Raw genomic sequence first — 57,671 nt, 5'->3', positions numbered from 1 at the left:
TGCTTTTACCTGAACCGGCGATCCGCCGAGAGAGACGTTGACCTGATGCGAGATAGCGCAGCTTTCGGTATTGATTTCCGCGCTGAGATTGCCAATCTTAAGCAGGTGAAAGCCATACATTTTCGCGAGCCAGGGCTTCAGCTGTTGTTCTAACGCTTCGCGATAGTATTCACCCCAGGGCAATTCCGCCCAACGTTCCGGTGCTGCGACAGTCTGAGGTATCCTTGCCGGTTTCATCAAAACACCCGCCACGCTATAAGAGGTAATGTATGAATCTTATCAGTATTCCAGCCTTTGAGGACAATTACATCTGGGTTTTGGTTGACGACGATCGTCGATGCGTCATTGTCGATCCCGGAGAATCGGGCCCTGTTCTGCGCGCCATAAAAGAGAACGGCTGGCAGCCAGAAGCCATTCTGTTGACGCATCACCATCACGATCATACTGGCGGCGTGCCTGAACTGCGCACTCATTTTCCGCATCTGGTGGTTTACGGACCGGCAGAGGCACAAGATAAGGGCATTACGCAAGTAGTCGAAGAAGGCGAAACTATCCTCATACGCGAGTGGGAGTTTTCCGTATTTGCTACACCAGGTCACACTTTGGGACATCTGTGTTTCTACAGTAAGCCTTATCTTTTTTGCGGCGATACGCTGTTCTCCGGAGGCTGCGGAAGACTGTTTGAAGGTACGCCTGCTCAAATGTACCAGTCTTTACAGAAGATTAACGCACTACCCGACGAAACAATCATTTGTTGCGCCCATGAGTATACATTAGGAAATATGAAGTTTTCCGTGAGCCTCTTACCCGAGGATAGGGCTATTCAGGATTATTATCACAAAGTGAAGGAGTTACGTGCAAAAAACCAAAAAACACTACCCGTAATTCTGAAAAATGAGCGCCAAATTAATTTATTTTTACGAACAGATGACGTTGATTTAATTAACAAAATTAACCAAGAAACAAATTTGCAACAACCAGAACAGCGATTTGCATGGTTAAGGTCAAAGAAAGATAACTTCAGATAATTGCGGGTTGCCTTTTCAAAATTTCGCCGTTATCATCGCTCGTCTTTTAAGCAACTATTGACACACACATGAAGGCAAAAGCGATATTACTCGCCTCTGTCCTGCTTGTAGGTTGCCAGTCGCAGAACGGCAGCAACGTACAACAGCACGCACAGAGCCTTTCTGCAGCTGGTCAAGGGGAAGCAGGGAAGTTTGCAAGTTCGGCGCGCTGGATGGACGATGGAACATCTTTCGCGCAGGATCAAGACTTGTGGACCTCTATTGGCGACGAGCTAAAGATGGGAATTCCGGAAAATACCCGGATTCGCGAACAGAAACAGAAGTATTTAAGTAATAAGAGCTATCTCCACGATGTAACGTTACGGGCAGAGCCGTATATGTACTGGATAGCCGGGCAAGTTAAGAAACGTAACATGCCTATGGAGCTGGTACTCCTACCCATAGTGGAGAGCGCTTTTGACCCACACGCGACGTCTGGCGCCAATGCCGCAGGTATTTGGCAGATCATTCCGAGCACCGGGCGAAACTATGGTCTGAAACAGACCCGCAACTATGATGCGCGTCGCGATGTTGTCGCTTCAACGACAGCCGCTCTCGACATGATGCAACGTCTGAACAAGATGTTTGACGGTGACTGGCTGTTAACGGTCGCAGCGTACAATAGCGGCGAAGGTCGTGTACTGAAGGCAATGAAAGCGAATAAAGCACGGGGTAAATCCACCGATTTTTGGTCGCTCTCACTGCCACAGGAAACAAAGATTTACGTACCGAAAATGCTGGCATTGAGCGATATTCTCAAGAACAGCAAGCGTTACGGTGTACAACTGCCAACACCAGACGAAAGTCGTGCACTGGCGCGTGTTCGCCTCAGCAATCCGGTTGATATCCAACAGGTTGCTGATATGACGGGTATGTCGGTAAGTAAATTGAAAACCTTTAATGCAGGCGTTAAAGGCTCAACCCTGGGGGCAAGTGGCCCGCAGTATGTAATGGTTCCGCAGAAACATGCTGAACAGTTACGTGAGTCTTTAGCTTCTGGTGAAATCGCCGCCGTTCAGTCAACGCTGATCGCCGATGCCTCATCAGTTAACAGCCGCAGCTATAAGGTTCGTTCAGGTGATACGCTTTCGGGCATTGCTTCACGTCTTGGCGTGAATGCGAAAGATCTGCAGCAGTGGAATAACCTGCGCAGTTCCGGCTTGAAAGTGGGTCAGACTCTGACGGTAGGTGCAGGTAGCAGCGCACAGCGTCTCGCCAGCAACAGCGATAGCATTACCTATCGCGTGCGCAAGGGCGATTCACTGTCCAGTATCGCAAAACGACACGGCGTAAACATCAAGGATGTGATGCGCTGGAACAATGATACTGACAATCTGAAACCTGGCGACCAGCTGACGCTGTTTGTGAAGAACAGCGCTACGCCAGACTCCTGATAGCACGATCGAAAGATAAAAAGGCACCGATTCCCCTCGGTGCCTTTTTTGTTTATCCCGCTTTTTGCGCTTCAGCCATGATGGTATCGCTGGTAAATGAGCCATCCTCCTGCAGTTCAAAGTATGCTTTTACCTCCGCGGACGCACTCTCCTGATACAGCCTGATCGCCTGGCTTAATGCTTCCGGGGTGCGCATACGCGCGATCCACGAGCTGAACTCCAGCGGTAAGCGGTCTGTAATCAACGCGCGCGCGATCAGCCCCGCTTCAGTGATAAATGACAACCACTCTCCGCTGGCGTAGTTTTGCACGTGCGAGGTATCGCGCAGCGCTTCGACCGTCTGCAGCCAGATATTGCGCACCGGATGTCCAGGGGACATCACATCCATAATAATGAAGATGCCACCCGGCTTCAGAACACGTTTAACTTCGCGTAATGCCTGGCCGACATCATGCCAGTGGTGCGCAGAGTAACGGCTGATAACCACTTCAAACGACGCATCATCAAAAGGTAAGGATTCAGCATAGCCCTGGCGCGTATCAATGTTGTCCAGCCCCTTCGCTTTCGCCGCCTCAGCAACGACGTCCAGCATTTGGCTGGATAAGTCATACGCGGTAACGTGCGCGACCTGCTGCGCAGCCGTAAAGCTGGCATGCCCTGCCCCGCAGCCTAAATCCAGCACGCGGGCCTGCGGGAACGCCGCCAGACGCTCACCGAGACGCACCAGATCGCGGCCAGAAGCATGCACGGCGCTACTCAGATAGGCACTTGCCTGAGAACCAAACTGTTTTTCTACGTTGTCATGATGGGAGTGTGTTGTTGTCATCGTACTGTCCTTTGTTGGTTAAAAATAAAAGGGCAGCACCCGCGCAGGCCTGCCCCACGGCAGACCTGACACACCATTATTTATCAGGTTTGCCGGGACTGAATTCAACTAGTAGAGGGTTGTGATCGGAGGCGCGCGTCACCAGAACAGAGGCGTCGTGCACGCTCAAACCACGATAGAAGACAAAATCAAGAGGACGACCAAAGGCTTTTTTGCGCTGGTCATCGCTAAAACGAACTTCACGCAGCGACATTTCACGCGCAAAGCGATACAGCGCATTCATGCGCGGTCGGCTCCAGGCATTGAAATCGCCTGCCATAATGATGGGGCCGCTGTGATGGGCAATCTGATCGCCAATCGGAAGTAACTGCTTACTGTAGACATCCACGCCCAGGCTGAAATTGACCGCATGGATGTTCACGACCATCAGCATTCGGGTATCCGGCAGCGGATAGACCGTCACCAGCGCCGATTTCGCCAGACGCAGGATAGGTTCACGTTCGCGCAGAGGACAGCAATAGACCGGATGTGCTGCTGAAAGTGTCATCACACCTGAGGGATGCTGTGGCAGGACAAATGCAGGCACCTGATCGGCGGCAAGATAGTTCGTGGTGGCAAACCGTACCAGCTCTGGGGTGGTTTGCGCCTCCTGGAGCAGAACCAGGTGGGCATCTTTTCCAAAATTCTTGAGTACTGATAACCATTCGGCACGCTGCTGCTTAAAAATATTCCACACCAGTACACGGATTTTCTCATCGCTGCTTAACGGTGTGCCGGCGGGCAATGCCTGGCTTATGCTCGCAAATGATCCCGGAGGCAAGATCCTCTCCGCGGGCATTCCGGCAACATAACGCATGGCATAGGTATTTTTTCGCACTTTTGGAAACAGCCTCTGTAACATGAACCAGCCCGGAAAACGGACTGGTTCTAATGTTATAGGGACTTTAGGTCATACTTTCAACGCAATTTCTGAGAATCCGCTTTCCAGTTTTGTAAGCAAGCACTTACTGATGTTAACCCAGCGCGACGCGAGCAGGTTTATCAAGGCGCCCACTCAGGCCAATCAGCAGGAAGGCCACCAGGACAATCACCGCACCAATCCACGGGGTCTGGGTTAACCCAACATGCGCTACGGTTTGTCCGCCAATGATGGAGCCCAGTGCGATGCCAATATTAAATGCGGCAATGTTCAGACCCGATGCCACATCCACCGCATTTGGCGTATAGAGCTCGGCTTTCTGGACAACGTAAACCTGAAGCCCGGGCACATTACCAAAGGCAAAAATCCCCATGACCAGCACCGTGACCAGCGCGGCGTAGTGTACCGAAGCCGTGAACTGGAAAATCATCAGCAGAACAACCAGGGCGGCGAAGATGAATTTCAGCGCCGGTACCGCACCATGCTTATCTGCAAGCTTGCCGCCCCAGATATTGCCAATGGCAACGGAAATACCGTATCCCAGCAAAATCCAGCTCACGGCATTGGGGGAAAAGCCCGCCAGGTCCTGCATCATCGGCGCCAGGAAGGTAAAGGCGGTGAATACGCCGCCATAGCCCAGTGCCGTAACCGCGTAGATGATCAGCAAACGCGGATGCGTGAGCACCTTCAGCTGATCGCGCAGGCTGGCGCTCGCCCGGCCTGGAATATTTGACGGTACCAGCAGCAGGCTGGTCACCAGAGCGATGACCCCCAGCAAGGAGACAGCCAGGAACGTTTCACGCCAGCCGAAGTGTTGTCCGATAAACGTTCCCAGCGGTACGCCCGTAACGAGTGCGACGGTCAGCCCACCAAACATGATCGCAATGGCTGAAGCCGCTTTCTCTTTGGGTACCAGGCTGGTGGCAATAGTGGAGCCAATCGAGAAGAACACACCGTGTGCAAGGCCGGTCAACAGACGGGCAATCACCAGCGTGGTGTAGTCCGGTGCCTGCCAGGCCAGAATGTTGCCGGCGGTGAACAGTACCATCAGCGCGACTAACAGCTGCTTACGCGGAAAACGCCCGGTCAGGGCCGTCAACACTGGCGCACCGACAGCGACGCCGAGGGCGTAGATAGACACCAACAGCCCGGCAGAGGGTAACGAGATCGCAAGCTGGTTAGCAATAGTGGGAACCAGACCCACGATAACAAATTCGGTCGTGCCAATTGCAAAGGCACTGATCGTCAGGGCAAGTAGCGCCAGTGGCATAAAATACTCCGTATCATCAGGATTAAGATGACAGGCAGTATGCGCCAGTGCTTAAATAACAAAAATGGTCAAAATATCAATAGAATTTTGCAGGTGGTGCAACAATGAAAGCAACATCAGAAGAGCTGACAATCTTCGTCGCCGTCGTTGAAAGCGGCAGCTTTAGCCGCGCGGCCGAACAGCTGGGTCAGGCTAATTCGGCCATCAGCCGTTCGGTAAAAAAACTGGAGATGAAGCTTGGAGTGAGTCTGCTCAACCGAACGACGCGGCAGCTGAGCCTGACGGAAGAAGGAGAGCGTTACTTTCGCCGCGTGCAGTCGGTACTGCAGGAGATGGCCGCAGCGGAGACGGAGATTATGGAGACCCGCAGCACTCCGCGTGGATTGCTGCGCATTGATGCGGCCACGCCGGTGGTGCTTCACTTTCTGATGCCGCTGATCAAACCTTTCCGCGAGCGCTATCCGGAGATGACGCTCTCGCTGGTCTCCTCAGAGACGTTTATCAACCTCATCGAGCGTAAAGTGGATGTGGCCATCCGGGCGGGAACCCTGACAGATTCAAGCTTGCGTGCCCGACCTCTGTTTGCCAGCTATCGCAAAATTATCGCATCACCAGAGTATATTGCCGAACATGGTAAACCGGAGACGGTTGAAGAATTGAAGCAGCATCTGTGCCTGGGCTTTACGGAGCCGGTGTCGCTAAACACCTGGCCTGTCGCCTGTCATGATGGTCAACTTTATGAAATTACCTGCGGATTATCTTCAAACAGCGGGGAAACGCTGAAGCAGCTGTGCCTTACCGGGAATGGCATCGCCTGTTTGTCGGATTACATGATTGATAAAGAAATTGCGCGCGGTGAGCTCGTGGAGTTAATGGCCGATAAGCGTCTGCCGGTAGAGATGCCTTTTAGCGCAGTGTATTACAGTGACAGAGCGGTGAGTACGCGCATTCGTGCCTTTATTGATTTCCTGAGTGAACATATAAAAACAGCTCCCGGAGGAGCTGTGTGAGGGTTCAGGTTACAGAGGGTGGGTCAAACTTAATCCCAGTCAGGGGCTAAACCTTCCGGGCTTACCAGGCGATCGTTGCACTCCAGTGCTGCGATCGCTTTTTTATCGTCAGCATCCAGATGAAGATCCGTTGCCAACAGGTTGCTGGCCAGGTTTTCACGCTTAGTTGATGATGGGATCACGGCATAACCTTCACCCATTGCCCATGCCAGAATCACCTGTGCAGCAGTGGCGTTATGTTTCTCTGCGATACGAGTAATCACCTCATCTTTCAGTGCCTTACCGTAGGCCAGCGTCATGTATGAGGTGATGTGGATCCCGTGCTGTTTTGCCCAGTCCACGACTTTGCGGTTTTGCAGGTATGGAGACAGCTCAATCTGGTTGGTCGCAATATTATCTGCGCCAACAGCGGCAATGGCTTTCTCCATCAGCGGAATGGTGAAGTTGGAGATCCCAATTTTACGGGTTAAGCCCTGCTTTTTCGCTTCCAGCAGCGCCTGCATGAATTCTTCTACTGAGACGGCATCATTCGGTGATGGCCAGTGGATCAACGTCAGATCTACGTAGTCAGTACGCAGTTTTTTTAGGCTCTCTTTCAGGCTAGGGATCAGCTTATCTTTGCTGAGATTCTCAATCCAGATTTTCGTGGTGATAAACAGTTCGTTACGCGGCACACCACTCTCTTCGAGAGCTTGTCCAACGGCAGCTTCGTTTTCATAGATCTGTGCCGTATCAACTGCACGATAGCCCAGTTCGAGTGCGGTTTTAACTGATGCGATAACAACGTCGTCTTTCAGGCGGAAAGTGCCCAGACCAAATGCAGGGAGAATCATAATATTCCTCAATCGTTATGTTCGTAAACTGAGGAAGATTATCGCTGGCCTTGTTATAGAGAAAAAGATCGCAAAACGCAGAGGATTTTTGCTAATTTCGCAATAATTAAACGTCAGATAAGAAAAAAGCCCTGAGCGTTAGCTCAGGGCTTTTAATAAGTGGCGGAACGGACGGGACTCGAACCCGCGACCCCCTGCGTGACAGGCAGGTATTCTAACCGACTGAACTACCGCTCCACCGAAGACTGCTTGTAACCACCGGATTTATGCACCGGCTTACTACTTAATTTGATGCCTGGCAGTTCCCTACTCTCACATGGGGAGACCCCACACTACCATCGGCGCTACGGCGTTTCACTTCTGAGTTCGGCATGGGGTCAGGTGGGACCACCGCGCTAAAGCCGCCAGGCAAATTCTGTTAATCTGTATCAAAGCTGAAAATCTTCTGTCTCTCGTCCGCCGAAACAGCTTCGGCGTTGTAAGGTTAAGCCTCACGGTTCATTAGTATCGGTTAGCTCAACGCATCGCTGCGCTTACACACCCGACCTATCAACGTCGTAGTCTTCAACGTTCCTTCAGGACTCTCAGGGAGTCAGGGAGAACTCATCTCGGGGCAAGTTTCGTGCTTAGATGCTTTCAGCACTTATCTTTTCCGCATTTAGCTACCGGGCAATGCCATTGGCATGACAACCCGAACACCAGTGATGCGTCCACTCCGGTCCTCTCGTACTAGGAGCAGCCCCCCTCAATTCTCCAGCGCCCACGGCAGATAGGGACCGAACTGTCTCACGACGTTCTAAACCCAGCTCGCGTACCACTTTAAATGGCGAACAGCCATACCCTTGGGACCTACTTCAGCCCCAGGATGTGATGAGCCGACATCGAGGTGCCAAACACCGCCGTCGATATGAACTCTTGGGCGGTATCAGCCTGTTATCCCCGGAGTACCTTTTATCCGTTGAGCGATGGCCCTTCCATTCAGAACCACCGGATCACTATGACCTGCTTTCGCACCTGCTCGAGCCGTCACTCTCGCAGTCAAGCTAGCTTATGCCATTGCACTAACCTCCTGATGTCCGACCAGGATTAGCTAACCTTCGTGCTCCTCCGTTACTCTTTGGGAGGAGACCGCCCCAGTCAAACTACCCACCAGACACTGTCCGCAACCCGGATTACGGGTCTACGTTAGAACACCAGCCATTAAAGGGTGGTATTTCAAGGGCGGCTCCACGCAGACTGGCGTCCACGCTTCAAAGCCTCCCACCTATCCTACACATCAAGGACCAGTGTTCAGTGTCAAGCTATAGTAAAGGTTCACGGGGTCTTTCCGTCTTGCCGCGGGTACACTGCATCTTCACAGCGAGTTCAATTTCACTGAGTCTCGGGTGGAGACAGCCTGGCCATCATTACGCCATTCGTGCAGGTCGGAACTTACCCGACAAGGAATTTCGCTACCTTAGGACCGTTATAGTTACGGCCGCCGTTTACCGGGGCTTCGATCAAGAGCTTCGCGTTGCCGCTAACCCCATCAATTAACCTTCCGGCACCGGGCAGGCGTCACACCGTATACGTCCACTTTCGTGTTTGCACAGTGCTGTGTTTTTAATAAACAGTTGCAGCCAGCTGGTATCTTCGACTGATTTCAGCTCCACCCGCAGGGGCTTCACCTACATATCAGCGTGCCTTCTCCCGAAGTTACGGCACCATTTTGCCTAGTTCCTTCACCCGAGTTCTCTCAAGCGCCTTGGTATTCTCTACCTGACCACCTGTGTCGGTTTGGGGTACGATTTGATGTTACCTGATGCTTAGAGGCTTTTCCTGGAAGCAGGGCATTTGTTACTTCAGCACCGTAGTGCCTCGTCATCACACCTCAGCGTTAATAAGGTACCGGATTTACCTGGAACCTCCGCCTACATGCTTAAACCGGGACAACCGTCGCCCGGCTAACATAGCCTTCTCCGTCCCCCCTTCGCAGTAACACCAAGTACAGGAATATTAACCTGTTTCCCATCGACTACGCCTTTCGGCCTCGCCTTAGGGGTCGACTCACCCTGCCCCGATTAACGTTGGACAGGAACCCTTGGTCTTCCGGCGTGCGGGCTTTTCACCCGCATTATCGTTACTTATGTCAGCATTCGCACTTCTGATACCTCCAGCACCCCTCACAGGACACCTTCAACGGCTTACAGAACGCTCCCCTACCCAACAACGCATACGCGTCGCTGCCGCAGCTTCGGTGCATGGTTTAGCCCCGTTACATCTTCCGCGCAGGCCGACTCGACCAGTGAGCTATTACGCTTTCTTTAAATGATGGCTGCTTCTAAGCCAACATCCTGGCTGTCTGTGCCTTCCCACATCGTTTCCCACTTAACCATGACTTTGGGACCTTAGCTGGCGGTCTGGGTTGTTTCCCTCTTCACGACGGACGTTAGCACCCGCCGTGTGTCTCCCGTGATAACATTCTTCGGTATTCGTAGTTTGCATCGGGTTGGTAAGCCGGGATGGCCCCCTAGCCGAAACAGTGCTCTACCCCCGAAGATGAGTTCACGAGGCGCTACCTAAATAGCTTTCGGGGAGAACCAGCTATCTCCCGGTTTGATTGGCCTTTCACCCCCAGCCACAAGTCATCCGCTAATTTTTCAACATTAGTCGGTTCGGTCCTCCAGTTAGTGTTACCCAACCTTCAACCTGCCCATGGCTAGATCACCGGGTTTCGGGTCTATACCCTGCAACTTAACGCCCAGTTAAGACTCGGTTTCCCTTCGGCTCCCCTATACGGTTAACCTTGCTACAGAATATAAGTCGCTGACCCATTATACAAAAGGTACGCAGTCACACCACGAAGGTGCTCCCACTGCTTGTACGTACACGGTTTCAGGTTCTTTTTCACTCCCCTCGCCGGGGTTCTTTTCGCCTTTCCCTCACGGTACTGGTTCACTATCGGTCAGTCAGGAGTATTTAGCCTTGGAGGATGGTCCCCCCATATTCAGACAGGATACCACGTGTCCCGCCCTACTCTTCGAGTTCACAACCTGTGTGCTTTCGTGTACGGGGCTGTCACCCTGTATCGCCGGACTTTCCAGACCGTTCCACTAACACACAAGCTGATTCAGACTCTGGGCTGCTCCCCGTTCGCTCGCCGCTACTGGGGGAATCTCGGTTGATTTCTTTTCCTCGGGGTACTTAGATGTTTCAGTTCCCCCGGTTCGCCTCGTTAACCTATGTATTCAGTTAACGATAGTGTGTCGGAACACACTGGGTTTCCCCATTCGGACATCGCCGGGTCAAAGGTTCATATCACCTCGCCGGCGCTTTTCGCAGATTAGCACGTCCTTCATCGCCTCTGACTGCCAGGGCATCCACCGTGTACGCTTAGTCGCTTAACCTCACAACCCGAAGATGTTTCTTTCGATTCATCACCGACTTGCGAAAATTTGAGAGACTCGAACACACCTTAAAGATGTGTCGTTTCAATTTTCAGCTTGATCCAGATTTTTAAAGAGCAAAACTTCGCAGTGCACCTTTTCAGGTTCACTCTGAAGTTTTCTTGTGTTCGCAGTAAAAGATGGTGGAGCTATGCGGGATCGAACCGCAGACCTCCTGCGTGCAAAGCAGGCGCTCTCCCAGCTGAGCTATAGCCCCATCGTTTTGCTAACCTCTTCAAATTTGCTTCGCAAATTTGGTAGGCCTGAGTGGACTTGAACCACCGACCTCACCCTTATCAGGGGTGCGCTCTAACCACCTGAGCTACAAGCCTGTAGAGGTTTTTACTGCTGTTTTTCATCAGACAATCTGTGTGAGCACTACAAAGGCAGGTTCTTTAAGGTAAGGAGGTGATCCAACCGCAGGTTCCCCTACGGTTACCTTGTTACGACTTCACCCCAGTCATGAATCACAAAGTGGTAAGCGCCCTCCCGAAGGTTAAGCTACCTACTTCTTTTGCAACCCACTCCCATGGTGTGACGGGCGGTGTGTACAAGGCCCGGGAACGTATTCACCGTAGCATTCTGATCTACGATTACTAGCGATTCCGACTTCATGGAGTCGAGTTGCAGACTCCAATCCGGACTACGACGCACTTTATGAGGTCCGCTTGCTCTCGCGAGGTCGCTTCTCTTTGTATGCGCCATTGTAGCACGTGTGTAGCCCTACTCGTAAGGGCCATGATGACTTGACGTCATCCCCACCTTCCTCCAGTTTATCACTGGCAGTCTCCTTTGAGTTCCCGGCCTAACCGCTGGCAACAAAGGATAAGGGTTGCGCTCGTTGCGGGACTTAACCCAACATTTCACAACACGAGCTGACGACAGCCATGCAGCACCTGTCTCAGAGTTCCCGAAGGCACCAAAGCATCTCTGCTAAGTTCTCTGGATGTCAAGAGTAGGTAAGGTTCTTCGCGTTGCATCGAATTAAACCACATGCTCCACCGCTTGTGCGGGCCCCCGTCAATTCATTTGAGTTTTAACCTTGCGGCCGTACTCCCCAGGCGGTCGACTTAACGCGTTAGCTCCGGAAGCCACGCCTCAAGGGCACAACCTCCAAGTCGACATCGTTTACGGCGTGGACTACCAGGGTATCTAATCCTGTTTGCTCCCCACGCTTTCGCACCTGAGCGTCAGTCTTTGTCCAGGGGGCCGCCTTCGCCACCGGTATTCCTCCAGATCTCTACGCATTTCACCGCTACACCTGGAATTCTACCCCCCTCTACAAGACTCTAGCCTGCCAGTTTCGAATGCAGTTCCCAGGTTGAGCCCGGGGATTTCACATCCGACTTGACAGACCGCCTGCGTGCGCTTTACGCCCAGTAATTCCGATTAACGCTTGCACCCTCCGTATTACCGCGGCTGCTGGCACGGAGTTAGCCGGTGCTTCTTCTGCGGGTAACGTCAATCGACAAGGTTATTAACCTTATCGCCTTCCTCCCCGCTGAAAGTACTTTACAACCCGAAGGCCTTCTTCATACACGCGGCATGGCTGCATCAGGCTTGCGCCCATTGTGCAATATTCCCCACTGCTGCCTCCCGTAGGAGTCTGGACCGTGTCTCAGTTCCAGTGTGGCTGGTCATCCTCTCAGACCAGCTAGGGATCGTCGCCTAGGTGAGCCGTTACCCCACCTACTAGCTAATCCCATCTGGGCACATCTGATGGCAAGAGGCCCGAAGGTCCCCCTCTTTGGTCTTGCGACGTTATGCGGTATTAGCTACCGTTTCCAGTAGTTATCCCCCTCCATCAGGCAGTTTCCCAGACATTACTCACCCGTCCGCCGCTCGTCACCCAGAGAGCAAGCTCTCCTGTGCTACCGCCCGACTTGCATGTGTTAGGCCTGCCGCCAGCGTTCAATCTGAGCCATGATCAAACTCTTCAATTTAAGTTTGATGCTCGTGAATTAAACTTCGTAATGAATTACGTATGTTCACTCAGAGACTTGGTATTCATTTATTGTCCGGAGACATTAAGAATCCATGTCACTTTGAGTGCCCACACAGATTGTCTGATAAATTGTTAAAGAGCAGTTGCAACGCGGCTTTCGCTCACCGTTGCGAGGTGGCGTATATTACGCTTTCCTCTTTCAGAGTCAACCCGTTATTTCAGGATTTTTTCTCTTCAACCGACCGGGTTGTGTGTGAAGTGATTCACATCCGCCGTGTCGATGGAGGCGCATTATAGGGGGCCGCCGAGGAATGACAAGCGGAAAAATGCATTTTTATTTCAACCGCTCATCTTTTCGCCAAAAAGGCTATTTTTGGTGCTTTTTAATCTCTTTTGGCAGATCGGCCAGACTATTAATCACCCAATCCGCTGCATTTTCTGCTTCTGGCGTCACTGGCTTACCGGTGCGAACTAATATTTTGGCCCCTACACCCGCTGCGGCGGCTGCCTGCATATCTTCCAGTTTATCGCCCACCATATAAGAAGCAGACATATCAATGTGCAGGAACTCCTGCGCAGAGATGAACATCCCCGGATGCGGCTTACGGCAGTCACAGGTCTGGCGATACGCTTCTACCGTTCCCTGCGGGTGGTGCGGACAATAGTAGATACCGTCGAGATCCACGCCGCGGTCGGCCAGCGACCAGTCCATCCATTCTGTCAGCGTTTCGAACTGCGCTTCGGTGAATTTACCGCGTGCAATACCGGACTGGTTCGTCACCACCACCAGCGCATAGCCCATCTCTTTCAACTGGCGCATGGCATCTATTACGCCCTCGATAAACTCGAACTCATCAATCTCATGGACATAACCGTGATCCACATTAATAGTGCCGTCACGATCGAGAAAAATTGCGGGTACTGATTTTGCCACCGGTTTGCTCCTGAAAAAGGCTTGTTCGACTAGTATCTCATGAATCACAGCGCAATAAAGTGCTCATCGTACAGAGTTGGATTGATTTAGACGTCTGGATGCCTTAACATCCGTTTTGTTTACGGTCATCACCCGTATCTGGCAGAAGAAAATGCCACGGCTAACTTACATACGATAAAAATAATCTAATGATTAAACTTTCCAATATCACCAAAGTGTTCCAGCAGGGGAACCGAACCATTCAGGCGCTGAACAACGTCAGCCTGCATGTTCCTGCTGGTCAAATTTATGGCGTCATTGGCGCATCGGGTGCAGGTAAAAGCACGCTGATTCGTTGTGTTAACCTGCTTGAGCGCCCAACCCAGGGCAGCGTAGAAGTTGGCGGCCAGGAACTTACCGCCCTCTCAGAGAAAGAACTCACCAAAGCGCGTCGTCAGATTGGCATGATCTTCCAGCACTTTAACCTGCTGGCCTCCCGCACCGTGTTCGGCAACGTTGCCTTACCGCTTGAGCTGGATAACACGCCAAAAGAAGAAGTGAAGCGTCGCGTCACCGAGCTGCTCGACCTCGTGGGTCTGGGCGACAAACATGATAGCTACCCGGCAAACCTGTCCGGTGGGCAAAAACAGCGTGTGGCCATTGCCCGCGCGCTGGCAAGCAATCCTAAGGTACTGCTGTGTGATGAAGCCACCAGCGCACTGGATCCGGCAACCACGCGTTCGATTCTGGAACTGCTGAAAGACATTAACCGTCGCCTGGGCCTGACGATCCTCCTTATTACGCACGAGATGGACGTGGTGAAACGCATCTGCGACTGCGTGGCGGTCATCAGCAACGGTGAGCTGATCGAGCAGGACACGGTAAGTGAAGTGTTCTCGCATCCGAAGACGCCGCTGGCGCAGCAGTTCATCCAGTCCACGCTGCATCTGGATATCCCAGAAGATTATCTGGAACGCCTGAAAACCGAACCGACGGCAGACAGCGTCCCGATGCTGCGCATGGAGTTCACCGGTCAGTCCGTTGACGCTCCCCTGCTTTCCGAAACCGCGCGTCGCTTTAACGTGAACAACAACATTATCAGCGCGCAGATGGATTACGCCGGTGGCGTGAAGTTCGGCATCATGCTGACAGAAATGCACGGCACACAAGAAGAAACCCAGGCCGCGATTGCCTGGCTGCAAGAACATCACGTAAAAGTAGAGGTACTGGGTTATGTCTGAGCCGATGATGTGGCTGCTGGTTCGCGGCGTTTGGGAAACGCTGGCAATGACCTTTGTCTCTGGCTTCTTTGGTTTTGTGATTGGCCTGCCGGTCGGCGTACTGCTGTACGTGACGCGTCCCGGCCAAATCATTGAGAACGCGAAACTGTACCGTACGCTCTCTGCGCTGGTGAACATCTTCCGTTCTATCCCCTTCATTATTCTGCTGGTGTGGATGATTCCGTTTACCCGCGTGATCGTCGGAACGTCTATCGGTCTGCAGGCGGCCATCGTTCCGCTGACCGTAGGCGCAGCGCCGTTTATCGCCCGTATGGTGGAAAACGCCCTGCTGGAAATCCCGACAGGTCTGATTGAAGCTTCCCGCGCAATGGGCGCAACGCCGATGCAGATCGTGCGCAAAGTCCTGCTCCCGGAAGCACTGCCGGGCCTGGTGAACGCGGCAACCATTACGCTCATCACGCTGGTCGGGTATTCCGCGATGGGCGGTGCAGTGGGTGCTGGCGGTTTAGGTCAGATTGGTTACCAGTACGGCTATATTGGATATAACGCTACCGTGATGAATACCGTTCTGGTATTGCTGGTTGTTCTGGTTTATTTAATCCAGTTCTCTGGCGATCGCATCGTCCGGACCGTTACTCACAAATAACGTTACACACAACACAAACTCTACGAGTTAAGGATAAAACATGGCGTTTAAATTAAAGACCTTTGCAGCAGTAGGCGCGCTGATCGGCTCTCTGGCACTGGTGGGTTGCGGTCAGGACGAAAAAGATCCAAACCACATTAAAGTGGGCGTTATCGTGGGTGCAGAACAACAGGTTGCTGAAGTTGCTCAGAAAGTGGCAAAAGAGAAGTATGGCCTGGACGTTGAGCTGGTGACCTTCAACGATTACGTTCTGCCGAACGAAGCGCTGAGCAAAGGCGATATCGACGCTAACGCCTTCCAGCATAAGCCATATCTGGATCAGCAGATCAAAGATCGTGGCTATAAACTGGTGGGTATCGGTAACACCTTCGTTTATCCAATTGCCGGTTACTCCAAGAAAATTAAATCGCTGGACGAACTGCAGCCGGGCTCTCAGGTTGCCGTGCCTAACGACCCAACCAACCTTGGTCGTTCCCTGCTGCTGCTGCAGAAAGTGGGCCTGATCAAACTGAAAGACGGTGTTGGCCTGCTGCCAACCGTTCTGGATGTTACCGAAAACCCGAAAAATCTGAAAATTGTTGAACTGGAAGCACCGCAGCTGCCACGTTCTCTGGACGATGCACAGATTGCTCTGGCCGTGATCAACACCACTTACGCCAGCCAGATTGGCCTGACGCCAGCCAAAGACGGTATCTTCGTTGAAGATAAAGACTCCCCGTACGTTAACCTGATCGTGACTCGCGAAGACAACAAAGACGCGGAAAACGTGAAGAAATTCGTTCAGGCTTATCAGTCTGATGAAGTTTACCAGGAAGCCAACAAAGTGTTTAACGGCGGCGCTGTTAAAGGCTGGTAATCTCACCACAGTGTAATATCATCAGGACGGGCTTATGCCCGTCTTGTCATTTGTGCAGTCTACTGATTCAATATCTGACGTTTTGATTATCCATTGAGGAAATATTATGCGTGCTTTACCGATCTGTCTTTTAGCACTCATGCTGAGCGGCTGTTCTATGCTAAGCAGATCTCCCGTTGAACCTGTTCAAAGCACGGCAACCCCGCCAAAAACCGAGCCTGCGAAACCGAAAGTGGTTCGCCCTGCGCCGGTTCGCATTATCACGAAAGCAGACGAACTCGTCGGTAAACCGTTCCGTGAACTGGGCGAAGTAAGCGGTGAATCCTGTCAGGCGACCAATCAGGACTCACCACCGAATATTCCGACAGCGCGTAAACGTATGCAGATTAATGCCGCAAAAATGAAAGCCAACGCGGTCCTGCTGCACAGCTGTGAAGTCACCAGCGGCACGCCAGGCTGCTACCGTCAGGCGGTTTGCATCGGTTCTGCGCTGAACATCACGGCGAAATGAGTGCATTTCAGTTCGAGCAGATAGGCGTTATCCACTCTCCTTATAAAGAGAAGTTCGCCGTCCCCCGCCAGCCCGGTCTTGTGACCAGCGGAAGCGGTGAGCTTCACCTGATTGCGCCTTACAATCAGGCCGATGCGGTACGCGGGCTCGAGGCTTTCAGCCATTTGTGGGTGCTGTTCGTGTTTCACCAGACTATGGAAGGCAGCTGGCGTCCGACCGTGCGCCCTCCTCGTCTTGGCGGAAATGCGAGAATGGGCGTGTTTGCGACTCGCTCGACCTTCCGCCCAAACCCGGTTGGAATGTCGCTGGTTGAACTGAAAGGCATACGCTGCCAGAAAGATCGGGTGATACTGGAGTTAGGTAGCCTGGATTTGGTAGACGGCACGCCGGTAATCGACATCAAACCCTATTTGCCCTTTGCCGAAGCCCTCCCGGACGCGCGTGCAAGCTATGCTCAGGATGCGCCGCAGGCGGATATGCCTGTTTATTTTACGCCTGAGATAACCGCGCAGCTCGGTCAACTGGAGAAACGCTATCCTCGCTTACGGGATTTCATCACTGAAGTTCTGGCCCAGGACCCTCGTCCGGCCTACCGTAAAGAAGAGGAAGCAGGAAAAACGTACGCCGTCTGGCTGCTGGATTTTAACGTTCGCTGGCGCGTCACCGGGGCAGGTTTTGAAGTGTTTGCCCTTGAACCCAGGTAATTTTGTTCTCCTCTCTTTTGGCATCTTTGCCACACTGGTAAACTAAACCACTTTTTTTGTGTCAGGCTGGTGTTTCAGCCTGTTCCAATCGTCGAAATGGAACCGTAACAACATGCGTACTAGCCAATATCTGCTCTCCACTCTGAAGGAGACGCCTGCCGACGCCGAAGTGATCAGCCATCAGCTGATGCTGCGCGCCGGGATGATCCGCAAGCTGGCCTCCGGGTTATATACCTGGCTGCCGACCGGCGTGCGCGTCCTGAAAAAAGTCGAAAACATCGTGCGTGAAGAGATGAACAACGCCGGTGCTATCGAGGTGTCCATGCCGGTGGTTCAGCCCGCTGACCTGTGGCAGGAGAGCGGCCGTTGGGAACAATATGGTCCTGAACTGCTGCGCTTCGTCGATCGCGGCGAGCGTCCGTTCGTTCTCGGCCCAACGCATGAAGAAGTTATTACCGACCTGATTCGTAATGAGCTGAGCTCTTACAAACAGCTGCCGCTGAACTTCTTCCAGATCCAGACCAAGTTCCGTGACGAAGTTCGCCCACGTTTCGGCGTCATGCGCTCTCGCGAATTCCTGATGAAAGATGCCTACTCTTTCCATACCTCTCAGGAATCACTGCAAGAGACTTACGACGCAATGTACGCGGCATATAGCAAAATCTTCTCCCGCATGGGTCTGGATTTCCGTGCTGTGCAGGCTGATACCGGCTCCATCGGCGGTAGCGCCTCCCATGAGTTCCAGGTACTGGCGCAGAGCGGTGAAGACGATGTGATCTTCTCTGACTCTTCAGACTACGCGGCGAACATCGAATTTGCAGAAGCGCTGGCACCAAAAGAACCACGCGGCGCGGCAACGCAAGAGATGACGCTGGTTGATACGCCAAACGCGAAAACCATCGCCGAGCTGGTTGATCAGTTCAATCTGCCAGTCGAAAAAACCGTGAAAACGCTGCTGGTGAAATCCGCCGAAGGTAGCGCTTACCCGCTGGTTGCCCTTCTGGTGCGTGGCGACCACGAACTGAACGAAGTGAAAGCCGAGAAGCTGCCGCAGGTAGCCAGCCCGCTGACGTTCGCAACGGAAGCGGAAATCCGCGCCGTGGTGAATGCGGGTCCAGGTTCACTGGGTCCAGTAAATCTGCCGGTGCCTGTTGTTATTGACCGCACAGTTGCTGCAATGAGCGACTTCTCCGCAGGTGCTAACATCGACGGTAAACATTACTTCGGCATCAACTGGGATCGCGACGTGGCGACGCCGGAAGTGGCTGACATCCGTAACGTGGTGGCAGGCGATCCAAGCCCGGACGGTCAGGGTACCCTGATGATTAAGCGCGGCATCGAAGTCGGTCACATCTTCCAACTGGGTGATAAATACTCTCGCGCGCTGAATGCCGCAGTTCAGGGTGAAGACGGCCGTAACCAGATCCTGACCATGGGTTGCTACGGTATCGGGGTGACGCGCGTGGTGGCTGCTGCAATTGAGCAGAACTACGACGAGCGCGGCATCGTCTGGCCGGACAATATCGCGCCGTTCCAGGTGGCTATTCTGCCAATGAACATGCACAAGTCTTACCGCGTGCAGGAGCTGGCCGAGAAGCTGTATGCCGAGCTGCGCGCTCAGGGCATCGAAGTGCTGATGGATGACCGTAAAGAGCGTCCGGGCGTGATGTTTGCCGATATGGAACTGATCGGTATCCCGCACACCGTCGTCATCGGCGACCGCAACCTCGACAGCGATGAGATTGAATACAAATACCGTCGCAGCGGTGAAAAACAGATGATCAAGACCGGCGACATTCTTGATTACCTGGTGAAAGCCATCAAAGGCTAAACAAAAAACCCCGCTCAGGCGGGGTTTTTTAATGGCTCAACGTCAGCTTATTTGCTGTTACAGTCTTTACCCGCGACAAACTTCGCGTCTTTATCTGCCACCAGCGTTTTCACCATCTCTCCGCTATCCGGGTTTGGCTCCAGCGTAAAGTGACCGTCAACCGTCAGCAATACCGGCTTGCTGTCATTGCCGCGTGCCACAGCGTAATCACGTTCAAGCTGCGCATTGTTTGCCACGCTGACCTTCCTGCCGGTTGCGCAGTCGGTAAAGATCGCCGCATCCGCCATATAGAAGTACATCCCCCGCATTGCCATCGGCGTTGCAGGCAGGGCCGCTTTCACCGGGGCCAGCGTGTAGTTTAACTGGGATTGAATAGGGTTACCTTCGCGGTCGAGCATCTCCATGCTGTCACCTTTAGGGCGGAACCAGGTTTTCTCACCGGAGGTATCCGTCAGGACCAGCTTCTCCGCGGTACGCGCCCATGTTCCATAAGTCGCAAACGAAGAAGGCTCTTTAGCGCCCTGATAGCGCTGATTCATCACCCAGGTGCCATCTTTTTGCAGGAACAGAGACGTTTCAATACCTTCGCAGTCTGCGCAAGGCAATACGCCGCGCCAGCTTTGCTGCATCGGTTTTAATTCTTCCGTTTGCGTGGGTTGTAAAACCTGCGTTTCGGAGCGGTTGTTACACCCGAAAAGCGCAAACAGCGTACTCGCTGCCAGCGCTGACCATAATACTTTTTTCACAATGAATTCCTTATGAAAAGTGTGTTCCCTTTCGTCACTCTGTCGGGCGACGAACTTTACCGCGTAGTGCTTTCACTGTGGATTTTTGGGCCTTCGAGGACAACCGACGCTCTTTCGATGCGCGGGTTGGCCGCGTTGCCCGGCGGCTTTTTTGTACTGCCGTTAACTCTTTAATGACCGCCACCAGCCTGGCTATCGCCGCTTCCCGGTTGAGCTCCTGGCTACGGTACTCCTGGGCTTTGATCACAATCACGCCATCGATGGTGATCAGGTGATGGCTGGCGGCAAGCAGGCTTTCTTTATAATACTCTGGCAGGCTTGAGGCCCGAATGTCAAAACGCAAATGGATAGCCGTCGACGCCTTGTTGACGTGCTGCCCACCTGCCCCCTGAGCACGGATGGCGGTGATCTCCAGCTCGTTGTCAGGAATGCTGACGTTTCGGGACAAGACGATCATGACGCGGGTTGCCACGCCGTCAAATGAATTTCCAGATTATTCTGAGAATCAGAGAGCCAGATGGCGCCATCCTGAATCGTCGCCTGCAAAACCATGGTCCTGCTGGCAAACTCGCTCAACTGCGCCAGCTGCTCATCATCCAGATACCAGACCGTAAGATTTTTAAACTGTCCGCACTTGCTCTTGTTTTGCTGCCACCAAATCTCCGCGGCGCGCTGATTATATGCGAATAAGGCCACTTTAGCGGACTGGGTGCAGGCCTTCTTAATTCTGCGCTCGTCCGGTAGTCCGAGTTCGATCCACAAATCGATACCCAGATGATCGTTGCGCAGCCAGGCTTCAGGCTCGTCTTCTGCGCTTAACCCACGGGTAAACTGCAGACGCTCGTCGGCATACTTAATCCACGCCAGCAGGCGCAGCATCATGCGCTCCTGGGTTTCGGAGGGGTGGCGTGCCAGAGTAAGCGACGCGTCCAGGAACTGGTTGCGATCCAGATCGGCCACATTGACCACTGCTTTATAAATTGTCGCTTTCAGCGCCATGAGAGAACTCCATTCGAATCAGGCGCACATTGTAGCGAAAACCGCGGCAAAAGGCTGTTATTGGGTGTTAAATACACCGCTATCAAGGCTCTGATATTGCTTAAATGAGTATGGTATAGTCACCTTGCTAAACCGAGTTTATCTTCGTAGGCTTAATGATATCTCACAGTAAGTCAGTGCGCTGGCGGGAGGGGATGTGAATAATTATTGTGAGTTAATTCGCAAACGGTATGCCGAAATTGCCAGCGGAGATCTGGGGTATGTCCCGGACGCGCTGGGCTGTGTATTGAAGGTGCTTAATGAAGTGGCCTCTGATGAGAGCCTTTCAGAGTCGGTCAGGGAAAAAGCAGCGTATGCTGCGGCGAATTTACTGGTGAGCGATTATGTCGATGAATGATACTTATCAACCCATCAATTGTGATGACTATGACAACCTCGAACTCGCCTGCCAGCATCATTTATTACTGACGCTGGAGCTAAAAGATGGCGAAGTGTTGAAGGCGAAAGCCAGCGATCTGCTTTCACGAAAGAATGTGGAATATCTGATAGTGGAAGACGCCGGTGCGACGCGTGAGCTGCGTCTGGACAAAATAGCCAGCTTCAGTCACCCGCAAATCGGCACCGTCGTGGTGAGCGAATCCTGATGACACTAACGGGCAGCCTGGCTGCCCGTTACGCTTTCTGCCACTCAAAACGGACACCCTCTTCTGACCATCCCTCTTCCGTGATGAAAACCCCTGCCGCAGCGATAAGCGTTTCACCGTAGAACAGTAGCGGCGTGGTATCGCGCAGCCACGGCGGCACGTTACACTCCTGCCATATTTTCTTCAGCTTCCGTCCCCCGTTGCGCCCGACGATATGCAGCATGCCGCCAGCCTTAAAGCGCACGGTGACTGGTTCACCGGGCTTCGGCAGCCGCACATGACCAGACGGCAGAAAAGAGACGCGTCCTGCCTCACTGGGCAATATCAGTGGTGCGTCAGGAGAAAGCCAGTCGAGCACTACATCGGTCAGTGAGGGGGGGGATTTTATCCACCAGAGTTCGCCTTTATAGCGTCTCACCTCAAAACCGTTCAGGTGGACGCACGGGGAAGCATCATCCCGCGCCAGGGCGACTTCGTCCCAGATACGGCTCAGCATTGTCCGCGATGGCATCGCGGCGCGATGAAAGGCCAACCAGCGTCGTAAGAGTGCGGCGCGACGTACCGGGCTCATCGCTTTCATCGGTGCGATCGCCAGCGCCCCGTCGGCAGAAATGAGTCCAGCCAGCTCGTCGCTCAGCAGCTCATCCAGCAACGACTCCTGTTCGGCGCACAGCATGGCGCTTCTTGCCGTCGCGTCGGCGAAATGCGGCCAGCGCTCGCCTAAAAGTGGGAGGACGCGCAGACGCAGGAAGTTACGGTCATAGCCGTCATCCTGGTTACTCTCATCTTCGATCCAGTTCAGCTGATATTCTCGCGCCCAGGTTTCCAGTGAGGCACGCGTCTCGCCAAGCAGCGGACGCAGTAGCGTAGTGCCGGCAAATTCAGAACGCGCCGGCATGGCAGAAAGCCCCGCCGGCCCGCTGCCCCGCTTAAGCGCCAGCAGAAAGGTTTCACACTGATCGTCCAGATGCTGGGCCGTGACCAGCGCTTCTCCAGGACGTAATGCCCCGGCAAATGCGGCATAGCGGGCTTTACGCGCCTGCGCCTCGATGCCCAGCCCTTCCTCCGCAAGCGTGACGCGCTCAACGATGAGCGGGATCGCCCAGGCCGCACACAAGGCTTCGCAGTGCGCCACCCACTCCTCCGCGTGAGGACTTAATCCGTGGTGAATATGCATCGCCCGAAGCTGGACGTCAGGTTCCCGATCGCGCCAGCGCTTAAGGCGATGCAGCAACACGGTGGAATCCAGGCCACCGCTAAACCCCACCAGCAGCTGGCGGTACGGTGAAACGGCTTGTGCGATAGCGGGTAAAGTCATAGGAGATTACACATAAAAAATGCCCGAACTGAGCGGGCATTATCACACATGGCGGTGATTACTGCTGATAAAGCTCCAGCGGCAGGCCGTCCGGGTCGTTGAAAAAGGTAAAGCGCTTGTCGGTGAAGGGATCGACGCGAATCGCTTCGCACGCCACGCCGTGCGCTTCCAGGTGTTTGACGGCGCTATCCAGGTCATCGACGCTGAAGGCAAGATGACGCAGGCCACAGGCTTCCGGGCGGGACGGACGCGCAGGCGGAAAAGGAAAAGAGAACAGCTCAATCACATATTGCCCGTTTAACGCCAGATCGCCCTTCCAGGAGTCACGCTCCTCGCGGTAGGCCTCGCTCATGAGCGTAAAGCCCAGGATATCGCAGTAGAAGGCCTTACTTTTCGCGTAATCGGTCGCAATGATCGCAATATGATGAACAGCTTTTAAACCCAGCATAGCTTCTCCTTTTTATGATGCCTGAACGTTACAACCGAAAACACGCGCCTGGCAAGCGGTCACCCTTATTTTAGGACTCGCACCCAGTAAACGCCGTTCTCGTCGCGCTTCGCGCCGTGGATATCGGTCTCAAAACCGGGATAGTGGCGCCCGACAGAGCAGAGCATCAGCAGGAAATCGAGCACGGCCCGACTCTCTTCGGTGATCATCTCTCCCGGCATCAGGAGCGGTACGCCCGGCGGATAAGGCAGGATCATGTTGGCCGATACGCGTCCGACCAGGTTTTCCAGCTCGACGGTTTCGATCTCCCCTTTCACCTGGCGCTGCCACGCCTTGTGCGGGGTAAACTTCATCTCCGGTAATACATCGAACGCCTGAAGCATCAGACGCGGCAGATCGTGCTGACGGATCAGCCTGTGGATCCCCTGAGCCAGATCCTGAATGCGCATATTACGATAGAAGTCAGGATCCTCCGCGTAGAGATCCGGGAGCATATTCTTCACCCGCAGGTTGAGATCGTAGGCGCGCTTAAACTCCATCAGCCCGCGCAACAACCCCATTGCCCGGGTTTTATCAATGCCAATGCTGAACAGGAACAGCAGGTTATAGGGACCGGTTTTCTCCACCACCACGCCACGCTCATCAAGGAATTTCGCCACCAGCGCGGCCGGAATACCTTCATCGCCCATCCTGCCCTGCTCATCCATGCCCGGCGTCAGGATCGTCACTTTGACCGGGTCGAGGAACATATGGTCGGCATCGGCATCCCGGAAGCCATGCCAGTCTTCGCCGGGCGAGACGGGCCAGCATTCGGCTTCATCAATCTCTTCCGGCTGCCAGATATCAAAGAACCAGCCGTCGGCTTCATCTTTCAGCCGCTGAACCTCTTTGCGGAAATGCAGCGCGCGCTCCACCGAACGGTTGATCAGGCGTTTGCCCGGATTGCCGCGCAGCATCGCCGCGGCCGTTTCAATGGAGGCCACCAGCGGATAGCTCGGCGATGTGGTGGTATGCATCATAAAGGCTTCGTTGAACGTGTCTTCGTCATACTCGCCTTTGATGTGAATAAGCGAAGCCTGGGAAAACGCCGCCAGCATTTTATGCGTCGACTGCGTTTCGAAGAACACTTTACCCGGCACGCGTTCACCGCTCATGCCGCTTTTACCGGCGTAAATCGGGTGGAAATTGGTGTATGGCACCCATGCGGAATCGAAGTGGATCGAAGGCACGTCGAGCGTCTTTTTGATCCAGTTCGTGTTGTACAGCAGACCGTCATAGGTCGAGTTGGTGATCACCGCATGAACAGGCCAGCTTGCGCCAGGAGTTGCCGCGACCTTACTTTCAATGGTGTCATGAGTGAACTCCCGGCGCGGAATGCCGCCAAGAATACCGAGCGCGTTACGCGTGGGTGACAGCCAGATCGGTACGACGTCGCTCATCATCAGCAGGTGTGCCAGTGATTTATGGCAGTTACGGTCAATCAGCATGGTGCTGCCAGCGGGCGCAGCGTACATCCCGACGATTTTGTTCGAGGTCGAGGTGCCGTTGGTCACCATATAGCTCTGCTCTGCGCCAAAGGTGCGGGCGATATACTCTTCGGCTTCCAGATGCGGGCCGGTGTGATCCAGCAGAGAGCCTAATTCGGTGACTGAAATTGACACGTCCGCTTTCAGGGTGTTGCCACCAAAGAAATCATAGAACAGGCAGCCCACCGGGCTTTTTTGATAAGCCGTTCCCGCCATATGACCCGGCGTACAGAAGGTGTATTTGCCTTCCTTCACGTAGGTGAAGAGCGCGCGGGTAAACGGCGGCGTAATGTTATCGAGGTACTCACCGGTATATTGCTGAATGCGGGTCGCAATATCTTCCGCCACGCCGAGGGAATACTCAAAAAACCACAGCGCCATACGCATATCATTGGCGCTGACGTCCATGGTGGAATGGGTATTAATAAACGCGTACAGCGGGAGGTATTCGTTCAGCTTGTTGATATCGCTGCACAGTTCGAGATCATATTCGTCCCAGTCGAAGATCACGCCGCAGATACGTGGGTTATGCTCGATGAACTTCAGCAGGTCGGCGCTGTTGTGTGGCCAGATTAGCTGATACCCGCGCGACTGCAGGGATTGCTCCAGCTCCTTAATCGGCTCATCTTTATAAAAGACGCCGTGCGGCCCCATAATGGCAATGATATTCATGGGCTTCCTCCTTAAAAAACATTAGCTAAGCATAGTCCGGCTAAACCGCAGGTATAAAAAAAGCCGCAACAGTGTGCGGCTTTTCAGATAATTGTGAAGCTTACGCGTAACCGTAGGTCATCAGACGCTGGTAGCGGCGGTTGAGCAGATCGTCTTTGCTCAGCACGTCCAGATCCGCCAGGTCAGCCAGCAGCTGCGCTTTCAGGGAAGCCGCCATCACTTCCGGCTTACGATGCGCACCACCCAGCGGTTCCGGGATGATGGAATCGATCAGCTTAAGCTCTTTCAGGCGCGGCGCAATGATGCCCATTGCTTCTGCAGCCAGCGGCGCTTTGTCGGCGCTTTTCCACAGAATGGACGCACAGCCTTCCGGGGAGATAACGGAATAGGTGCTGTACTGCAGCATATTCACTTTATCGCCCACGCCAATCGCCAGCGCACCGCCGGAACCACCCTCGCCGATAACGGTACAGATGACCGGCACCTTCAGACGAGACATCTCGCGCAGGTTGCGCGCGATGGCTTCAGACTGACCGCGCTCTTCCGCGCCCACGCCAGGGTATGCACCCGGGGTGTCGATGAAGGTGATGATTGGCATGTTGAAACGCTCAGCCATCTCCATCAGACGCAGGGCTTTACGGTAGCCTTCCGGTGCTGGCATACCGAAGTTACGACGGATTTTCTCTTTGGTTTCACGACCTTTCTGATGACCAATGATCATCACCGGGCGTCCGTCCAGACGCGCGATACCGCCAACGATAGCTTTATCGTCAGCGTATGCGCGATCGCCTGCCAGTTCGTCAAATTCGTCAAACGCCAGGCGGACATAATCCAGGGTGTACGGACGCTGTGGATGGCGAGCCAGCTGGGCCACCTGCCATGCGCCGAGATCGGCAAAGATTTTGCGCGTCAGCTCTACGCTTTTCTCGCGCAGACGATGCACTTCTTCGTCGATGTTAATATCCAGTTTTTCATCCTGACGGCTTACCGCTGTCAGAGAATCGATTTTCGCTTCCAGCTCAGCAATCGGCTGTTCGAAATCAAGGAAATTCAGACTCATAGTATTCCTGTATTAGTCAAACTCCAGTTCCACCTGCTCCGAACCAATGAGGCCACGGAGATCGTTCAGTAAACGATCGCTCGGAGAGACACGCCACGTTGCACCAAAGCGCAACCGCGCACGTGCATCCGCCCTCTGATAGTAGAGATGTACTGGAATGGTCCCCGAGCGGTGGGGTTCCAGAGACTGACGGAGTCGGTTTAAAAGCTGGTCATCAATTTGCCTGTCCGTCAGCGAGATAGCAAGCCCGCGAGCATATTTTTCCCGGGCTTCGTCAATGTCCATCACTTCGCGGGCGGTCATTTTAAGCCCCCCGCTGAAGTCATCAAAGCTGACCTGTCCGCTGACGATAAGTATGCGGTCTTTTTCCAGCAATTGCTGGTATTTATCCAGCGCGTCGGTGAACAACATCACCTCCAGACGCCCGGAACGGTCATCCAACGTACAGATGCCGATACGATTGCCGCGCTTGGTGACCATAACCCTTGCGGCAATCACGAGCCCCGCAGCCGTGGTGATTTTACCACGTTCTGTCGGATGCATGTCTTTAAGCCTGTGGCCGCCGACATAGCGCTCAATTTCTTTAATGTACTGGTTGATCGGGTGCCCCGTCAGGTACAAGCCTAACGTCTCACGCTCCCCATCCAGTACCACCTGTTCTGGCCACGGCTGGCAGTTGGAATAAGATTGCTCGATCTGCTCTGGCTCTTCCGCCAGCACCCCGAACATATCTGCCTGACCAATGGCTTCCGCTTTTGCATGCTGATCCGCTGCTTTCAGCGCGTCGCCGAGGGAATTCATCAGCGCGGCGCGGTGCGGGCCCAGCCTGTCAAACGCGCCGGACATGATCAGTTTTTCGAGCACGCGGCGGTTCAGTTTTTTGGTGTCGGTACGGGCGCAGAGATCGAACAGCTCGCGGAAATACCCGCCGTTGTTACGCGCTTCGATGATCGCCTCGATCGGACCTTCACCCACGCCCTTGATCGCACCGATCCCGTAAACGATCTCTCCATCGTCGTTAACGTGGAAATGGTAGAGCCCTGAGTTAATATCCGGCGGCAGGATCTTAAGCCCCATGCGCCAGCACTCGTCCACCAGGCCCACCACCTTCTCGGTGTTGTCCATATCGGCCGTCATTACCGCCGCCATAAATTCAGCAGGATAGTGCGCTTTCAGCCACAGCGTTTGATACGACACCAAAGCATAGGCGGCAGAGTGGGATTTGTTAAATCCGTACCCGGCGAATTTCTCCACCAGGTCAAAGATTTTAATCGCCAGCTCACCGTCAACGCCGTTCTTTCTCGCGCCTTCTTCGAAAGTGCCTCGCTGCTTGGCCATCTCTTCCGGCTTTTTCTTACCCATCGCACGACGCAGCATATCCGCGCCGCCGAGGGTATAGCCGGAAAGCACCTGGGCAATCTGCATGACCTGTTCCTGATACAGGATAATGCCGTAGGTTGGCTCCAGTACCGGCTTCAGGCTTTCATGCTGCCACTGAACGTCCGGGTAAGAAATCTCTTCGCGCCCGTGCTTACGGTCGATAAAGTTATCTACCATCCCTGACTGCAGCGGGCCCGGACGGAACAGGGCAACCAGTGCGATCATATCTTCGAAGCAGTCGGGCTGCAGACGTTTAATCAGATCTTTCATGCCGCGGGATTCAAGCTGGAAGACTGCGGTGGTCTCCGAGCGCTGCAGCATGTCGAAACTTTTCTTGTCATCCAGCGGGATGGCGGCAATGTCTATTGGCTCAAGGCCCTGCTTCTCCCGGCGCGGGTTGATCATCTTCAGCGCCCAGTCGATGATCGTCAGCGTACGCAGGCCGAGGAAGTCAAACTTCACCAGCCCGGCGTATTCCACGTCGTTCTTATCAAACTGAGTAACCGGATGCTCACCCGCTTCATCGCAGTAGAGCGGCGCGAAGTCGGTGATTTTCGTCGGGGCGATAACCACGCCCCCTGCATGCTTACCGGCGTTACGCGTGACGCCTTCCAGCTTGCGCGCCATGTCGATCAGCGCTTTAACTTCTTCGTCGGCTTCGTAGATTTCCGGCAGCTGCGGCTCGGCTTCAAACGCTTTTGCCAGCGTCATGCCCGGATCGGGCGGCACCAGCTTAGAAATACGATCGACAAACCCGTACGGGTGGCCCAGCACGCGGCCGACGTCGCGGATAACCGCTTTTGCCGCCATCGTACCGAACGTAATAATCTGCGATACCGCATCACGGCCGTACATATCGGCGACGTGCTCGATCACCTGGTCGCGTTTCTCCATGCAGAAGTCGACGTCAAAGTCGGGCATGGAAACACGTTCCGGGTTAAGGAAACGTTCGAACAGCAGGTCGAATTCCAGCGGATCGAGGTCGGTAATTTTAAGCGCATAGGCCACAAGCGATCCTGCTCCGGAGCCACGCCCCGGTCCGACCGGCACGCCGTTATCTTTCGACCACTGGATAAACTCCATAACGATCAGGAAGTAGCCGGGGAAGCCCATCTGGTTGATCACCTGGAGTTCAATATCCAGACGTTCATCGTACGGCGGCCGCTTCTCTTTGCGAACGGCCTCATCCGGGAACAGGAATTCCAGACGCTCTTCAAGACCTTCTTTTGATTTCACGACCAGGAAATCTTCCGTGGTCATGTCACCCGTCGGGAACTGCGGCAGGAAGTATTCGCCGAGGCGGACGGTAACGTTACAGCGCTTGGCGATCTCTACGCTGTTTTCAAGCGCTTCAGGAATATCGGAGAAGAGTTCACACATCTCCTCCTCGCTGCGCATGTACTGTTGAGCGGAGTAATTACGCGGCCGTTTGGGATCGTCGAGCGTGAAGCCATCGTGGATCGCCACGCGAATTTCGTGAGCGTCAAAGTCCCCCGGCTCTAGGAACCGTACATCGTTTGTCGCGACGACGGGTAGCCCGCGTTCTTCCGCAAGTGCGACCGCCGCATGCAGATAGCTCTCTTCGTCCTGGCGACCGGTGCGGATCAGCTCCAGATAATAACGATCCGGGAAATACTCTTCATAGAACGAGACGCATTGATCCACCAGTGCGCTATTGCCGCGCAGCAGACATTTGCCGACATCACCCATACGGCCGCCAGAGATCAGCAGCAGCCCTTCGTTGAGCTCAGCCAGCCAGTCCCTGTCGATCCACGGGCCCAGCGCACCGTATCCGCGCTGATAGGCTTTAGAGATAAGCAGAGTGAGGTTTTGATAGCCCGTGTTGTTCATCGCCAGCACGGAGATTTGCGTCATTTCATCGCCGATGAGATCGCTCTGCACATGAAAATCTGCGCCGACGATAGGCTTCATCCCCGCGCCGTGCGCCGTTCCGTAAAACTTCACCAGGCCACACAGGTTGGTAAAATCGGTGATCGCCAGCGCGGGCATGCCAAGGGAGGCCGCCTTTTTTACCAGCGGCCCGGTCTTCGCCAGCCCATCGATCATGGAGTAGTCGCTATGCACCCGCAGGTGTACGAAACGTGGTTCAGCCATCTTCAGATTCCGCGTTACTTAATTGCTTGCGTATTGATTCAGGACACCCGTCCCAGCGCGCGTTTCACCGGGCCAAAACTGCGACGGTGGTGTTCGGTTGCGCCATGTTCAGCCAGCCTTTCCAGATGGAAAGGTGTGGGATACCCCTTATGCTGGGCGAAACCATACTGAGGGTAAGTGAGGTCCAGCGCGGCCATTTCAGCGTCGCGCGTCACTTTGGCAATAATAGAAGCTGCGCTAATTTCTGCGACCCGGCTATCGCCTTTGACGACCGCCATTGAAGGCATGGGCAATGCAGGACAGCGGTTGCCGTCAATCAGAACATATTCCGGGGAAATTTTCAGACCCGCTACCGCACGCTGCATCGCCAGCATCGTGGCATGCAAAATATTCAGCTCGTCTATTTCATGCGGTTCAGCGCGCCCCAGGCTCCAGGCCAGCGCCTTCTCCTGAATCTCACCAAACAGCGCCAGCCGGCGCTTTTCAGACAATTTTTTTGAGTCGTTCAGCCCGATAATCGGGCGAGCCGGATCGAGGATCACCGCGGCGGTCACCACGGCCCCGACTAACGGGCCACGGCCCACTTCGTCCACGCCCGCCACAAGACGAGTGTGAGGATAAACAAATTCCATCATTTTGCTAGCTCCAGCACCGCATCCGCCGCTTGCTCATCAGCATTACAGCGGATCAGTTGATGCAGTTCGCGGAAGGTATCGTGCATCTGGTGGCTGGTCTTGCCGTCGGCGAGCAGCGGCAGCAGTGCATCGGCAAGCGCCTGCGGCTGGCACTCGTCCTGCAACAGCTCTTTCACCAGCTCGCGCCCGGCAAGCAGGTTTGGCAGCGAGACATAATCCGTTTTCACCAGACGTTTTGCCAGCCAGAAGGTGAAAGGCTTCATGCGATAACCGACCACCATCGGGCATTTCGCCAGCATACATTCCAGCGCCGCCGTGCCGGAGGCCAGCAGCGCGGCATCGCTCGCATACATCGCTTCCCGCCCTTTGCCGTCCAGAAGACGGACGTGAAGATCCGGGGCAACTTCCGCTTTGATGCGCTCAAACTGCTCGCGGCGTTTGGCATTTACCAGCGGAACAACCACTTCAAGGTCGGGATAGGTCTGGCGAAGAATTTGCGCTGTTTTGAGGAAATCGGCGCTCAGCATCTCCACTTCTGCACCACGGCTGCCTGGCAGCAGTGCCAGACAGTGGACATCATGCGGGATGCCCAGCGCGTCGCGCGCCGCGTTTTTATCCGGATCCAATGGCATCGCATCCGCCATGGTATGACCGATAAAACGGCACGGAACATTAAATCTGTCGTAAAACGCTTTTTCGAAAGGCAGGAAAGCCAGCACCAGATTGGTGGACCGTCCGATTTTGAAAACGCGTTTCTGTCGCCACGCCCAGACGGACGGACTGACGTAGTGAATGGTTTTTATGCCCTGCTTTTTCAGATTCCCTTCGAGGGTAATGTTGAAATCAGGTGCATCGATACCGACAAACACATCCGGTTTGAGTTCGGTAAAGCGGCGGGTGAGATCGGCACGAATGTGCAGCAAACGGCGTAGCCGTCCCAGCACCTCAACGATGCCCATTACGGCGAGCTCTTCCATTTCGTACCAGGCTTCACAGCCTTCGGCCTGCATCAGCGGGCCAGCAACGCCGACAAAGCGAGCATTGGGTACACGCGCCTTAAGCGCGCGGATGAGACCGGCACCAAGAATATCGCCGGAGGTTTCTCCGGCGACCAGGGCTATCGTAAGCGGACGACTGTCGACCATTAACGAATCAGACCCCTTGTTGAACGGTCAAAGAACTCCATGAACGCGTTCACTTCCGGGTGCTTATTCGCCAGCTCGGCAATTTCCGGCTTCGCCTCTTCCAGCGTTTTACCGCTACGGTACAGCAGTTTGTACGCGTTGCGGATGGCAGTAATCGCTTCGCGACTAAAACCACGACGCTTGAGGCCTTCGATGTTCACGCCAAACGGCGTGGCATGGTTGCCCTGCGCAATCACATACGGTGGAACGTCCTGCGCCACACCGGAGCATCCGCCAACCATCACGTGCGCACCAATGATGCAGAACTGATGGACTGCGGTCATGCCGCCAATAATTGCGAAGTCATCAACCGATACGTGTCCTGCCAGCGTTGCGTTGTTGGCAAGAATACAGCGGTCACCCACGGTACAGTCGTGCGCGATATGCGCATTAACCATAAACAGGTTATCGCTGCCCACCTTCGTCAACCCACCACCTTGTACTGTTCCACGATGAATGGTGACGCTTTCGCGAATACGGTTACGATCGCCAATTTCCAGACGGGTCGACTCACCAGCATATTTCAGATCCTGGTTAACTTCGCCGATGGAGGCGAACTGATAGATCTCGTTATTGCAGCCAATGGTCGTGTGACCATTCACGACAACGTGAGATTTCAGTACTGTACCCTCACCAATTTCGACATGGGGTCCAACAATACAAAACGGGCCAATGTGGACGTTAGCACCAATGATGGCACCGGTTTCCACAATAGCGGTAGGATGAATAAAGGCGGATTTATCAATCACGTATCAGGACTCCCGGCTACGAGCACACATCATCGTCGCTTCGCAAACAACTTTGCCGTCAACCAGCGCTACGCCTTTGAAGCGAGTCAGGCCACGACGCGTTTTTTCAAAAGTGACTTCCATGATCATCTGATCACCAGGCACGACAGGACGCTTAAAGCGCGCTTCATCAATACCTGCGAAGTAATACAGCTCACCTGGCTCCAGTTTGCCAACGCTTTTAAACGCCAGAATACCGGTAGCCTGAGCCATCGCTTCCAGAATCAACACACCCGGGAAGATAGGCTTACCAGGGAAGTGCCCCTGGAAGAACGGCTCGTTCACGGAAACATTTTTCACTGCGCGCAGAAAACGACCTTCTTCAAAATCCAGCACACGGTCTACCAGCAGAAACGGGTAGCGGTGCGGCAGAAGTTCTAAAATCTCTTCAATATGCAGAGTATGAGTGTCAGTAGTCAAAATACTCTTCCTGTCAAAATGTACTGATAACAATAATAACACGGCCTGCCGGTTTATTAGAAAGCCGACAGGCCGGGAAAAATAGCGTTAAACGGATGACGCTTAATCTTGTTGATCGATCTTACGCTCAAGAGACTTGAGGCGCTTGCTCATATCATCAATGTTCATCACCAGAGCTGCTGTTTTACGCCATACCTTGTTGGGTTGTAGCGGAATGCCTGAGGAATAGACGCCAGGTTCAGTGATAGGACGCATTACCATGCCCATTCCCGTCACAGTGACCTTGTCGCATATTTCCATATGGCCATTAATCACGCTCGCGCCGCCAATCATGCAATAACGGCCAATTTTCAGACTGCCAGCCATGATGACGCCACCCGCAACCGCGGTATTGTCGCCAATCACAACGTTATGCGCAATCTGGCACTGGTTATCGATGATAACACCATTACCAATGATCGTGTCGTCAAGCGCGCCACGGTCAATGGTGGTACAGGCGCCGATCTCTACGCGATCGCCAATAATAACGCGACCAAGCTGCGGGATCTTAACCCAGTTACCACGATCGTTAGCGTAACCAAAGCCATCAGAACCAATCACGGTGCTGGACTGGACGAGGCAATTTTCGCCAATTTCAACATCATGATAAACGGACACATTGGCCCATAAACGGGTCCCGGCGCCGATTTTCGTATTTTTACCAACGAAGCAACCTGGGCCAATGACGACGTTATCGCCCAGCACAACGCCGGATTCGATAACCGCATTCGCGCCAACGGCGACGTTGTTACCCAGCCTGGCCGTCGCATCAATCGCTGCGCTGGCAGCAATGTTCTGGGCCGGCTGCGGCGTGGTATCGAGAATTTGAGCCATGCGTGCATACGTCAGGTAGGGGTTTTTCACTACCAGCGCGCTTACAGTGGCAAATGGAAGATCGTCCTGCGTCAGTACAACAGCTGACGCCTGGCATTGAGCCAGTTGCTCACGGTACTTAGGGCTTACCATGAAGGTAATCGTGCCAGCTTTAGCAGATTGCATGGACGCAACAGCGGTGATGACGATATCGCCATCACCGTGTAATTCTGCATCCAACTGCTGAGCTAAATCAGCCAGTCGAATTGAAGGCATTACTTATTTAACCTGTTTCAGAACATCAGCAGTGATGTCTTTAACATCTTTGCTGTTAAAAGCAACGGCATTCGCATCTACAACCAGATCGATACTCTGATCGGCAGCCACTGCTTTAACAGCAGTCTGAATGCGAGTTACCAGCTTGCCGCGTTCTTCGTTAGAACGACGCTGACGATCCTGCTCGAAAGCCTGCGCTTTCTGGGAGAACGTCTGGCGCTGAGCCATTACGTCTTTTTCCAGCTTGCTACGGTCGCTTGCTTTCATGGTAGAACCATCACGCTGCAGACGCTGCATTTTGGACTGAAGATCGTTTTCCATACCCTGCAGTTCGCTTGCACGGCCTTTGAATTCGTTTTCCAGAGTCGCAGAAACACCTGTTTTCTGTGCAACCTGCTGGAACAAATTACCCATGTTGACGATTGCAATTTTGTCTGCTGCCTGAGCAGAAGTTGCCATCGCTAAACCGAGACCTGCAGCTAATAACCACTTTTTCACAATTAACTCCTTACCATCCCATTGGCACCAGAAGGTACCGTTCTTTGCGTGGCAAGGCGACCGTGTTACCGATCGCCAGTTGTCAGCGCTACACTGCCAACGCATTCCTTTGCAGCGGATTATTACCAGGTTTTACCAATGTTAAACTGGAATTGCTCCGCTTTGTCTCCATCATATTTCTTAAACGGCTGGGCGTAAGAGAAGACCAACGGCCCCAGCGGTGACATCCATTGTAATGCGATACCGGCAGACATGCGAATATTGCTCGGATCGCTGTAGTCTGGAACGCCAGCTGCACGCATCTGGGCAGTGTTCTCCCAGTTAGTATCCCATACCGTACCTGCATCCCAGAAGAAGGATGTACGCACGGAGTTTGCGTATTTATCACTGATAAACGGTGTTGGCGTGATGAACTCCAGGCTGGCAACGGCCATAGCGTTACCACCGACTGCATCATCAGAGCTACAGACTTCAGATGAGGAAGACTTATCGCAGTTATCTTTGTCATTCCCGCCGTAGTAGACCGCTTTCGGACCAATGTTATTGGACTGGAAGCCACGAACGGTACTGGAACCACCGGCATAGAAGTTTTCATAGAACGGCATCTCTTTGCCGCCTAAACCATCACCATAGCCCCAACGTGTACGACCCAGAACCACCCACTTATGATCGTCATCGATCGGGAAGTAGGACGCGGTATCCAGCGTGACCTTATAGAACTCGTTATCGGAACCCGGCACGGTCACTTTACCGTTCAGGTTGACGCGAGAACCTTCCGTTGGGAAGTAGCCACGGTCGAGACGGTTATAGGTCCAGCCGTAGTTGAAGGTGAAGTCATCCGCAGCGAAACCGTTGTTATCACTGGATGTACTCGCCGACTGACCGATAGAGTCCAGATAACGCCACATCGCCACCTGCGGTTGCATGTTGGACAGGTCGTTATGCACGTAACCTAAGCCCGCACGCAGGGTATTGTATTCGTTAACCGGGAAGCCAAGCGTACCGTCTACACCGTAACTCTTGTTGGTATAAGAAGACAGGTCCGCGTCATCTGCTTTAAAGTCGTTATAGAAGATACGACCGCCCAGGCTTACACCGTCTACGGTGAAGTATGGGTTAGTCACAGAGAACTCAGAGTAGGTCTGGTAGTCGTTTTTGGTGCCGTTAATACCGACAGAGTAACCTGTACCCAGCCAGTTATCCTGCTGCACGCCGACCTGGAAGCTAACGCCGCTTTCAGTACCGTAGCCCACACCGAAGTTGAAGCTACCGGTGTTGCGCTCTTTCACTTTATAAACGACATCAACCTGATCCGGGCTGCCCGGTACGCGCTGGGTATCGGTATCCACCGTTTCAAAATAGCCCAGACGGTTCAGACGCTCTTTACCCTGATCAACGAGATCGCTACCCAACCATGCGCCTTCCATCTGACGCATTTCGCGGCGCAGAACGGAATCTTTGGAGGTGTCGTTACCGACGAAGCGGATCTTACGCACGTAGAAACGGTTGCCCGCATCAACATTCACGTGCAGCTTAACGGTTTTATCCGCATCGTTGATTTCCGGCTGAGTCTGTACGCGCGGATAGGCATAACCATAGCGGCCGAGCAGCTTCTTAATGCTGTCTTCCATTTTGGTTACCTTGGAACCGCTATACAGGTCGCCTGGCTGAATTTTGGTCAGCGATTCGATTTCAGCAGAATGCCCCGCCAGGTTACCACTCACCTCAACACCCGAAAGCTTGTACTGCTCGCCTTCAGTGATGTTGACCGTAATGTAGATCCCTTTCTTGTCCGGCGTCAGGCTTACCTGAGTCGAGTCGATGTTGAAACGCGCGTAGCCACGATCGAGATAGTAGCTGCGCAGGGTTTCAAGGTCGCCCGCCAGTTTCTGTTTCTGATATTTGCGATCGCCTACCACGTTCCACCATGGCACTTCATCGCGGAGCTGGAAGGTGGAGATCAGTTCGTCGGTGCTGAACGCGTGGTTGCCGACAATGTTGATCTGCTGGATCTTCGCAGAAACACCTTCCTGGAAGACCAGCTTCAGGTCAACACGGTTGCGCGGCAGCGGAGTAACAACCGCTTTCACGCTGGCACTATATTTACCGACGCTGTAGTAGAAGTCTTCCAGACCTTTTTCAATGTCTGAAAGGGTTGTGCGGTCCAGGGATTCACCCACACGAACACCGGATGCTTCAAGGTTCTGCTTGAGCATGTCATCTTTCACCGACTTGTTACCGGAGAAAGTGATACTGGCAATCGTTGGACGTTCTTTTACCTGTACCAGCAGCGTATCACCATCGCGCAGGACGCGAACGTCCTCAAAGTTGCCGGTGGCAAACAGAGCACGGATGGTGTTACTGATATCATCATCATTAACCGTATCGCCGGGGCGTACAGGCATACTGAGGAGGGCCGCACCAACGGCGACACGCTGGAGGCCTTCGAAATGAATGTCTTTCACTACGAACCCGTCAGCACCGTATACGGTGGCGCTGCTAAACAGCAGCGACGCTATGAGCAACTTTTTCATCGCCATCGTTATTATGCGTTCTTCCTAACACTCTCTTACAACCGAGAGAAATCATTGAAAAGTGCAAGCCCCATTAACAGCACCAGCAAAATCGAGCCAATGCGATAACTAAAGTCTTGAACTCGCTCGGATACCGGTCCGCCTTTTAGCTTTTCAATCGCCAAAAACAGCAGATGACCCCCGTCTAAAACGGGAAGCGGGAACAGGTTGATTATCCCAAGGTTCACGCTAATGAGCGCGAGGAACATGAGATAGTAAATCACCCCGAATTCCGCTGACATCCCAGCCCCCTGAGCAATCGAAATTGGCCCACTGAGGTTGTTCAGTTTCACATCACCGGTTATCAATTTCCCCAACATGTTGACCGTCAGCTTCATCAGTTGCCATGTTTTATCCGTGGCTTCAAGGATGGCGCTGAACGGCCCATACTGGCGTATTGTCTTGTACTCATCTGGCAGCGGGATCACTTTTGGCACAACGCCTGCGAACCCTTCTGCCTTTTTGCCGACCGACTTCGTATCCGGGATCAGCGTTAGCGAAAGCGGACTGCCTTGCCTTTCAACTTCCAGCGCGAGAGACGTTCCCGGATTATCGCGCACCAGAGTAACAAAGGTCATCCACTCTGTTAATGGTTGACCATCGACTTTAACGATCCTGTCGCCCGCTTGCAAACCTGCTTTGCTCGCCGCCGAATTTGCCTGTACTTCGGCCAATACCGGCTCGATCTGCGCGCCGCGTGGACGAATCCCCAAAGCAGCGACGGGATCTTCTTTGTCTGGCTCGAAACGCCAGTGACGTAAATCGAGTACTTTGTCCTGACGCGTATCTGAACCAAACGGCGATACGCTGATGGTGGTCTGCGGATCGCCGATTTTGGCTACCAGCTGCAGTCGCACGGCATCCCAATCAGGGGTTTCGATGCCATCAATCGCTTTAAGTTCCATCCCGGATGTAATTTGCGCACTCGCCGCGATGGAGTTGGGGGCAATTTCACCCACCACCGGACGCACGCCAGGGACGCCGATGATAAACACCAGCCAGTAAGCGAAAATCGCAAAGATGAAGTTGGCTACCGGTCCGGCAGCAATAATGGCAGCGCGTTGTCCAACGGTTTTATTGTTGAATGCGCTGTGTCGCAGCTCAGGAGCGACAGGCTCGACGCGTTCGTCGAGCATTTTGACGTAGCCGCCCAACGGGATAAGGGCGATGACAAATTCCGTGCCGTGACGGTCGGTGCGCGTCCAGAGTGATTTACCAAAACCGATGGAAAACCGCTCTACGCGCACGCCACAGCGGCGAGCAACCCAGAAATGGCCAAATTCATGCACGGTAATCAGTACACCCAGTGCAACAATGAACGCCGCCAGATTCCAGAGAATGCTCAGCATAAAACCTTCCGTTAAATCGTCCCGAATACCAGTAAAAGCAAACACGCAAACACTGGAACAGCCGCTGTCAGGCTATCAATGCGATCCAGTATACCGCCATGCCCTGGAATCAGGTGTCCGCTGTCCTTAATCCCTGCTTCACGCTTAAACATACTTTCGGTTAAATCACCGAGCACAGAGGCAAGCGCAGCAAAAATCGAGCACACCAGCAGTATTGACGGTGCCACTTCAAGATTCGCCCAGACGCCGTAGCCCCAGGAGATGATCGCTGCCGTAAACAGGCCGCCGATGAATCCTTGCCAGGTTTTGCCCGGAGAAACCTTCGGTGCCAGCTTATGTTTGCCAAACAGTTTACCAAACATATAGGCCCCGGAGTCAGCCCCCCAGACCAGAATCATCACATAAAGCAGCCAGATCGCACCGCTGTAGTGGTTTTCGTCGTAGTGCCATGCTCGCAGCGCAACCATACCCCAGAAAAAAGGAATGATTGTGAGCAAACCAAAAATCAGTCGCAGCACTTTTGAATTACGCCACAATGCCGCAGAGCCCGGATAAAAAAGAACCAGCAACAGCGCGGCAACCCACCAGGCCAACGATATCCACAAGGAACCGGCAACCAGGGGCTGATGAATATCATGGTGATATTCAGGCAACGTAAACAGCATTATGGCCAGGATAAAGCCACAAAGTACCGCAAGCCATACTCGCTGAGTGCGCGAGGTAAAGCCGCTAAACTGTCCCCATTCCCACGCGGCGAGCATGCACACCACCAGCGTGACAATAGCGAATCCCACTGGGGGCAGTAAAAACAGCGCCGCAATGACAATGGGTATTAATACAAAAGCGGAAATCAGGCGATACTTCAGCAAAAGCTACCCCCATCAGGCTTTGTCGCCACCAGGCTCGGTGCCGCCGAAACGACGCTCTCGATTGGCAAAGGCATGCAGCGCACCTTCAAAGTCTTGTTCATCAAAATCGGGCCAAAGAACATCCGTAAAGTAAAGTTCGGCATAGGCAATTTGCCATATCAAAAAGTTACTTATGCGATGTTCCCCCCCTGTCCTAATTACCAAATCCACAGGTGCCTGTTCATTCATGCAGATTTGCTTGCTCAGCGCCTCTTCATCAATTTGGTCGGGTCTCAACAGCCCTTCCTGAACCTGTTCGGCCAGATGCCGAACGCCCTGGATAATATCCCAGCGTCCGCCATAATTCGCCGCAATATTCAGCGTCAGACCGGTATTATTTTCCGTCAGCGCTTCTGCTTTGCGAATCTGTTCCTGCAAACGTGAGTTAAAACGACTGGTATCGCCAATGATACGCAGGCGGACGTTGTGGCGGTGCAGGCTTTTTACTTCGCTGTCTAGCGCCCACACAAACAATTCCATCAACGCAGTCACTTCCTGCAAAGGTCGATTCCAGTTTTCACTGCTAAAAGCATAGAGCGTTAATGCATCAATGCCGTTGTTGGCGGCAAAAGAAACGGCGCGGCGAACGGATTTCGCCCCCGCTTTATGCCCAAAGGCTCGTATCTTCCCTTGTCTTTTCGCCCAGCGGCCATTGCCATCCATAATGATTGCTACATGACGGCAGCCATGAGCTGGCAAATTTTCGCTTATTGGTTGATTCGCAGACAACATAACGCGTTTTTTGTCCCTGAAAAGGATTTAACGGTACTCAGGAATACTGAAGCCTATACATAAAAAAGCCGTGTCAAACCACGGCTCACCTGACCACATTAAGTCAAATACCTGCGATCAGGTGGCGCAGACTATATCACTGAAGCCCAACGCTAACAAATAGCACGACGACTAGTGCTTGCTTTATCACCAGCTTGCGAGACGTGTCACCTGTTGGTGCGCAATATTACGCGCAGCTGCATCCACCGCCAGCACCTCTTCCACGCTTTGTGGTTCGCGCAAATCCATCATGTCCAGTACCGATAAATTTAACGACGCGATATCGGTAAAACGAATTTGCTGATTCAGAAATGCCTCAACGGTAATTTCATTGGCTGCATTAAGTGCCGTCGTCGCCGCCTGCCCCTGGTCAAAGGCATTCATCGCAAGTTTCAGACATGGATAGCGGTCGTAGTCTGGTTCACTGAACGTCAGGGAACTTAGCTTGCAGAAATCAAGCGGCTTCACGCCGGATTTCACTCGATTTGGCCACGCCATGGAATGGGCAATCGGCGTACGCATGTCCGGCTCGCCCAGTTGTGCCAGCACGCTGCCATCCTGGTAACGCACCATCGAGTGAATCACCGATTGCGGGTGAATCAGTACTTCCATCTGTTTCGCTGACGCATTAAACAGCCAGCGCGCTTCAATGTATTCCAGACCTTTGTTCATCATGGTGGCAGAATCAACGGAGATTTTACGCCCCATCGACCAGTTCGGATGACGGCACGCCTGATCTGGCGTCATAGCGCGCAGTTCAGACAGTGGCGTTTCACGGAACGGGCCACCAGACCCGGTAAGCAGAATAGACACCACGCCATTCTGCTCCAGGTCAGCGTACCCCAGGTTTTGTTGAAAAGGTTGCGGTAAACTCTGAAAAATCGCGTTGTGCTCGCTGTCGACCGGCAAAAGACGCGCGCCGCGCTGCTTCACCGCATCCATAAACAGACGTCCGCAGGTGACCAGCGACTCTTTGTTGGCCAGTAGAACATCCTTACCAGCATCAATCGCGGCAAGCGTGGGCAATAATCCAGCCGCCCCGACGATGGCCGCCATCACCTGATCCACCTCATCCAGCGCCGCCATCTGGCAGGCCGCCTGTTGGCCACTCAGCACCTCGGTTCGGCTGCCCTTTTCACGCAGCTGTGCTTTCAGCAGACGCGCGCTCTCTTCGTCATCCATCACCGCATAGCGAGGCGAAAACTCCAGGCACTGCTCGACCATTCGCTGCACATTCTTACCGGCCACCAGCGCTGTCACGGTGTAAAGTTCAGGATTATGGCGAACAACGTCGAGAGTGCTGCAACCGATAGAGCCGGTTGAGCCGAGGAGTGTTAAATGCTTCATGAGATGCCCGAAAAAAGTTAGACCAGATAAAAGCAAAACGCCGCCAGCAAGACCCGAAGTCCCTCTGAACGGCGTTTATCAGTGTACGACAGAAATCAGAACTGCATCAGTTCCGCTTCTTTATCTGCCAGCGCCGCATCAATTTTCTTGATGGCAGCGTCGGTCATTTTCTGAATGTCGTCCTGAGAACGACGATCGTCATCTTCACTGATCTCTTTTTCTTTCAGCAGCGCTTTCACTTTATCGTTCGCGTCGCGACGGACGTTACGCACGGATACACGACCCTGCTCAGCTTCGCCACGAACCACTTTGATCAGATCTTTACGACGCTCTTCCGTCAGCGGAGGCAGCGGAACGCGGATGTCAGCGCCCGCAGAGCTTGGGTTCAGTCCGAGGTCAGAGGCCATGATCGCTTTCTCAACGGCCGGGCTCATAGAACGATCGAACACGTTGATTTTCAGCGTACGGGTATCTTCTACCGTTACGCTCGCCAGCTGGCGCAGAGGGGTTGGCGTACCGTAGTATTCTACGATGATGCCATCCAGCAGGCTTGGAGAAGCACGGCCGGTACGGATCTTGCTGATTTGGGTTTTGAACGCTTCTACGCATTTTTCCATGCGTACTTCAGCATCTTTTCTGATGTCGTTAATCACGTTACGAATCCTTGAAAACTTGTCTCAGGCAGACTATCCGCCAGCACAGCGCTACAGGTGTGCTAAGTATAGTCGCGTTTAATTCATGACAACGCCAAAGGCGCGCCCGGGTAAGATACCACTACAAAATAAAGCGGAATCTTACCTGTATTTATCGTCAACGGAAATTATTCCGTGATCAAAGTGCCTTCTTTTTCACCCATGACCACGCGACGCAGTGCGCCAGGCTTGTTCATGTTGAAGACACGGATCGGCAGTTTATGGTCGCGAGCCAGCGTGAAGGCGGCAAGATCCATCACTTTCAGCTCTTTATCCAGTACTTCGCTGTAGCTCAGCTGATCGTACATGGTGGCAGAAGGATCTTTTGCCGGGTCGGCAGTAAACACGCCGTCTACTTTGGTCGCTTTCAGTACCACATCGGCTTCGATCTCGATACCGCGCAGGCAGGCAGCGGAATCGGTTGTAAAGAACGGGTTACCCGTACCGGCGGAGAGGATCACCACGCGGTTATTGCGCAGCAGGCTGATGGCTTCTGCCCAGCTGTAATTATCGCAAACGCCATTCAGCGGAATCGCGGACATCAGGCGGGCATTCACATAGGCGCGATGCAGCGCATCACGCATTGCCAGGCCATTCATGACGGTTGCCAGCATACCCATGTGGTCGCCCACAACGCGGTTCATCCCCGCTTTCGCCAGACCAGCACCACGGAAAAGGTTGCCACCGCCAATGACCACGCCAACCTGGATACCCAGTTCGACCAGTTCTTTGATTTCCTGTGCCATGCGATCAAGGATGCTTGCGTCAATACCGAAGCCTTCAGTTCCCTGCAGTGCTTCGCCACTCAGCTTAAGCAGAATGCGTTTGTACACGGGTTTTGCATTGGTAGCCATGTTTCTTTCCTGAGACTGTCAACGATTAAGATGGGGGTTAATTCTGGCGACATGATATGCCGCAAATCAGCACAGCGATACTGGAGCCTGTCTGATTTCCTGTGACGGGTGACAAAAAGAAGCCGCCCTCAGGCGGCTCCTTTTCAATCATTAAGACTGCTTGGACATTGCAGCAACTTCTGCTGCGAAGTCAGTCTCAACTTTCTCGATGCCTTCGCCCACTTCGAAGCGGATGAAGCCAGTTACGTCAGCGTTGTGCTCTTTCAGCAGCTGAGCAACAGACTTGCTTGGGTCCATTACGAATGGCTGGCCAGTCAGAGAAACTTCGCCGGTGAATTTCTTCATGCGGCCTTCAACCATTTTCTCTGCGATTTCTTTTGGCTTACCAGACTGCATCGCGATGTCCAGCTGAACCTGGTACTCTTTTTCTACCACTTCAGCAGACACGTCTTCTGGCTTAACGAATTCTGGTTTGCTTGCAGCGATGTGCATAGCCAGCTGTTTAACCAGCTCTTCGTCAGCGCCTTTAGCCGCAACCAGAACACCAATACGTGCACCGTGCTGGTAAGAGCCCAGAACGTCGCCTTCCAGAGAAGATACGCGACGGATGTTGATGTTCTCACCGATTTTAGCAACCAGCGCAACACGTTCTTCTTCGAACTGTGCTTTCAGAACTTCAACGTCAGTGATTTTACCCGCAACAGCTGCGTCCAGAACTTTGTTCGCAAATGCCTGGAAACCGCCATCTTTAGCAACGAAGTCAGTCTGGCAGTTAACTTCCAGAATGATGCCGTAGTTGCCGTCGATCTTAGTGATGATCACGCCGTCAGCAGCAACGTTGCCTGCTTTTTTAGCTGCTTTGATCGCACCGGATTTACGCATGTTTTCGATTGCCAGCTCGATGTCGCCATTCGCTTCAGTCAGCGCTTTTTTGCAATCCATCATGCCTGCGCCAGTACGCTCGCGCAGCTCTTTTACCAGGGATGCGGTAATTTCAGCCATTCTTAAATCCTCGGGAGATGTGAACTGCCCGGCCGGGGGCCAAACAGTGTAAATTGAAAAAAGGGGCCGGTAATGGGCCCCTATTCATACACGGTACTAATAAGGGGTAAGACCTTATTATTCAGCTTCTACGAAGCTTTCTTCCGCCTGAGAAGCCAGATCCTGGGAACGGCCTTCACGAACGGTAGCAGCTACAGCGCTCAGGTACAGGCTAACAGCACGGATTGCGTCGTCGTTACCCGGGATAACGAAGTCAACACCGTCCGGATCGGAGTTGGTATCAACGATAGCGAATACCGGGATACCCAGGTTGTTAGCTTCTTTGATTGCGATGTGCTCGTGGTCTGCATCGATTACGAACAGCGCGTCTGGCAGGCCGCCCATATCTTTGATACCGCCCAGGCTGTTTTCCAGCTTGTCCAGTTCACGAGTGCGCATCAGCGCTTCTTTCTTAGTCAGCTTGTCGAAAGTACCGTCCTGAGACTGGGTTTCCAGATCTTTCAGGCGTTTGATGGACTGACGAACAGTTTTCCAGTTGGTCAGCATGCCGCCCAACCAGCGATGGTTCACGAAGAACTGGTCGCAGCTGTTAGCAGCATCTTTCACAGCTTCGCTTGCAGCGCGCTTAGTACCAACGAACAGAATCTTACCTTTACGGGAAGAGATCTTGTTCAGCTCAGCCAGGGCTTCGTTGAACATTGGTACAGTTTTCTCAAGGTTGATGATGTGAACTTTGTTACGTGCGCCGAAGATGAAAGGCTTCATTTTCGGGTTCCAGTAACGGGTCTGGTGACCAAAGTGAACACCAGCCTTGAGCATGTCGCGCATGGAAACAGTTGCCATGTTTAAAACCTCTATATTGAAAGTTGGGGTTATGCCTCCACGTATCCCATATTACCGACCCCGAAGGGCACCCCGGAATATGTGCCGATACGTGTGTGTTGTTACACAAAGTGAGATTTGTCGCTTCCGTCCAGCCTGTGTATCTGAGATGGATCGGAAGTCCGGCGCGCTTTATACCACAAAACACGACCAGAAACCAACAGTTGTTGGCGGAGTGTGCTGTTAATGATTCTCAATTTGGCACGGGGTGTGCCTGACTGATACCATTGACGACACTTAGACTAGTATTGTCGAAAAAATCGACACCGATGGACAGATTACATGGCTATCTCTATTAAGACACCTGAAGAAATTGAAAAGATGCGCGTCGCCGGTCGTCTGGCCGCGGAAGTGCTGGAAATGATCGAACCGTTCGTGAAGCCGGGCGTCAGCACCGGTGAACTGGACCGTATCTGTAACGACTATATCGTGAACGAGCAGCACGCGGTTTCCGCCTGCCTTGGCTACCACGGTTTCCCGAAATCCGTCTGCATCTCTATTAATGAAGTGGTTTGCCACGGCATCCCGGACGATGAAAAACTGCTGAAAGATGGCGACATCGTCAACATCGATGTGACCGTCATTAAAGACGAGTACCACGGTGACACCTCAAAAATGTTCATCGTTGGCAAGCCGACTATTCTTGGCGAGCGTCTGTGCAAAGTGACGCAAGAGAGCCTCTACCTGGCGCTGAAAATGGTTAAACCGGGTATTCGCCTGCGTACCATCGGTGCGGCAATCCAGAAGTTTGTTGAAGCAGAAGGTTTCTCCGTGGTGCGCGAGTACTGCGGTCACGGCATTGGTCGCGTCTTCCATGAAGAACCGCAGGTCCTGCACTATGATGCGGATGACGGCGGCGTGGTGCTGCAAAAAGGCATGACCTTTACCATTGAGCCGATGGTCAACGCGGGTGATTACCGCATCCGTACCATGAAAGACGGCTGGACGGTGAAAACCAAAGACAGAAGCTTGTCTGCGCAGTACGAGCATACTATTGTGGTAACAGACAACGGCTGCGAAATTATGACGTTGCGCAAGGATGACACCATCCCGGCGATACTGACGCACGATGAATGATAAAAAAGCCGGCAAATGCCGGCTTTTTTAATGGCTATAGCTTTTTCTTATGGGTGGCGCACGATGAGTAATCTTTTACCCGAACAGTATGCTAACACAGCACTTCCCACCCTACCCGACCAGCCCGATAACCCGGGCGTCTGGCCGTCGCACGAGCTGACCTGCGCGCATATTAAAGCCCATATGGATGTTTTCCATCGCTGGCTGGGCAGCGCGTTCGACGCGGGCGTGTCGGCCGAGCAGCTCATTGAAGCGCGCACCGAATTTATCGACCAGCTGCTGCAGCGTCTGTGGATCGATTACGGGTTTGGACAAATCAGTGATGTTGCGCTGGTTGCCGTCGGGGGCTATGGCCGCGGTGAGCTTCATCCGCTTTCCGATATCGATCTTCTGATCTTAAGCCGCAAAAAGCTGCCGGACGAACAGGCGCAAAAAATTGGCGAACTGCTGACGCTGCTCTGGGACGTGAAGCTGGAAGTCGGCCACAGCGTGCGCACCCTGGAAGAGTGTCTGCTGGAAGGGTTATCGGACCTGACCGTCGCCACCAACCTGATTGAAACCCGCCTGCTGATTGGCGACGTTGCGCTGTTTCTGGAGCTGCAAAAGCACATCTTCAGCGACGGCTTCTGGCCGTCAGAAAAGTTCTTCGCCGCGAAGGTCGAGGAGCAAAATCAGCGCCACCAGCGCTACCATGGCACCAGCTATAATCTTGAGCCCGATATTAAAAGCAGCCCCGGCGGCCTGCGCGACATCCACACATTGCAGTGGGTCGCCCGCCGCCATTTTGGCGCCACCTCGATGGACGAGATGGTCGGCTTCGGCTTTTTAACCGAGGCCGAGCGCAACGAGCTAAACGAGTGCCTGCACCTGCTGTGGCGCATCCGATTTGCCCTGCATCTGGAAGTCACCCGCTACGATAACCGTCTGCTGTTTGACCGCCAGCTCAGCGTGGCGCAGCGCCTGAATTATCAGGGCGAAGGCAACGAGCCGGTTGAGCACATGATGAAGGATTTCTTCCGCGTCACCCGCCGGGTGACCGAGCTGAACCAGATGCTGTTGCAGCTTTTCGATGAGGCCATTCTGGCCCTGACGGCGGACGAGAAACCGCGCCCGATTGATGACGAATTCCAGCTGCGCGGCACGCTTATCGATCTGCGCGACGAAACGCTGTTTATCCGCGAGCCGGAAGCGATTCTGCGGATGTTCTATACCATGGTGCGCAACAGCACCATCACCGGGATTTACTCCACCACCCTGCGCCATCTGCGCCATGCGCGCCGTCATCTGACGCAGCCGCTGTGCTATATCCCGGAAGCGCGCTCGCTGTTCCTGAGCATGCTCCGCCATCCGGGCGCCGTCAGCCGCGGGCTGCTGCCGATGCACCGCCACAGCGTGCTGTGGGCCTATATGCCGCAGTGGTCGCACATTGTCGGGCAAATGCAGTTCGATCTGTTCCACGCCTATACGGTGGATGAACACACGATCCGCGTGATGCTCAAGCTGGAAAGCTTTGCGAAAGAAGAGACGCGCTCCCGCCACCCGCTGTGCGTGGAGCTGTGGCCGCGCCTGACCCATCCGGAACTGATCCTGATTGCCGCCCTGTTCCACGATATCGCCAAAGGTCGCGGCGGTGACCATTCGGTGCTGGGTGCGCAGGACGTGCTGAAATTTGCCGAACTGCACGGTCTGAACTCGCGTGAAACGCAGCTGGTGGCCTGGCTGGTACGCCATCACCTGCTGATGTCGGTCACCGCACAGCGTCGTGACATTCAGGATCCTGAGGTGATCAAGCAGTTCGCGGAAGTGGTTCAGACGGAAAACCGTCTGCGTTATCTGGTCTGCCTGACGGTGGCCGATATCTGCGCCACCAACGAGACCCTGTGGAACAGCTGGAAGCAGAGCCTGCTGCGCGAGCTGTACTTCGCCACCGAAAAACAGCTGCGTCGCGGGATGCAAAACACCCCGGACATGCGCGAGCGCGTGCGTCATCACCAGCTGCAGGCGCTGGCGCTGCTGCGGATGGACAACATTGATGAAGAGGCGCTGCATCAGATTTGGGCCCGCTGCCGTGCCAACTATTTTGTCCGCCACAGCCCAAACCAGCTTGCGTGGCACGCGCGGCACCTGCTGAAGCACGATCTGACGCAGCCGATGATCCTGCTGAGCCCGCAGGCCACCCGTGGCGGGACGGAGATTTTCATCTGGAGCCCGGACAGACCTTATCTGTTTGCTGCGGTCTGTGCCGAACTGGACAGGCGTAACCTGAGCGTTCATGACGCACAGATTTTCACTACCCGCGACGGCATGGCGATGGACACCTTTATCGTGCTTGAGCCGGACGGCAGCCCGCTCTCGTCGGACAGGCATGAAGGAATACGTTTTGGTCTGGAACAGGCGATTACCCAGCGCAGCTGGCAGCCCCCGCAGCCGCGCCGCCAGCCGGCGAAATTGCGCCACTTTACCGTCGATACCGAGGTCAATTTCCTGCCGACCCACACCGACCGTAAATCGTTCCTGGAGCTGATCGCGCTCGACCAGCCGGGGCTGCTCGCCCGCGTCGGCCAGGTTTTTGCCGATCTGGGAATTTCGCTCCATGGGGCTCGAATTACAACGATTGGCGAGCGAGTAGAAGATTTATTTATAATCGCGACAGCGGACCGGCGTGCCCTTAATAATGACCTGCAACTTGAAGTGCAACAACGGTTGACAGCAGCCCTCAATCCAAACGATAAAGGGTGATATGTTTTTTAGTGAAATGGAAAGAGTAAACAATGCAGCAGTTACAGAACGTTATTGAGTCCGCTTTTGAGCGTCGCGCCGAGATTACCCCGGCAAATGTGGATACCGTGACCCGTGAAGCGGTAAACCAGGTGATTTCCCTTCTGGATTCCGGCGCGCTGCGCGTGGCAGAAAAAATCGACGGTCAGTGGGTCACTCATCAATGGCTGAAGAAAGCCGTGCTGCTCTCTTTCCGTATCAACGATAACCAGGTTATCGACGGAGCTGAAAGCCGCTACTTCGATAAAGTCCCTATGAAATTCGCTGACTACGATGAAGAGCGTTTCCAGAAAGAAGGCTTCCGCGTGGTACCGCCTGCGGCAGTGCGTCAGGGCGCATTCATCGCACGCAACACCGTGCTGATGCCATCCTACGTGAACATCGGTGCCTATGTTGACGAAGGCACCATGGTAGACACCTGGGCGACTGTCGGTTCCTGCGCGCAGATCGGTAAAAACGTTCACCTGTCCGGCGGCGTGGGTATCGGTGGTGTTCTGGAGCCACTGCAGGCCAACCCGACCATCATCGAAGACAACTGCTTCATCGGCGCGCGCTCTGAAGTGGTTGAAGGCGTGATCGTTGAAGAAGGCTCCGTGATCTCCATGGGCGTTTACATCGGTCAGAGCACCCGCATTTACGACCGTGAAACCGGTGAAGTGCATTACGGTCGCGTTCCGGCGGGCTCCGTGGTGGTTTCCGGCAACCTGCCGTCTAAAGATGGCAAATACAGCCTGTACTGTGCGGTTATCGTGAAGAAAGTGGATGCGAAAACGCGCGGTAAAGTGGGTATCAACGAGTTGCTGCGCACCATCGATTAATCGGGTATAACAAAAAGCGGGGGCAACCCCGCTTTTTTTATATCTGAGGGTGGCGAAAATAGATTTTTTCGTTAATTATTCAAAGGTTATGTTGAGATCAAGGGTACCGCTATGTACGATAATCTGAAAAGTCTGGGCATTACCAATCCTGATGAAATTGATCGTTACAGCCTCCGTCAGGAAGCCAATAACGATATTCTGAAAATCTATTTTCACAAGGACAAAGGAGAGTTTTTCGCCAAAAGCGTGAAGTTCAAATATCCACGCCAGCGTAAGACCGTTGTCGCTGACGGTGTAGGACAGGGATACAAAGAAGTACAGGAAATCAGCCCTAACCTGCGCTATGTGATCGATGAACTCGATCAGATCTGCCAGCGCGACCGCACCGAAGTCGATCTCAAGCGTAAGATCCTTGACGATCTGCGCCACCTTGAAAGCGTTGTAACGAATAAGATCAGCGAGATTGAAGCGGATCTTGAGAAATTAACACGCAATAAATGAGCCGTTTTATAGCCCGGTGGCGCTTCGCTTGCCGGGCCTACGAACGCATGTAGGCCGGGTAAGGCGAAGCCGCCACCCGGCAAAAACCATCATCTCTGTTCATCCAGCTGCAGCGCCACATACAGCAGCAGCCTGTCGTCAAAATTCCCCAGGTCCAGCCCCGTCAGCTCCGAAATCCGGTTTAACCGATACTCCAGGGTATTGCGGTGAATAAACAGCGCCTTTGAGGTCGCCAGCGGCTGCACGTTATGGCGGAACCACGCCTGTAGCGTCCGGCGCAGCAGGCCGTTGTTATCCATGGCTTTCAGACGCGCTAATGGCCGCGCCAGCTCATTGGCCTGCCAGCCGCCGCGCAGGCTGTCGAGCAGCACCGGCAGTATCAGATCCTGATAGAAATAGCTGCGGCTCTCCGGCATCCGCTGCTTGCCTACCATCATGGTGGTGCGCGCGGTACGCCAGGAGCGGGCGATACTGCCCGGCCCGGTAAAGTAGTTGCCCAGCGCAACGCGAAAACGCAGCTGACCATTCTCCTCCATCCGGGAGATCAGCAGCTCAACGCGACGACGGTGATCTTCGGCATCCCAGCGGCCGAATGCATTAAGCGCCGGTTTGAGCACCACCATTTCCGTCAGAGAAACGATCGCCACCAGGTTATCGCGCTCCGGCGTCGCCAGCGCGTTTTGCAGCTGCTGCAGCTCGGTCATCGCGCTGTCTACGCCAAGCTGGCCGCTATCGACCTCAATGACCGCCACCACGCGCGGCTGGTTTAGATCGATCCCCAGACGCTGCGCCCATTCACTGAGCGCAGGCGTATGCTCTTCCGCCTGAATAAGATTCATCACCAGCTCTTCACGCAGGCGGCTGTCCTGGGCAAGCAGGTGCATCAGGCGCGACTGCTCCAGCATCATCTCCGCCGTCATACAGACCAGTTCACCGTATTTACGCAGCGACTCCGGCTCGCCGGTCAGGCCGATTACCCCCACAATCTCGCCTTCAAGGCGCAGCGGTAAATTGATGCCCTGACGGACGCCGTGCAGGTGTTTCACTACCGCATCGTCGATATCCACAACCCGCCCCTGGGAAAGCACCAGCAGCGCACCTTCGTGCAATTCCCCAATACGCTCGCGATCGCCGCTGCCAATAATGCGCCCGCGGGCATCCATCACGTTGATATTGGTATCAATGATGCGCATGGTGCGCGCCACGATATCCTGCGCCATTTTGGTATCAAGATGCCAGCCAGCCATAGAACCCTCCCGTGAGCAGAGCTCAAGCATAGGGAAGTTCAGCGACAGCTGCATTGTGCGAATGCACAAAGAGAGAGGGAGAAGTATGGAGTTGTGGCAAGAATCACAGAAAAGAGAAAGCCCCTGCGAACAGGGGCTTTAGAGGATTACTGCATCAGCAGATAAAGCGAGGTATCACCACGCTGGATATTCAGCGCCAGCACGGAAGGCTTGCTGTCGAGGATTTTGCGCAGTTCAGCGATGTTCTTAACCGGCTGCTGGTTAGCGCCCATAATCACATCGCCTTTTTTCAGGCCGATACGGGCTGCCGGTGAATTCGCTTTCACATTGTTCACCACCACGCCTTTGTCTGCGCCTTTATTGCTCATCTCGGCACCTTCAATACCGCTGAAGATAGTGCTGGAATCCACCTGATTCTGGCTGCTCTGCTGCAGCTCCAGGCTCACGTTAACCGGCTTACCGTCGCGCAGCAGGCCGAGGGTCACTTTGCTGCCAATCGGCATAGAGCCCACTTCGGCACGCAGGGCGGCAAAGCTGCTGATCGGTTTACCGTTCAGGGAGGTGATCACATCCCCCGCTTTAATGCCCGCTTTCGCCGCGGAGGAATTCGGCATCACCTGGCTGACGAATGCCCCGCGCTGGGCATCAACTTTCATCGCCTTAGCCAGCTCGGAGTTCAGCTCAGTCCCGAGAATACCCAGCTCGCCGCGTTTCACCTGGCCATACTGCACCATCTGCGCGGTCAGGTTTTTCACCATGTTACTTGGGATAGCAAAGCCGATCCCAATGTTGCCGCCGTCCGGTGCCAGGATCGCGGTGTTGATACCGATCAGCTCACCGTTCAGGTTCACCAGCGCACCGCCGGAGTTACCGCGGTTGATCGCCGCATCCGTCTGGATGAAGTTTTCGTAGTTTTCCGCGTTCAGGCCGCTACGACCCAGCGCAGAGACGATACCGGATGTCACGGTTTCACCCAGACCGAACGGGTTACCGATCGCCACGGTGTAGTCGCCCACGCGCAGCGCGTCGGAGTCGGCAATTTTAATCGCCGTCAGGTTTTTCGGATCCTGGATCTGGATCAGCGCGATGTCGGAGCGCGGGTCTTTACCCACTACTTTGGCGTCGAACTTGCGGCCATCGCTCAGCTGAACCTTAATGCTGTTAGCGTTATCGACAACGTGGTTGTTGGTGACGACATAACCTTTCGCCGCATCAATAATTACACCCGAGCCAAGCGCCATGAATTTCTGTTGCTGGCCGCCGCCCTGGCTGTCATCCCCGGCACCGCCGCCCTGACAGAACGGTGAACTCTGGAATGGCGAACCGTCCTGGCAGAACGGCGAGTTGTCGCCGAAGAACTGCTGGAAGTTACGCGGCATACGCGGCGTATTGACGGTCGTGCTGCCCTCAACGTTAATACTCACCACCGATGGCATCACTTTTTCGAGCATCGGTGCCAGGCTTGGCATCTGCTGCGCGGTTGCTGCCGACGACGCGGTCTCGGCTGCAGTAGCAGTCAGAGGAGACAGCGCTAAACCTAAACTCAGAGCCAGTGCACTCATTGCTAATGTGGTTTTTTTCATGTTTCTCAATCTCGATTTACAGGTAACGCAAAATTGCTGTGTAACTCAGATTCATTTTATACCGCTTAGTTCCGGCGATAAGTTTATGGAAAAGGTAAAAATTTATTGGCCGTCTTTACAAAACTCCGGGGTTATTCCACCGCCATGAGCTTGCGGTATTCATCCCAGGCATACAAATCCGTCATGCCGCTGATATAGTCCTGGATAAGACGACAGCGATAATAATATTCCATCACCGGCCATTGGGGAGAATGGCGATCCAGCTTGCCAATCGCTTCGACATACGCCAGACGATGCCGGGTAGAGAGTTTCTGATAAAGTCGCGATTCGATAGGTATTCTTCGCACGCGCTCGTGTTCCACCAGTTCGCTGAATTCATCGACCGACAGCTGGAGCAAAGGGGAATAAATTTCCAGTAACCCACTGATCACCCGGTATCCCTGCAGCTCTAACTGCTCGACATCCGGATGGCTGAATACATGCCGCATCGCCACCTGTTTATAAAGCTCAAGGAGTTGACTGAAACTGCTGTCATCTTCCAGCAACGCGTGGTTGAATTCTCCGCTGAAGATGAGCGGTAAATTATCAATAAAGCGCGACGCCGCATACGGCACCAGTTTATTTAATGTATTGACCCGCAAATACATAAAAAACTGGTCTTCCGTACTGCGGCTTAATGTATTTGAGCGCGATTTTTCCCAGGCATTTTCGACAACCTGCGCAAACAGCGAGCCTTTTTCATGGGTGCCCCAGGCGGCATAAAGATGCTGATAAAGCTCCTCGACGCTGAAAATTCTTTTCTCAACGGCATCTTCCAGATCGGCCACACAATAAGAAATATCATCGGCGGCTTCCATAATCCAGGTCAATGGAAAGCGGCCGTTTGGCGTCAATGAAAGTTCTTTACGTAGCCGTTCAATATAGGCCTCTTCGGAAAGGTAATAGCCCGGCTTTTTCATTAAATAACTGTGGGACGCGGGCGTCTCCCCCATCCACCATGCGGGGCGGGTGTATTTCAGAATACAGCCGACCTGTGCCCAGGTGAGGTTCATGCGCATCAGGGAATGGACCAGCCGGATCCCCTGCGCGTTGCCCTCGAAGTGACACAAATCCTGGCGCACTTTGCGACGCAGATCGTTCAGCCCCTCTTCACCTTCACGCAGGCGTAAATCGCGTACGATGCAGCGGTCATCGCTGAGGGGCTGGCTTACCGCATCCGAAGGATAAAGCCGCTGCTTAAACCAGTCGTTGATCGCCGCCTCGCCAAAGTGTCCGAAAGGCGGGTTGCCGATATCATGCATCAGGCAGGCCATCTCCACGATGCTTTCAAACGGCCCAGTCAGCTCATCCAGACCATAGGTTTCCAGTAAACGCTGCTCTTTGAGACGGCTCAAAATCTCTTTGGCAATATAGCGCCCGACCTGCTGCACTTCCATGGAGTGGGTTAAACGGGTGCGCACCGCGGCGTTACGCTCCAGCGGGAACACCTGCGTCTTTTGCTGCAGACGCCGGATGGCGGGTGAGTTAATGATCCTCCCGCGATCGCTTTCGAAGATACGCAGGATCTCATGTTCGCTCTTGTCGCCCTGGGGCGAACGGAAACGTCGGTGCCAGTTAATTTTGGTGCGAAAATCGATTGGTGACATGTGCTCCCCCGCCTGAGAATGCGTTTCCCCTTAACCGCATGATAGACTATGCATCTTAACAAGGCACATCGCGAGTAAATCTATGAAAATCGGCATTATTGGTGCAATGGAAGAAGAAGTTACGCTGCTGCGTGACAAAATTGAGAACCGTCAGACGCTCTCTCTGGGAGGTTGTGAGATCTACACCGGCCAGCTGAACGGTGTTGACGTGGCTCTGCTGAAATCAGGCATCGGTAAAGTGGCTGCTGCGCTGGGTGCAACCCTGCTGCTTGAGCGCTGCAAGCCGGACGTGATCGTGAATACCGGCTCTGCGGGCGGCCTGGCGCCGACGCTGAAAGTGGGTGATATCGTTGTCTCCGACGAAGCGCGTTACCACGATGCCGACGTCACCGCGTTCGGTTACGAGTACGGTCAGCTTCCGGGCTGCCCTGCGGGTTTTAAAGCGGACGACAAGCTGATTGCGGCGGCAGAGACCTGCATCGCAGAACTCAACCTCAACGCGGTACGCGGTCTGATTGTCAGCGGTGATGCCTTCATCAACGGCTCCGTTGGGCTGGCGAAAATCCGTCATAACTTCCCTCAGGCGGTTGCCGTTGAGATGGAAGCGACCGCGATCGCTCATGTTTGCCATAACTTCAGCGTACCGTTCGTGGTGGTTCGCGCCATCTCTGACGTGGCAGACCAGCAGTCCCACATCAGCTTCGACGAGTTCCTGACCGTTGCGGCAAAACAGTCCACCGTGATGGTGGAACGCCTGGTGCAGAATCTGGCACGTGGCTAAACATACCGTCAGGGCGCTGGCCGCCCTGCTTCTTCTCGCACCGCTGTGGCTCTATGCTGTACCGCGTGTGATTACGCTCTCTCCCGCGAATACGGAACTGGCATTTGCCGCCGGGATCACGCCCGTTGGCGTGAGTAGCTATTCAGATTATCCACCGCAAGCCGCGGATATTGAACAAGTGGCAACCTGGCAGGGGATGAACCTTGAGCGCATCGTGGCGCTTAAACCGGATCTCGTGCTGGCCTGGCGTGGCGGTAACGCCGAGCGGCAGGTCAACCAGCTCACCTCGCTTGGCATAAAGGTGATGTGGATAGATGCCGTCAGCATTGAGCAGGTCGCTCAGGCGCTACGCGCCCTGGCACCCTATAGCCCTACGCCCAAAAAAGCCGAGGCTGCGGCAAAACAGATGCTGAGCGACTATGCCGCGCTGAAATCCCGATACGATACCCCTGTTAAAAAGCGCATCTTCCTGCAGTTTGGTAACCAGCCGTTGTTCACCACCGGAAAAGGGTCGATTCAGAACCAGGTGCTGGAAGTCTGTGGCGGTGAAAATATCTTTGCTGCCAGCCGGGTGCCGTGGCCTCAGGTTAGCCGTGAACAGGTCCTGGCGCGTCAGCCGCAGGCTATCGTCGTAGTCGGAAATGCGAGCGAGATTCCTAAAATTGAACAATTCTGGCAAAAGCAGTTAAAAATTCCGGTGATCCCGCTCAACAGCGACTGGTTTGAACGCGCCAGCCCGCGTATTATCCTCGCCGCAAAACAGCTCTGTGCCGCGCTGGCAGAGAGTCACTAACATAAGACCCTTTTCGAGGATTTAACGATGCTCGTTTACTGGCTGGATATTCTTGGCACAGCCGTTTTTGCTATCTCCGGCGTCCTGCTCGCCGGAAAACTACGCATGGATCCGTTTGGCGTGCTGGTGCTGGGCGTCGTGACCGCCGTCGGCGGCGGGACTATCCGCGATATGGCGCTGGCGAATGGCCCGGTGTTTTGGGTGAAAGATCCTACCGATCTGGTGGTGGCGATGGTCACCTGCCTGTTAACCATTGTACTGGTTCGCCAGCCCCGCAGATTACCCAAATGGATATTACCGGTGCTGGATGCCGTCGGTCTGGCCGTGTTTGTCGGTATTGGCGTCAATAAGGCGTTTAATGCGGGTACCGGTCCGATGGTTGCAATCTGTATGGGCGTATTAACCGGTGTGGGCGGTGGGATCATTCGCGACATTCTGGCGCGTGAAGTGCCGATGATCCTGCGTACTGAAATTTACGCAACGGCCTGCATTGTGGGCGGGATTGTTCACGCTACCGCGTACTACACCTTTGCCCTCCCGCTGGAAAATGCCGCGATGCTGGGGATGGTGGTGACGCTGGTGATACGTTTAGCGGCGATACGCTGGCACCTGAAGCTGCCGACGTTTGCGCTGGATGAGAATGGCAGGTAAACGCAAAACGGTAACCACCAGGTTACCGTTTTTAGCGTTTTGCCCAGGTGAGGGCATCAGCCCGCACCCTCTTAAATACTGAACGAAGAACCACACCCGCAGGTGCTTGTTGCGTTCGGGTTGGTCACCACAAAGCGCGAGCCTTCCAGACCTTCGGTGTAATCCACCGAACCGCCCACCAGATACTGCAGGCTCATCGGGTCAACCACCAGCGCGACGCCCTGTTTCTCGATAGTCATATCGCCATCGTTAACCTGATCGTCAAAGGTAAAACCATACTGGAAGCCGCTGCAGCCGCCACCGGTAATATAGACGCGCAGTTTCAGATCCGGATTGTCTTCGTCTGCAATCAGGGTTTTCACTTTGTTGGCTGCTGCTTCGGTAAATTCCAGCGGCAACGCTACATCATCACTCATCATATGCTCCCATGAATACTGCTACTGCGATTGGGTAAAATTCACCCAAT

At 53.9% G+C, this 57,671-nt stretch carries 51 protein-coding genes, 3 tRNA genes and 3 rRNA genes (1 of these 57 only partly in view); 18 read left to right on the top strand and 39 right to left on the bottom strand.

Annotated elements, in window-relative coordinates:
* A protein-coding gene (locus tag V1566_RS07185) for a class I SAM-dependent methyltransferase (protein WP_023310484.1) crosses the window boundary here: on the bottom strand, positions 1-237 show its 5' end (the start). It extends 483 nt beyond the left edge of the window; 237 of the gene's 720 nt are visible here — the first part of the coding sequence; it begins with the start codon at positions 235-237; the stop codon falls past the left edge of the window.
* Positions 238-269: 32 nt separating this feature from the next.
* Between V1566_RS07185 and gloB the strand changes: the two genes are divergently transcribed.
* A complete protein-coding gene (gene gloB / locus V1566_RS07180; RefSeq protein WP_395305449.1) occupies positions 270-1,028 on the top strand; it encodes a hydroxyacylglutathione hydrolase in 759 nt (252 codons plus the stop codon).
* A 68-nt stretch (positions 1,029-1,096) separates the two neighbouring features.
* A complete protein-coding gene (mltD, locus tag V1566_RS07175; protein ID WP_148244840.1) occupies positions 1,097-2,461 on the top strand; it encodes a murein transglycosylase D in 1,365 nt (454 codons plus the stop codon).
* Between the two features lie 52 nt (positions 2,462-2,513).
* Here mltD and V1566_RS07170 read toward each other — a convergent pair whose 3' ends face one another.
* The 3 genes from V1566_RS07170 to V1566_RS07160 all read right to left on the bottom strand — a co-directional run bounded on the left by V1566_RS07170 (position 2,514) and on the right by V1566_RS07160 (position 5,476).
* Entirely contained in the window at positions 2,514-3,287 is a 774-nt protein-coding gene (locus V1566_RS07170) for a class I SAM-dependent methyltransferase (RefSeq protein WP_395305448.1), read from the bottom strand.
* A gap of 76 nt (positions 3,288-3,363) precedes the next feature.
* Positions 3,364-4,164: an endonuclease/exonuclease/phosphatase family protein gene (locus V1566_RS07165; RefSeq protein ID WP_024909448.1), complete on the bottom strand. Its 801-nt coding sequence runs from the start codon at positions 4,162-4,164 to the stop codon at positions 3,364-3,366.
* Between the two features lie 136 nt (positions 4,165-4,300).
* Entirely contained in the window at positions 4,301-5,476 is a 1,176-nt protein-coding gene (locus tag V1566_RS07160) for an MFS transporter (RefSeq protein WP_148244842.1), read from the bottom strand.
* Positions 5,477-5,580: 104 nt separating this feature from the next.
* Between V1566_RS07160 and yafC the strand changes: the two genes are divergently transcribed.
* A complete protein-coding gene (gene yafC / locus V1566_RS07155) occupies positions 5,581-6,486 on the top strand; it encodes a DNA-binding transcriptional regulator YafC (protein WP_032661736.1) in 906 nt (301 codons plus the stop codon).
* 29 nt (positions 6,487-6,515) lie between these two features.
* Here yafC and dkgB read toward each other — a convergent pair whose 3' ends face one another.
* The 8 genes from dkgB to gmhB all read right to left on the bottom strand — a co-directional run bounded on the left by dkgB (position 6,516) and on the right by gmhB (position 13,623).
* Positions 6,516-7,319, bottom strand: coding sequence for a 2,5-didehydrogluconate reductase DkgB (gene dkgB, locus V1566_RS07150; RefSeq protein ID WP_395305447.1), 804 nt, complete (start codon positions 7,317-7,319; stop codon positions 6,516-6,518).
* A 160-nt stretch (positions 7,320-7,479) separates the two neighbouring features.
* Positions 7,480-7,556 (bottom strand) — tRNA-Asp (locus V1566_RS07145).
* A 56-nt stretch (positions 7,557-7,612) separates the two neighbouring features.
* A 5S ribosomal RNA gene (gene rrf / locus V1566_RS07140) occupies positions 7,613-7,728 on the bottom strand.
* Between the two features lie 71 nt (positions 7,729-7,799).
* A 23S ribosomal RNA gene (locus V1566_RS07135) occupies positions 7,800-10,705 on the bottom strand.
* A 180-nt stretch (positions 10,706-10,885) separates the two neighbouring features.
* A tRNA-Ala gene (locus tag V1566_RS07130) sits at positions 10,886-10,961 on the bottom strand.
* Positions 10,962-10,999: 38 nt separating this feature from the next.
* Positions 11,000-11,076 (bottom strand) — tRNA-Ile (locus V1566_RS07125).
* Positions 11,077-11,145: 69 nt separating this feature from the next.
* Positions 11,146-12,687 (bottom strand): 16S ribosomal RNA (locus tag V1566_RS07120).
* The 16S, 23S and 5S rRNA genes sit together here with 3 tRNA genes alongside, the layout of an rRNA operon.
* A 369-nt stretch (positions 12,688-13,056) precedes the next feature.
* Positions 13,057-13,623 carry a D-glycero-beta-D-manno-heptose 1,7-bisphosphate 7-phosphatase gene (gene gmhB / locus V1566_RS07115; RefSeq protein ID WP_395305446.1) on the bottom strand — a complete coding sequence of 189 codons (567 nt, stop codon included), beginning with the start codon at positions 13,621-13,623 and terminating at the stop codon, positions 13,057-13,059.
* Between the two features lie 188 nt (positions 13,624-13,811).
* Here gmhB and metN point away from each other — a divergent pair, with 188 nt between their 5' ends.
* The 6 genes from metN (at position 13,812) to proS (ending at position 19,391) form a co-directional block, all read left to right on the top strand.
* The gene (metN, locus tag V1566_RS07110; RefSeq protein ID WP_023334590.1) at positions 13,812-14,843 is read left to right on the top strand and encodes a methionine ABC transporter ATP-binding protein MetN; all 1,032 of its coding nucleotides are present in this window, start codon (positions 13,812-13,814) and stop codon (positions 14,841-14,843) included.
* On the top strand, positions 14,836-15,489 hold the full coding sequence (locus tag V1566_RS07105; RefSeq protein ID WP_014168730.1) for a methionine ABC transporter permease MetI: 654 nt from the start codon (positions 14,836-14,838) through the stop codon (positions 15,487-15,489). Before metN ends, V1566_RS07105 begins: the two co-directional genes overlap by 8 nt.
* Positions 15,490-15,529: 40 nt before the next feature.
* On the top strand, positions 15,530-16,345 hold the full coding sequence (gene metQ, locus V1566_RS07100) for a methionine ABC transporter substrate-binding lipoprotein MetQ (RefSeq protein WP_193941881.1): 816 nt from the start codon (positions 15,530-15,532) through the stop codon (positions 16,343-16,345).
* Positions 16,346-16,451: 106 nt separating this feature from the next.
* Positions 16,452-16,856: an Rcs stress response system protein RcsF gene (rcsF, locus tag V1566_RS07095; RefSeq protein ID WP_008501883.1), complete on the top strand. Its 405-nt coding sequence runs from the start codon at positions 16,452-16,454 to the stop codon at positions 16,854-16,856.
* The gene (tsaA, locus tag V1566_RS07090) at positions 16,853-17,560 is read left to right on the top strand and encodes a tRNA (N6-threonylcarbamoyladenosine(37)-N6)-methyltransferase TrmO (protein WP_395305445.1); all 708 of its coding nucleotides are present in this window, start codon (positions 16,853-16,855) and stop codon (positions 17,558-17,560) included. The genes rcsF and tsaA overlap by 4 nt, the downstream gene beginning before the upstream one ends.
* A 112-nt stretch (positions 17,561-17,672) precedes the next feature.
* Positions 17,673-19,391 carry a proline--tRNA ligase gene (gene proS, locus V1566_RS07085; RefSeq protein ID WP_395305444.1) on the top strand — a complete coding sequence of 573 codons (1,719 nt, stop codon included), beginning with the start codon at positions 17,673-17,675 and terminating at the stop codon, positions 19,389-19,391.
* Between the two features lie 47 nt (positions 19,392-19,438).
* On the opposite strand, the gene nlpE is transcribed toward proS, so the two are convergent.
* From nlpE to V1566_RS07070, 3 genes are read right to left on the bottom strand one after another with little or no spacing between them, the layout of a single operon-like run.
* Entirely contained in the window at positions 19,439-20,137 is a 699-nt protein-coding gene (gene nlpE, locus V1566_RS07080) for an envelope stress response activation lipoprotein NlpE (protein ID WP_395305443.1), read from the bottom strand.
* A gap of 34 nt (positions 20,138-20,171) precedes the next feature.
* Positions 20,172-20,594 (bottom strand): alternative ribosome rescue aminoacyl-tRNA hydrolase ArfB, encoded by a 423-nt coding sequence (gene arfB, locus V1566_RS07075; RefSeq protein ID WP_395305963.1) that lies wholly within the window; start codon positions 20,592-20,594, stop codon positions 20,172-20,174.
* The gene (locus tag V1566_RS07070; protein ID WP_063145198.1) at positions 20,591-21,136 is read right to left on the bottom strand and encodes a YaeQ family protein; all 546 of its coding nucleotides are present in this window, start codon (positions 21,134-21,136) and stop codon (positions 20,591-20,593) included. The genes arfB and V1566_RS07070 overlap by 4 nt, the downstream gene beginning before the upstream one ends.
* Before the next feature lie 196 nt (positions 21,137-21,332).
* Between V1566_RS07070 and V1566_RS07065 the strand changes: the two genes are divergently transcribed.
* On the top strand, positions 21,333-21,533 hold the full coding sequence (locus V1566_RS07065; protein WP_008501889.1) for a YaeP family protein: 201 nt from the start codon (positions 21,333-21,335) through the stop codon (positions 21,531-21,533).
* The gene (gene rof, locus V1566_RS07060; RefSeq protein WP_395305442.1) at positions 21,520-21,780 is read left to right on the top strand and encodes a Rho-binding antiterminator; all 261 of its coding nucleotides are present in this window, start codon (positions 21,520-21,522) and stop codon (positions 21,778-21,780) included. The genes V1566_RS07065 and rof overlap by 14 nt, the downstream gene beginning before the upstream one ends.
* A gap of 28 nt (positions 21,781-21,808) precedes the next feature.
* Here the strand turns inward: rof and tilS are convergent, their stop codons facing one another.
* From tilS to rpsB, 20 genes are all read right to left on the bottom strand, one after another.
* Entirely contained in the window at positions 21,809-23,098 is a 1,290-nt protein-coding gene (gene tilS / locus V1566_RS07055; RefSeq protein ID WP_395305441.1) for a tRNA lysidine(34) synthetase TilS, read from the bottom strand.
* A 58-nt stretch (positions 23,099-23,156) separates the two neighbouring features.
* On the bottom strand, positions 23,157-23,546 hold the full coding sequence (locus V1566_RS07050) for a VOC family protein (protein WP_194400679.1): 390 nt from the start codon (positions 23,544-23,546) through the stop codon (positions 23,157-23,159).
* Between the two features lie 65 nt (positions 23,547-23,611).
* The gene (locus tag V1566_RS07045) at positions 23,612-25,744 is read right to left on the bottom strand and encodes a lysine decarboxylase LdcC (protein WP_395305440.1); all 2,133 of its coding nucleotides are present in this window, start codon (positions 25,742-25,744) and stop codon (positions 23,612-23,614) included.
* A gap of 100 nt (positions 25,745-25,844) precedes the next feature.
* Complete coding sequence (gene accA / locus V1566_RS07040) at positions 25,845-26,804, bottom strand: acetyl-CoA carboxylase carboxyl transferase subunit alpha (RefSeq protein WP_023310466.1); 960 nt, start codon at positions 26,802-26,804, stop codon at positions 25,845-25,847.
* 12 nt (positions 26,805-26,816) lie between these two features.
* On the bottom strand, positions 26,817-30,299 hold the full coding sequence (dnaE, locus tag V1566_RS07035) for a DNA polymerase III subunit alpha (RefSeq protein ID WP_257258661.1): 3,483 nt from the start codon (positions 30,297-30,299) through the stop codon (positions 26,817-26,819).
* 38 nt (positions 30,300-30,337) lie between these two features.
* Positions 30,338-30,934, bottom strand: coding sequence for a ribonuclease HII (rnhB, locus tag V1566_RS07030; RefSeq protein WP_063145194.1), 597 nt, complete (start codon positions 30,932-30,934; stop codon positions 30,338-30,340).
* Entirely contained in the window at positions 30,931-32,079 is a 1,149-nt protein-coding gene (gene lpxB / locus V1566_RS07025) for a lipid-A-disaccharide synthase (RefSeq protein WP_121425064.1), read from the bottom strand. The genes rnhB and lpxB overlap by 4 nt, the downstream gene beginning before the upstream one ends.
* Positions 32,079-32,867 (bottom strand): acyl-ACP--UDP-N-acetylglucosamine O-acyltransferase, encoded by a 789-nt coding sequence (gene lpxA, locus V1566_RS07020; protein ID WP_023310462.1) that lies wholly within the window; start codon positions 32,865-32,867, stop codon positions 32,079-32,081. Before lpxA ends, lpxB begins: the two co-directional genes overlap by 1 nt.
* 3 nt (positions 32,868-32,870) lie before the next feature.
* Complete coding sequence (fabZ, locus tag V1566_RS07015) at positions 32,871-33,326, bottom strand: 3-hydroxyacyl-ACP dehydratase FabZ (RefSeq protein ID WP_010426706.1); 456 nt, start codon at positions 33,324-33,326, stop codon at positions 32,871-32,873.
* Positions 33,327-33,428: 102 nt separating this feature from the next.
* Positions 33,429-34,454, bottom strand: a complete 1,026-nt coding sequence (lpxD, locus tag V1566_RS07010) for a UDP-3-O-(3-hydroxymyristoyl)glucosamine N-acyltransferase (RefSeq protein ID WP_032644136.1) — start codon at positions 34,452-34,454, stop codon at positions 33,429-33,431.
* 3 nt (positions 34,455-34,457) lie between these two features.
* Positions 34,458-34,952: a molecular chaperone Skp gene (gene skp, locus V1566_RS07005; RefSeq protein WP_045907838.1), complete on the bottom strand. Its 495-nt coding sequence runs from the start codon at positions 34,950-34,952 to the stop codon at positions 34,458-34,460.
* 122 nt (positions 34,953-35,074) lie between these two features.
* The gene (bamA, locus tag V1566_RS07000; protein ID WP_395305439.1) at positions 35,075-37,492 is read right to left on the bottom strand and encodes an outer membrane protein assembly factor BamA; all 2,418 of its coding nucleotides are present in this window, start codon (positions 37,490-37,492) and stop codon (positions 35,075-35,077) included.
* Positions 37,493-37,521: 29 nt separating this feature from the next.
* Positions 37,522-38,874 (bottom strand): sigma E protease regulator RseP, encoded by a 1,353-nt coding sequence (gene rseP / locus V1566_RS06995; protein ID WP_023310458.1) that lies wholly within the window; start codon positions 38,872-38,874, stop codon positions 37,522-37,524.
* An 11-nt stretch (positions 38,875-38,885) separates the two neighbouring features.
* Positions 38,886-39,743 carry a phosphatidate cytidylyltransferase gene (cdsA, locus tag V1566_RS06990; protein ID WP_023310457.1) on the bottom strand — a complete coding sequence of 286 codons (858 nt, stop codon included), beginning with the start codon at positions 39,741-39,743 and terminating at the stop codon, positions 38,886-38,888.
* Between the two features lie 12 nt (positions 39,744-39,755).
* Positions 39,756-40,514 (bottom strand): (2E,6E)-farnesyl-diphosphate-specific ditrans,polycis-undecaprenyl-diphosphate synthase, encoded by a 759-nt coding sequence (gene ispU, locus V1566_RS06985; protein ID WP_395305438.1) that lies wholly within the window; start codon positions 40,512-40,514, stop codon positions 39,756-39,758.
* A 186-nt stretch (positions 40,515-40,700) separates the two neighbouring features.
* Positions 40,701-41,900, bottom strand: coding sequence for a 1-deoxy-D-xylulose-5-phosphate reductoisomerase (gene ispC / locus V1566_RS06980; protein WP_395305437.1), 1,200 nt, complete (start codon positions 41,898-41,900; stop codon positions 40,701-40,703).
* A 95-nt stretch (positions 41,901-41,995) separates the two neighbouring features.
* Positions 41,996-42,553, bottom strand: a complete 558-nt coding sequence (gene frr, locus V1566_RS06975; RefSeq protein ID WP_023334573.1) for a ribosome recycling factor — start codon at positions 42,551-42,553, stop codon at positions 41,996-41,998.
* A gap of 167 nt (positions 42,554-42,720) precedes the next feature.
* A complete protein-coding gene (pyrH, locus tag V1566_RS06970) occupies positions 42,721-43,446 on the bottom strand; it encodes a UMP kinase (protein WP_006173609.1) in 726 nt (241 codons plus the stop codon).
* A gap of 150 nt (positions 43,447-43,596) precedes the next feature.
* Positions 43,597-44,448 carry a translation elongation factor Ts gene (tsf, locus tag V1566_RS06965; RefSeq protein ID WP_014882627.1) on the bottom strand — a complete coding sequence of 284 codons (852 nt, stop codon included), beginning with the start codon at positions 44,446-44,448 and terminating at the stop codon, positions 43,597-43,599.
* Positions 44,449-44,565: 117 nt separating this feature from the next.
* The gene (gene rpsB / locus V1566_RS06960) at positions 44,566-45,291 is read right to left on the bottom strand and encodes a 30S ribosomal protein S2 (RefSeq protein ID WP_003856207.1); all 726 of its coding nucleotides are present in this window, start codon (positions 45,289-45,291) and stop codon (positions 44,566-44,568) included.
* 321 nt (positions 45,292-45,612) lie between these two features.
* Here rpsB and map point away from each other — a divergent pair, with 321 nt between their 5' ends.
* The 4 genes from map (at position 45,613) to V1566_RS06940 (ending at position 50,504) form a co-directional block, all read left to right on the top strand.
* Positions 45,613-46,407, top strand: coding sequence for a type I methionyl aminopeptidase (gene map, locus V1566_RS06955; protein WP_023310454.1), 795 nt, complete (start codon positions 45,613-45,615; stop codon positions 46,405-46,407).
* Between the two features lie 63 nt (positions 46,408-46,470).
* A complete protein-coding gene (gene glnD, locus V1566_RS06950) occupies positions 46,471-49,146 on the top strand; it encodes a bifunctional uridylyltransferase/uridylyl-removing protein GlnD (protein WP_395305436.1) in 2,676 nt (891 codons plus the stop codon).
* A gap of 32 nt (positions 49,147-49,178) precedes the next feature.
* On the top strand, positions 49,179-50,003 hold the full coding sequence (gene dapD / locus V1566_RS06945; protein ID WP_395305435.1) for a 2,3,4,5-tetrahydropyridine-2,6-dicarboxylate N-succinyltransferase: 825 nt from the start codon (positions 49,179-49,181) through the stop codon (positions 50,001-50,003).
* Positions 50,004-50,114: 111 nt separating this feature from the next.
* Positions 50,115-50,504, top strand: a complete 390-nt coding sequence (locus V1566_RS06940; RefSeq protein ID WP_008501916.1) for a DUF3461 family protein — start codon at positions 50,115-50,117, stop codon at positions 50,502-50,504.
* A gap of 89 nt (positions 50,505-50,593) precedes the next feature.
* Here the strand turns inward: V1566_RS06940 and V1566_RS06935 are convergent, their stop codons facing one another.
* The 3 genes from V1566_RS06935 to dgt all read right to left on the bottom strand — a co-directional run bounded on the left by V1566_RS06935 (position 50,594) and on the right by dgt (position 54,980).
* Entirely contained in the window at positions 50,594-51,751 is a 1,158-nt protein-coding gene (locus V1566_RS06935; protein WP_395305434.1) for a CdaR family transcriptional regulator, read from the bottom strand.
* A gap of 146 nt (positions 51,752-51,897) precedes the next feature.
* Complete coding sequence (gene degP / locus V1566_RS06930) at positions 51,898-53,334, bottom strand: serine endoprotease DegP (protein ID WP_024907518.1); 1,437 nt, start codon at positions 53,332-53,334, stop codon at positions 51,898-51,900.
* Between the two features lie 131 nt (positions 53,335-53,465).
* On the bottom strand, positions 53,466-54,980 hold the full coding sequence (gene dgt, locus V1566_RS06925; protein ID WP_395305433.1) for a dGTPase: 1,515 nt from the start codon (positions 54,978-54,980) through the stop codon (positions 53,466-53,468).
* An 82-nt stretch (positions 54,981-55,062) separates the two neighbouring features.
* Here dgt and mtnN point away from each other — a divergent pair, with 82 nt between their 5' ends.
* The 3 genes from mtnN to V1566_RS06910 are packed head-to-tail and all read left to right on the top strand — an operon-like array spanning position 55,063 to position 57,205.
* Entirely contained in the window at positions 55,063-55,761 is a 699-nt protein-coding gene (mtnN, locus tag V1566_RS06920) for a 5'-methylthioadenosine/S-adenosylhomocysteine nucleosidase (RefSeq protein ID WP_014882620.1), read from the top strand.
* Positions 55,754-56,554: a vitamin B12 ABC transporter substrate-binding protein BtuF gene (btuF, locus tag V1566_RS06915; RefSeq protein WP_395305432.1), complete on the top strand. Its 801-nt coding sequence runs from the start codon at positions 55,754-55,756 to the stop codon at positions 56,552-56,554. Before mtnN ends, btuF begins: the two co-directional genes overlap by 8 nt.
* A 27-nt stretch (positions 56,555-56,581) precedes the next feature.
* Entirely contained in the window at positions 56,582-57,205 is a 624-nt protein-coding gene (locus V1566_RS06910; protein ID WP_023334566.1) for a TRIC cation channel family protein, read from the top strand.
* 71 nt (positions 57,206-57,276) lie between these two features.
* On the opposite strand, the gene erpA is transcribed toward V1566_RS06910, so the two are convergent.
* Positions 57,277-57,621, bottom strand: a complete 345-nt coding sequence (gene erpA, locus V1566_RS06905) for an iron-sulfur cluster insertion protein ErpA (protein ID WP_013095643.1) — start codon at positions 57,619-57,621, stop codon at positions 57,277-57,279.
* Between the last annotated feature and the right edge of the window lie 50 nt (positions 57,622-57,671).

It is taken from the genome of Enterobacter sp. ECC-019, assembly GCF_043974075.1.
In the GTDB taxonomy this organism is placed as follows: domain Bacteria; phylum Pseudomonadota; class Gammaproteobacteria; order Enterobacterales; family Enterobacteriaceae; genus Enterobacter; species Enterobacter asburiae_D.
The sequence above is the reverse complement of the archived record's forward strand: the minus strand, read 5'-3'. Positions and strand labels throughout refer to the sequence as shown.

Coding starts and splice junctions, on each gene's coding strand:
- mltD (WP_148244840.1), top strand. CDS start 1,097: ATGAAGGCAAAAGCGATATTACTCGCCTCTGTCCTGCTTGTAGGTTGC.
- rpsB (WP_003856207.1), bottom strand. CDS start 45,291: ATGGCAACTGTTTCCATGCGCGACATGCTCAAGGCTGGTGTTCACTTT.
- metN (WP_023334590.1), top strand. CDS start 13,812: ATGATTAAACTTTCCAATATCACCAAAGTGTTCCAGCAGGGGAACCGA.
- dgt (WP_395305433.1), bottom strand. CDS start 54,980: ATGTCACCAATCGATTTTCGCACCAAAATTAACTGGCACCGACGTTTC.
- metQ (WP_193941881.1), top strand. CDS start 15,530: ATGGCGTTTAAATTAAAGACCTTTGCAGCAGTAGGCGCGCTGATCGGC.
- V1566_RS07045 (WP_395305440.1), bottom strand. CDS start 25,744: ATGAATATCATTGCCATTATGGGGCCGCACGGCGTCTTTTATAAAGAT.
- ispC (WP_395305437.1), bottom strand. CDS start 41,900: ATGAAGCATTTAACACTCCTCGGCTCAACCGGCTCTATCGGTTGCAGC.
- tilS (WP_395305441.1), bottom strand. CDS start 23,098: ATGACTTTACCCGCTATCGCACAAGCCGTTTCACCGTACCGCCAGCTG.
- tsf (WP_014882627.1), bottom strand. CDS start 44,448: ATGGCTGAAATTACCGCATCCCTGGTAAAAGAGCTGCGCGAGCGTACT.
- glnD (WP_395305436.1), top strand. CDS start 46,471: ATGAGTAATCTTTTACCCGAACAGTATGCTAACACAGCACTTCCCACC.
- pyrH (WP_006173609.1), bottom strand. CDS start 43,446: ATGGCTACCAATGCAAAACCCGTGTACAAACGCATTCTGCTTAAGCTG.
- rnhB (WP_063145194.1), bottom strand. CDS start 30,934: ATGATGGAATTTGTTTATCCTCACACTCGTCTTGTGGCGGGCGTGGAC.
- V1566_RS07105 (WP_014168730.1), top strand. CDS start 14,836: ATGTCTGAGCCGATGATGTGGCTGCTGGTTCGCGGCGTTTGGGAAACG.
- map (WP_023310454.1), top strand. CDS start 45,613: ATGGCTATCTCTATTAAGACACCTGAAGAAATTGAAAAGATGCGCGTC.
- V1566_RS06940 (WP_008501916.1), top strand. CDS start 50,115: ATGTACGATAATCTGAAAAGTCTGGGCATTACCAATCCTGATGAAATT.
- rseP (WP_023310458.1), bottom strand. CDS start 38,874: ATGCTGAGCATTCTCTGGAATCTGGCGGCGTTCATTGTTGCACTGGGT.
- V1566_RS07050 (WP_194400679.1), bottom strand. CDS start 23,546: ATGCTGGGTTTAAAAGCTGTTCATCATATTGCGATCATTGCGACCGAT.
- gloB (WP_395305449.1), top strand. CDS start 270: ATGAATCTTATCAGTATTCCAGCCTTTGAGGACAATTACATCTGGGTT.
- rcsF (WP_008501883.1), top strand. CDS start 16,452: ATGCGTGCTTTACCGATCTGTCTTTTAGCACTCATGCTGAGCGGCTGT.
- degP (WP_024907518.1), bottom strand. CDS start 53,334: ATGAAAAAAACCACATTAGCAATGAGTGCACTGGCTCTGAGTTTAGGT.
- arfB (WP_395305963.1), bottom strand. CDS start 20,594: ATGATCGTCTTGTCCCGAAACGTCAGCATTCCTGACAACGAGCTGGAG.
- yafC (WP_032661736.1), top strand. CDS start 5,581: ATGAAAGCAACATCAGAAGAGCTGACAATCTTCGTCGCCGTCGTTGAA.
- dapD (WP_395305435.1), top strand. CDS start 49,179: ATGCAGCAGTTACAGAACGTTATTGAGTCCGCTTTTGAGCGTCGCGCC.
- tsaA (WP_395305445.1), top strand. CDS start 16,853: ATGAGTGCATTTCAGTTCGAGCAGATAGGCGTTATCCACTCTCCTTAT.
- accA (WP_023310466.1), bottom strand. CDS start 26,804: ATGAGTCTGAATTTCCTTGATTTCGAACAGCCGATTGCTGAGCTGGAA.
- V1566_RS07160 (WP_148244842.1), bottom strand. CDS start 5,476: ATGCCACTGGCGCTACTTGCCCTGACGATCAGTGCCTTTGCAATTGGC.
- mtnN (WP_014882620.1), top strand. CDS start 55,063: ATGAAAATCGGCATTATTGGTGCAATGGAAGAAGAAGTTACGCTGCTG.
- bamA (WP_395305439.1), bottom strand. CDS start 37,492: ATGGCGATGAAAAAGTTGCTCATAGCGTCGCTGCTGTTTAGCAGCGCC.
- dkgB (WP_395305447.1), bottom strand. CDS start 7,319: ATGATTCTCCCTGCATTTGGTCTGGGCACTTTCCGCCTGAAAGACGAC.
- lpxD (WP_032644136.1), bottom strand. CDS start 34,454: ATGCCTTCAATTCGACTGGCTGATTTAGCTCAGCAGTTGGATGCAGAA.
- ispU (WP_395305438.1), bottom strand. CDS start 40,514: ATGTTGTCTGCGAATCAACCAATAAGCGAAAATTTGCCAGCTCATGGC.
- V1566_RS06910 (WP_023334566.1), top strand. CDS start 56,582: ATGCTCGTTTACTGGCTGGATATTCTTGGCACAGCCGTTTTTGCTATC.
- lpxB (WP_121425064.1), bottom strand. CDS start 32,079: ATGGTCGACAGTCGTCCGCTTACGATAGCCCTGGTCGCCGGAGAAACC.
- dnaE (WP_257258661.1), bottom strand. CDS start 30,299: ATGGCTGAACCACGTTTCGTACACCTGCGGGTGCATAGCGACTACTCC.
- V1566_RS07170 (WP_395305448.1), bottom strand. CDS start 3,287: ATGACAACAACACACTCCCATCATGACAACGTAGAAAAACAGTTTGGT.
- V1566_RS07070 (WP_063145198.1), bottom strand. CDS start 21,136: ATGGCGCTGAAAGCGACAATTTATAAAGCAGTGGTCAATGTGGCCGAT.
- V1566_RS06935 (WP_395305434.1), bottom strand. CDS start 51,751: ATGGCTGGCTGGCATCTTGATACCAAAATGGCGCAGGATATCGTGGCG.
- erpA (WP_013095643.1), bottom strand. CDS start 57,621: ATGAGTGATGATGTAGCGTTGCCGCTGGAATTTACCGAAGCAGCAGCC.
- proS (WP_395305444.1), top strand. CDS start 17,673: ATGCGTACTAGCCAATATCTGCTCTCCACTCTGAAGGAGACGCCTGCC.
- rof (WP_395305442.1), top strand. CDS start 21,520: ATGTCGATGAATGATACTTATCAACCCATCAATTGTGATGACTATGAC.